The organism is Polycyclovorans algicola TG408 (assembly GCF_000711245.1).
In the GTDB taxonomy this organism is placed as follows: domain Bacteria; phylum Pseudomonadota; class Gammaproteobacteria; order Nevskiales; family Nevskiaceae; genus Polycyclovorans; species Polycyclovorans algicola.
Genome location: NZ_JOMH01000001.1, coordinates 1,880,759 through 1,938,429, shown reverse-complemented (window position 1 = coordinate 1,938,429; position 57,671 = coordinate 1,880,759). Strand labels below are relative to the sequence as shown.

At 63.1% G+C, this 57,671-nt stretch carries 48 protein-coding genes, 2 tRNA genes, 3 rRNA genes and 1 riboswitch (2 of these 54 running past the window's edge); of the genes, 22 read left to right on the top strand and 31 right to left on the bottom strand.

Annotation, left to right across the window (positions count from 1 at the left end; translation table 11 throughout):
• Window positions 1-1,284 carry the 5' portion of a siroheme synthase CysG gene (gene cysG, locus U741_RS0109250; protein WP_029890190.1) on the bottom strand. It extends 102 nt beyond the left edge of the window, so the window shows 1,284 of its 1,386 coding nt (coding positions 1-1,284); it begins with the start codon at window positions 1,282-1,284; its stop codon lies beyond the left edge, outside the window.
• A gap of 57 nt (window positions 1,285-1,341) precedes the next feature.
• On the opposite strand from cysG, the gene cysB reads away from it, so the two are divergent.
• The 6 genes from cysB (at window position 1,342) to U741_RS0109220 (ending at window position 7,273) form a co-directional block, all read left to right on the top strand.
• Entirely contained in the window at window positions 1,342-2,325 is a 984-nt protein-coding gene (gene cysB, locus U741_RS0109245) for an HTH-type transcriptional regulator CysB (RefSeq protein WP_029890189.1), read from the top strand.
• 101 nt (window positions 2,326-2,426) lie between these two features.
• On the top strand, window positions 2,427-4,082 hold the full coding sequence (locus U741_RS0109240) for a nitrite/sulfite reductase (RefSeq protein WP_029890188.1): 1,656 nt from the start codon (window positions 2,427-2,429) through the stop codon (window positions 4,080-4,082).
• On the top strand, window positions 4,079-4,504 hold the full coding sequence (locus U741_RS0109235) for a DUF934 domain-containing protein (protein ID WP_052378664.1): 426 nt from the start codon (window positions 4,079-4,081) through the stop codon (window positions 4,502-4,504). Before U741_RS0109240 ends, U741_RS0109235 begins: the two co-directional genes overlap by 4 nt.
• Before the next feature lie 30 nt (window positions 4,505-4,534).
• Window positions 4,535-5,647 carry an AAA family ATPase gene (locus U741_RS18365; protein ID WP_084154767.1) on the top strand — a complete coding sequence of 371 codons (1,113 nt, stop codon included), beginning with the start codon at window positions 4,535-4,537 and terminating at the stop codon, window positions 5,645-5,647.
• A 33-nt stretch (window positions 5,648-5,680) separates the two neighbouring features.
• Window positions 5,681-6,718: an IS30 family transposase gene (locus U741_RS0109225; protein WP_029889553.1), complete on the top strand. Its 1,038-nt coding sequence runs from the start codon at window positions 5,681-5,683 to the stop codon at window positions 6,716-6,718.
• Window positions 6,719-6,754: 36 nt separating this feature from the next.
• Complete coding sequence (locus U741_RS0109220; RefSeq protein ID WP_029890184.1) at window positions 6,755-7,273, top strand: hypothetical protein; 519 nt, start codon at window positions 6,755-6,757, stop codon at window positions 7,271-7,273.
• A gap of 110 nt (window positions 7,274-7,383) precedes the next feature.
• On the opposite strand, the gene U741_RS0109215 is transcribed toward U741_RS0109220, so the two are convergent.
• Window positions 7,384-8,616: a saccharopine dehydrogenase family protein gene (locus tag U741_RS0109215; protein WP_029890183.1), complete on the bottom strand. Its 1,233-nt coding sequence runs from the start codon at window positions 8,614-8,616 to the stop codon at window positions 7,384-7,386.
• Between the two features lie 124 nt (window positions 8,617-8,740).
• Here U741_RS0109215 and trhA point away from each other — a divergent pair, with 124 nt between their 5' ends.
• The gene (trhA, locus tag U741_RS0109210) at window positions 8,741-9,397 is read left to right on the top strand and encodes a PAQR family membrane homeostasis protein TrhA (protein ID WP_029890182.1); all 657 of its coding nucleotides are present in this window, start codon (window positions 8,741-8,743) and stop codon (window positions 9,395-9,397) included.
• 63 nt (window positions 9,398-9,460) lie between these two features.
• A complete protein-coding gene (locus U741_RS0109205) occupies window positions 9,461-9,901 on the top strand; it encodes a hypothetical protein (RefSeq protein ID WP_029890181.1) in 441 nt (146 codons plus the stop codon).
• A gap of 31 nt (window positions 9,902-9,932) precedes the next feature.
• Here the strand turns inward: U741_RS0109205 and U741_RS0109200 are convergent, their stop codons facing one another.
• Window positions 9,933-10,325 (bottom strand): MAPEG family protein, encoded by a 393-nt coding sequence (locus U741_RS0109200; protein ID WP_052378661.1) that lies wholly within the window; start codon window positions 10,323-10,325, stop codon window positions 9,933-9,935.
• A 79-nt stretch (window positions 10,326-10,404) separates the two neighbouring features.
• On the opposite strand from U741_RS0109200, the gene U741_RS0109195 reads away from it, so the two are divergent.
• From U741_RS0109195 to U741_RS0109170, 6 genes are all read left to right on the top strand, one after another.
• Window positions 10,405-11,187 carry a glutathione S-transferase N-terminal domain-containing protein gene (locus tag U741_RS0109195; RefSeq protein ID WP_029890179.1) on the top strand — a complete coding sequence of 261 codons (783 nt, stop codon included), beginning with the start codon at window positions 10,405-10,407 and terminating at the stop codon, window positions 11,185-11,187.
• Complete coding sequence (locus U741_RS0109190; RefSeq protein WP_029890178.1) at window positions 11,184-11,468, top strand: YcgL domain-containing protein; 285 nt, start codon at window positions 11,184-11,186, stop codon at window positions 11,466-11,468. Before U741_RS0109195 ends, U741_RS0109190 begins: the two co-directional genes overlap by 4 nt.
• Before the next feature lie 74 nt (window positions 11,469-11,542).
• On the top strand, window positions 11,543-12,208 hold the full coding sequence (locus tag U741_RS0109185; RefSeq protein WP_029890177.1) for a glutathione S-transferase family protein: 666 nt from the start codon (window positions 11,543-11,545) through the stop codon (window positions 12,206-12,208).
• Between the two features lie 74 nt (window positions 12,209-12,282).
• On the top strand, window positions 12,283-13,392 hold the full coding sequence (locus U741_RS0109180) for an S-(hydroxymethyl)glutathione dehydrogenase/class III alcohol dehydrogenase (protein ID WP_029890176.1): 1,110 nt from the start codon (window positions 12,283-12,285) through the stop codon (window positions 13,390-13,392).
• Window positions 13,392-14,234, top strand: a complete 843-nt coding sequence (gene fghA, locus U741_RS0109175) for an S-formylglutathione hydrolase (RefSeq protein ID WP_029890175.1) — start codon at window positions 13,392-13,394, stop codon at window positions 14,232-14,234. Before U741_RS0109180 ends, fghA begins: the two co-directional genes overlap by 1 nt.
• Before the next feature lie 14 nt (window positions 14,235-14,248).
• Window positions 14,249-14,698, top strand: coding sequence for a hypothetical protein (locus tag U741_RS0109170; protein ID WP_029890174.1), 450 nt, complete (start codon window positions 14,249-14,251; stop codon window positions 14,696-14,698).
• Between the two features lie 222 nt (window positions 14,699-14,920).
• Here the strand turns inward: U741_RS0109170 and rrf are convergent.
• From rrf to U741_RS0109140, 6 genes are all read right to left on the bottom strand, one after another.
• Window positions 14,921-15,034, bottom strand: a 5S ribosomal RNA gene (gene rrf / locus U741_RS0109165).
• Between the two features lie 206 nt (window positions 15,035-15,240).
• A 23S ribosomal RNA gene (locus tag U741_RS0109160) occupies window positions 15,241-18,106 on the bottom strand.
• Window positions 18,107-18,437: 331 nt separating this feature from the next.
• Window positions 18,438-18,513, bottom strand: a tRNA-Ala gene (locus U741_RS0109155).
• A gap of 42 nt (window positions 18,514-18,555) precedes the next feature.
• A tRNA-Ile gene (locus U741_RS0109150) sits at window positions 18,556-18,632 on the bottom strand.
• Between the two features lie 109 nt (window positions 18,633-18,741).
• Window positions 18,742-20,271: ribosomal RNA gene (locus tag U741_RS0109145) — 16S ribosomal RNA — on the bottom strand.
• The 16S, 23S and 5S rRNA genes sit together here with 2 tRNA genes alongside, the layout of an rRNA operon.
• Before the next feature lie 346 nt (window positions 20,272-20,617).
• Window positions 20,618-21,391 carry an RNA methyltransferase gene (locus U741_RS0109140; protein ID WP_052378660.1) on the bottom strand — a complete coding sequence of 258 codons (774 nt, stop codon included), beginning with the start codon at window positions 21,389-21,391 and terminating at the stop codon, window positions 20,618-20,620.
• Between the two features lie 99 nt (window positions 21,392-21,490).
• Between U741_RS0109140 and U741_RS0109135 the strand changes: the two genes are divergently transcribed.
• Entirely contained in the window at window positions 21,491-22,276 is a 786-nt protein-coding gene (locus tag U741_RS0109135) for an inositol monophosphatase family protein (RefSeq protein ID WP_029890172.1), read from the top strand.
• 9 nt (window positions 22,277-22,285) lie between these two features.
• On the opposite strand, the gene uca (U741_RS0109130) is transcribed toward U741_RS0109135, so the two are convergent.
• The 15 genes from uca (U741_RS0109130) to atzF form a co-directional block, all read right to left on the bottom strand.
• On the bottom strand, window positions 22,286-25,873 hold the full coding sequence (gene uca / locus U741_RS0109130; RefSeq protein ID WP_029890171.1) for an urea carboxylase: 3,588 nt from the start codon (window positions 25,871-25,873) through the stop codon (window positions 22,286-22,288).
• Window positions 25,874-26,055: 182 nt separating this feature from the next.
• On the bottom strand, window positions 26,056-26,691 hold the full coding sequence (locus U741_RS0109125; protein ID WP_052378659.1) for an urea amidolyase associated protein UAAP2: 636 nt from the start codon (window positions 26,689-26,691) through the stop codon (window positions 26,056-26,058).
• Window positions 26,692-26,764: 73 nt separating this feature from the next.
• Window positions 26,765-27,475 (bottom strand): urea amidolyase associated protein UAAP1, encoded by a 711-nt coding sequence (locus U741_RS0109120; protein ID WP_029890169.1) that lies wholly within the window; start codon window positions 27,473-27,475, stop codon window positions 26,765-26,767.
• A complete protein-coding gene (locus U741_RS0109115; protein ID WP_043110247.1) occupies window positions 27,472-28,266 on the bottom strand; it encodes an ABC transporter ATP-binding protein in 795 nt (264 codons plus the stop codon). The genes U741_RS0109120 and U741_RS0109115 overlap by 4 nt, the downstream gene beginning before the upstream one ends.
• Entirely contained in the window at window positions 28,263-29,081 is an 819-nt protein-coding gene (locus U741_RS0109110) for an ABC transporter permease (RefSeq protein WP_029890167.1), read from the bottom strand. The genes U741_RS0109115 and U741_RS0109110 overlap by 4 nt, the downstream gene beginning before the upstream one ends.
• A 13-nt stretch (window positions 29,082-29,094) precedes the next feature.
• Window positions 29,095-30,153: a putative urea ABC transporter substrate-binding protein gene (locus U741_RS0109105; protein ID WP_052379003.1), complete on the bottom strand. Its 1,059-nt coding sequence runs from the start codon at window positions 30,151-30,153 to the stop codon at window positions 29,095-29,097.
• Window positions 30,154-30,275: 122 nt separating this feature from the next.
• A riboswitch (guanidine-I (ykkC/yxkD leader) is annotated at window positions 30,276-30,375 on the bottom strand.
• 75 nt (window positions 30,376-30,450) lie between these two features.
• On the bottom strand, window positions 30,451-31,146 hold the full coding sequence (gene urtE, locus U741_RS0109100; protein ID WP_029890165.1) for an urea ABC transporter ATP-binding subunit UrtE: 696 nt from the start codon (window positions 31,144-31,146) through the stop codon (window positions 30,451-30,453).
• Between the two features lie 4 nt (window positions 31,147-31,150).
• Window positions 31,151-31,987, bottom strand: coding sequence for an urea ABC transporter ATP-binding protein UrtD (gene urtD, locus U741_RS0109095; protein ID WP_029890164.1), 837 nt, complete (start codon window positions 31,985-31,987; stop codon window positions 31,151-31,153).
• Complete coding sequence (urtC, locus tag U741_RS0109090; protein WP_029890163.1) at window positions 31,984-33,075, bottom strand: urea ABC transporter permease subunit UrtC; 1,092 nt, start codon at window positions 33,073-33,075, stop codon at window positions 31,984-31,986. The genes urtD and urtC overlap by 4 nt, the downstream gene beginning before the upstream one ends.
• Window positions 33,075-34,736 (bottom strand): urea ABC transporter permease subunit UrtB, encoded by a 1,662-nt coding sequence (gene urtB, locus U741_RS0109085; RefSeq protein ID WP_052378658.1) that lies wholly within the window; start codon window positions 34,734-34,736, stop codon window positions 33,075-33,077. The genes urtC and urtB overlap by 1 nt, the downstream gene beginning before the upstream one ends.
• A gap of 208 nt (window positions 34,737-34,944) precedes the next feature.
• The gene (urtA, locus tag U741_RS0109080; RefSeq protein ID WP_301331323.1) at window positions 34,945-36,183 is read right to left on the bottom strand and encodes an urea ABC transporter substrate-binding protein; all 1,239 of its coding nucleotides are present in this window, start codon (window positions 36,181-36,183) and stop codon (window positions 34,945-34,947) included.
• 86 nt (window positions 36,184-36,269) lie between these two features.
• Entirely contained in the window at window positions 36,270-37,355 is a 1,086-nt protein-coding gene (locus tag U741_RS0109075; protein ID WP_029890160.1) for a hypothetical protein, read from the bottom strand.
• Window positions 37,356-37,428: 73 nt separating this feature from the next.
• Window positions 37,429-38,139, bottom strand: a complete 711-nt coding sequence (locus tag U741_RS0109070) for a GntR family transcriptional regulator (protein ID WP_029890159.1) — start codon at window positions 38,137-38,139, stop codon at window positions 37,429-37,431.
• A gap of 13 nt (window positions 38,140-38,152) precedes the next feature.
• Window positions 38,153-41,824 (bottom strand): urea carboxylase, encoded by a 3,672-nt coding sequence (gene uca / locus U741_RS0109065; RefSeq protein ID WP_029890158.1) that lies wholly within the window; start codon window positions 41,822-41,824, stop codon window positions 38,153-38,155.
• Window positions 41,817-43,646, bottom strand: coding sequence for an allophanate hydrolase (gene atzF / locus U741_RS0109060; RefSeq protein WP_029890157.1), 1,830 nt, complete (start codon window positions 43,644-43,646; stop codon window positions 41,817-41,819). Before atzF ends, uca (U741_RS0109065) begins: the two co-directional genes overlap by 8 nt.
• Before the next feature lie 494 nt (window positions 43,647-44,140).
• Here atzF and U741_RS0109055 point away from each other — a divergent pair, with 494 nt between their 5' ends.
• Complete coding sequence (locus U741_RS0109055; RefSeq protein ID WP_052378657.1) at window positions 44,141-45,889, top strand: hypothetical protein; 1,749 nt, start codon at window positions 44,141-44,143, stop codon at window positions 45,887-45,889.
• Between the two features lie 18 nt (window positions 45,890-45,907).
• On the opposite strand, the gene U741_RS0109050 is transcribed toward U741_RS0109055, so the two are convergent.
• Window positions 45,908-47,026 carry a CaiB/BaiF CoA transferase family protein gene (locus U741_RS0109050; protein ID WP_043110246.1) on the bottom strand — a complete coding sequence of 373 codons (1,119 nt, stop codon included), beginning with the start codon at window positions 47,024-47,026 and terminating at the stop codon, window positions 45,908-45,910.
• 192 nt (window positions 47,027-47,218) lie between these two features.
• Window positions 47,219-48,358: an acyl-CoA dehydrogenase family protein gene (locus U741_RS0109045; protein WP_029890154.1), complete on the bottom strand. Its 1,140-nt coding sequence runs from the start codon at window positions 48,356-48,358 to the stop codon at window positions 47,219-47,221.
• An 85-nt stretch (window positions 48,359-48,443) separates the two neighbouring features.
• On the opposite strand from U741_RS0109045, the gene U741_RS18360 reads away from it, so the two are divergent.
• Window positions 48,444-49,127: a TetR/AcrR family transcriptional regulator gene (locus tag U741_RS18360; protein ID WP_152551558.1), complete on the top strand. Its 684-nt coding sequence runs from the start codon at window positions 48,444-48,446 to the stop codon at window positions 49,125-49,127.
• A 3-nt stretch (window positions 49,128-49,130) separates the two neighbouring features.
• Here U741_RS18360 and U741_RS0109035 read toward each other — a convergent pair whose 3' ends face one another.
• Both U741_RS0109035 and U741_RS0109030 read right to left on the bottom strand, forming a co-directional pair.
• Window positions 49,131-49,532, bottom strand: coding sequence for a type II toxin-antitoxin system VapC family toxin (locus U741_RS0109035; protein WP_029890152.1), 402 nt, complete (start codon window positions 49,530-49,532; stop codon window positions 49,131-49,133).
• Window positions 49,532-49,798 (bottom strand): AbrB/MazE/SpoVT family DNA-binding domain-containing protein, encoded by a 267-nt coding sequence (locus U741_RS0109030; protein WP_029890151.1) that lies wholly within the window; start codon window positions 49,796-49,798, stop codon window positions 49,532-49,534. The genes U741_RS0109035 and U741_RS0109030 overlap by 1 nt, the downstream gene beginning before the upstream one ends.
• 107 nt (window positions 49,799-49,905) lie before the next feature.
• On the opposite strand from U741_RS0109030, the gene U741_RS0109025 reads away from it, so the two are divergent.
• The 3 genes from U741_RS0109025 (at window position 49,906) to U741_RS0109015 (ending at window position 52,373) form a co-directional block, all read left to right on the top strand.
• On the top strand, window positions 49,906-50,853 hold the full coding sequence (locus U741_RS0109025; RefSeq protein ID WP_029890150.1) for a ketopantoate reductase family protein: 948 nt from the start codon (window positions 49,906-49,908) through the stop codon (window positions 50,851-50,853).
• Complete coding sequence (locus tag U741_RS0109020) at window positions 50,850-51,722, top strand: AEC family transporter (protein ID WP_029890149.1); 873 nt, start codon at window positions 50,850-50,852, stop codon at window positions 51,720-51,722. Before U741_RS0109025 ends, U741_RS0109020 begins: the two co-directional genes overlap by 4 nt.
• Before the next feature lie 99 nt (window positions 51,723-51,821).
• The gene (locus tag U741_RS0109015; protein WP_029890148.1) at window positions 51,822-52,373 is read left to right on the top strand and encodes a BLUF domain-containing protein; all 552 of its coding nucleotides are present in this window, start codon (window positions 51,822-51,824) and stop codon (window positions 52,371-52,373) included.
• A 45-nt stretch (window positions 52,374-52,418) separates the two neighbouring features.
• Here the strand turns inward: U741_RS0109015 and U741_RS0109010 are convergent, their stop codons facing one another.
• The gene (locus U741_RS0109010; RefSeq protein WP_029890147.1) at window positions 52,419-52,793 is read right to left on the bottom strand and encodes a DUF805 domain-containing protein; all 375 of its coding nucleotides are present in this window, start codon (window positions 52,791-52,793) and stop codon (window positions 52,419-52,421) included.
• A gap of 510 nt (window positions 52,794-53,303) precedes the next feature.
• On the opposite strand from U741_RS0109010, the gene U741_RS0109005 reads away from it, so the two are divergent.
• A complete protein-coding gene (locus tag U741_RS0109005; RefSeq protein ID WP_029889557.1) occupies window positions 53,304-54,395 on the top strand; it encodes an IS630 family transposase in 1,092 nt (363 codons plus the stop codon).
• 87 nt (window positions 54,396-54,482) lie between these two features.
• Window positions 54,483-55,574, top strand: coding sequence for an IS630 family transposase (locus U741_RS0109000; protein WP_029889557.1), 1,092 nt, complete (start codon window positions 54,483-54,485; stop codon window positions 55,572-55,574).
• A 45-nt stretch (window positions 55,575-55,619) separates the two neighbouring features.
• On the opposite strand, the gene U741_RS0108995 is transcribed toward U741_RS0109000, so the two are convergent.
• Together U741_RS0108995 and U741_RS0108990 are read right to left on the bottom strand one after the other, a co-directional pair.
• Entirely contained in the window at window positions 55,620-56,939 is a 1,320-nt protein-coding gene (locus U741_RS0108995) for a DUF3999 domain-containing protein (protein WP_029890146.1), read from the bottom strand.
• Window positions 56,936-57,671 carry the 3' end of a DUF2339 domain-containing protein gene (locus U741_RS0108990; RefSeq protein WP_052378654.1) on the bottom strand. The gene runs 2,009 nt beyond the window's last position, so 736 of the gene's 2,745 nt are visible here — the last part of the coding sequence; the start codon falls outside the window, past its right edge; the stop codon is at window positions 56,936-56,938. The genes U741_RS0108995 and U741_RS0108990 overlap by 4 nt, the downstream gene beginning before the upstream one ends.

The window sequence follows — 57,671 nt, the reverse complement described above, 5'->3', positions numbered from 1 at the left end:
GCGCTGCGGCAGGTCGGCCAGCGTGCCGGTGACCACGCGCTGACTGGCAAGCGTGCCGTTCTCGACCATGGCGCAGGGCCAGTCGTCGGGTAGGCCGTGACCGCGAAATGCCGCGCACAGTGTCGCGAGCGTGGCCAAGCCCATGTAGACCACCACCGTCTGGCCGCGCCGAGCCAGCGTGTCCCACGGCAGGCTGAGCTGGCCGTCGGCGCGGGCATGACCGGTGACGAACAGGCAGGTCTGGGCATGATCGCGGTGGGTCAGCGGAATACCGGCGTAGGCCGCGCAACCGCTGGCGGCGGTGATGCCCGGCACCACCTGAAATGGCACGCCGGCACGCGCCAGCGGTTCGATCTCTTCACCGCCACGACCGAAGATGAACGGGTCGCCGCCCTTGAGTCGTAGCACCCGCTGTCCGGCCTGCGCGCGGCGCAGCAGCTCGGCGTTGATTTCTTCTTGCGGCACGGTGTGTTGGTCGCGCTTCTTGCCAACGAAGACCCGTTCCGAGTCGCGGCGCACCAAGTCCATGATGGCGTCGGGGATCAGGCGGTCGAACAGCACCACATCGCAGGACTGCATCAGCCGCAAGGCCTTGAAGGTGAGCAGGTCCGGGTCGCCGGGGCCGGCGCCGACCAGCCAGACCTCGCCGCGACGGCTTGGGTTGCCCGCCAGCCAGTCATCGACAGCGGCCTGGGCGGTTGCTGTATCGCCCTGCAGCGCAGCCTCGGCGCCGGGACCATCGAGAAACGCCTCCCACAACCGCCGCGCATCATCGGGCGTGACCTGCCCTTTGAGCCGCTCACGCACCGCGCCGATGAAGCGCGCCAGCCGCCCATAGCCCTGAGGTATGAGGCCTTCAAGCCGCTCGCGCAGCCGCCGCGCCAGCACCGGCGCCTGTCCGGCAGAGCCGATGGCAATGAGGATGGGACTGCGGTCAATGATCGCCGGCGTGATGATGCGGCTCGCCAGCGGGTCGTCGACAACGTTGACCCAAATGCCGCGCGCTTCGCAGGCGGCGGCCACCGTCCGGTTGAGGGCCGCGTCATCGGTGGCGGCGATGCACAGCCGCACGCCATCGAGCTGTTCAACTTTGAACTGACGACCGATGACCCGCACCGAGTCAATCTCGTCGAAGCCGGGGTGTACCGCTTCGCTGACCACGGCAACGCGGGCACCCGCCTTGTTCAGCAGGCGCGCCTTGCGCAGTGCGACTTCACCGCCGCCGACCAGCAAGACCTCAAGATCGGCAACGCGGACAAAGAAAGGGAAATAAGGCCAGGTCATTTCATTCGGTTCTAACAATGTCTCATAATTGCAACATCAGTTATAAAAGGATCGCGCATGAAGCTTCGCCAACTCCACTATATCCACGAAGTCGCCCGGCGCGGCCTCAACATCACTGCGGCGGCTGAAAGCATGTTCACGTCGCAGCCCGGCATCTCCAAGCAAATCCGCCTGCTCGAGGAAGAACTGGGCGTCGAGATTTTCGTCCGCAACGGCAAGCACCTTGCCGAAATCACCCCGGCCGGACAGCGGATTCTTGAATACAGCACCAAGTTGCTGCAGGAAGCCGACAACATTCTCAACGTCGCCGCCGAGTTCAAGCAGGCCGACCGCGGTGATCTGGCCATCGCCACCACACACACCCAGGCGCGCTACTCGCTGCCACCAGTAATCACCTCGTTCCGCGAACGCTATCCGCGTGTGGCACTGCACCTGCATCAGGGGTCGCCACCGCAGATCGCCAAGATGGCGGCCGAGGGCGAGGCCGACTTCGCCATTGCCACCGAGGCCATCGAGCACTTCGAACAGTTGGTGATGTTGCCCTGCTACCGCTGGAATCGCTGCGTGCTGGTGCGACCCGACCACCGGCTGGCGCGCGAACACCGACTGACGCTGCCGCGGCTGGCCGAGCACCCCATCGTCACCTACACCTTCGGCTTCACCGGTCGCTCGAAACTCGACCAGGCCTTCGCCGCGCACGGTCTGCGCCACGACGTGGTGCTGACCGCGGTCGATGCCGATGTGATCAAGACCTATGTGCGGCTGGGTCTGGGCGTCGGCATCGTCGCTGACATGGCCTACGACCCCAAGGTCGACACCGACCTGGTGCGCCTGCCCGCCGATCACCTGTTCGAGCCCAGCATCACCCACATCGGCTTCCGGCGCGGGCTGTTTCTGCGCGGCTACATGCTCGACTTCATTCACGCTTTTGCCCCGCACCTCAACCGCGAGGCGGTCGAGTCCATTGCCAGCATCAACGACCCCGAGGCCCGCGCAGTGGCGGCCGGCAAACTGCTGCCGGCAGGGCCCGGCACTGGGTAAGGCGCTTTTTATAGCCATTTGATCTGTCGATAGCCCTTCAAGGGAACAGGCCCCACTGTTACCCTTCGCGCCCGCGAATCACCCGAGACACCTGAGACGCCATGTACCGCTACGACGCCTACGACCACGCGCTGGTCCAGCAACGGGTCGACCAGTTCCGCGACCAGACGCAACGCTTTCTGGCCGGCGAACTGCCCGACGAGGAATTTCGTGCCCTGCGGCTGCGCAACGGTCTTTACATTCAGCGCTTTGCGCCGATGCTGCGCGTGTCGGTGCCGTACGGGCTGCTGTCATCGCCGCAACTGCGCACCCTGGGCCACATTGCGCGCCGCTACGACAAGGGCTACGGCCACTTCAGCACGCGCCAGAACATCCAATACAACTGGCCCAAGCTGGAAGAAGTGCCCGACATCCTCGCCGAGCTGGCCAAGGTCGAGATGCACGCCATCCAGACCTCGGGCAACTGCATCCGAAATATCACCACCGACCACTTGGCCGGGGTTGCGGCCGACGAGATCGTTGACTCGCGCCCGTACTGCGAACTGACGCGCCAGTGGGCGACGTTTCACCCCGAGTTCAACTGGCTGCCGCGCAAGTTCAAGATTGCCTTTGCCTCCAGCACCGGCGACCGCGCAGCCACCCTGGTGCACGACATTGGCGCGCACATCGTCCGCAACGAAGCGGGCGAGCTGGGCTACACCATTTATGTCGGCGGCGGCCTGGGGCGTACACCCATCATCGGCCAGAAGCTCTGCGATTTTCTGCCCGAAGTGGACCTGCTGAGCTATTTCGAAGCCATTTTGCGCGTCTACAACCTGTGGGGCCGCCGCGACAACATCTATAAGGCGCGCATTAAGATTCTGGTGAAAGAGCGCGGCGTGGCCGCCTTTCGCGAGGCCGTCGAAGCCGAGTGGAACGCCGGCCTGCGCGGCGGCGACCTGACCCTGACGCGCGACGCCATCGACCGCTTCAAGCGCCATTTCGATGCGCATCCCTATCGCGCTGACGCCGCCAACGACGACAGCTTTACCGCTGCACAGGCGACCGACACGGCCTTCGCCGCCTTTTGCAAACGCAACGTGCACGCACACCGCGCCCCCGGCTACAAGGTGGTGTTCATCTCACTCAAGCCGCAGGGCGTGGCCCCCGGTGACATCAGCGCCGATCAACTCGATGTGGTGGCCGACCTTGCCGAGCGTTACAGCTTTGGCGAGGCGCGTTCCACCCACGACCAGAATCTGGTGTTGGCCGAAGTGGCGCAGGGCGATGTCTACGCCGTCTGGCAAACCTTGAAACAACATGGCCTGGCGACGCCCAACATCGGTTTGCTGACCGACATGATCTGCTGCCCGGGGCTGGACTTCTGCTCGCTGGCCAACGCCAGCTCCATCTCGGTGGCCGACGACATCTATGCCCGCTTCGATGCCCTGGACGACCAGTACGACATTGGCGAACTCAAGCTGAAAATGAGCGGCTGCATGAACGGCTGCGGTCACCACAGCGTCGGCCACATTGGCATTCTCGGCGTCGATAAAAAGGGCGAGGAGTGGTACCAGCTCACCCTCGGCGGCAGCGCCGAAAATGACGCCACGCTGGGCGATCGCACCGGCCCATCCGTAGCCCGCACCGAGGTTGCCGAGGCCGTGGAACGCATCATCCAAACCTATCTCGACCAGCGTGAAGGCGAGGATGAAACCTTCCTCGAATGCTATCGCCGCATCGGCATGAAGCCGTTCAAGCAGCAGATCTACGCATGAGCAACCTGTACCGAATGACCGACGGCGCGTCGGCAGAAGAGCCCGCGCAATGGTTCGACGGCGCCGAGTTGCCCGCCACCCTGCCCGCCCGCAGCGGCGTGCGCTGGCCCAACGACGCCGACGTACAAGCGCTGGTCCCACATCTCGCCCAGATTGACTGCATCGCACTGCAATTTCCGGCTTTTGCCGATGGCCGCGCCTACTCGCAAGCACGGCTGTTGCGGCGACTGGGCTTCACGGGTCGCCTGCGCGCCAGCGGCAAAGCCGTCGTGCTGGACCAGGCCCTGGAGCTACGGGCGGCAGGCTTTGATGAAGCCGAACTGCGTGAAGACCAATCGGCCGACCGCTGGCAGGAATGGCTGACGACTCAGCCGGTGGAGGGTGTGTTCAGCGCCAAGCGTGGTGGCTTTCTGCGCCGCTGACACCGCCCTCGGGCATCTAAATATCTAAAAATGCCATTCTCACTATCGATCCCTAGCAGCAAACCAACGGAGGCTTTAGCGCTGACGGTGAACGTCGGGGAATTGCTTTTCATCCTTGGCGCAAACGGCACCGGAAAATCGAGTCTTATGCAGGCCTTCGCATCGGCTAGCAACGACAAGATCCGACGAATCACGGCTCACCGACAGACTTGGTTTCAATCCGGATCACCCGAGTTCACTGGAAAACAGCGTGCGGCTTATGAGCAGCATGTACTCCATCATGATCGGCAGACGACCTCGCGCTGGATGGATGACTACTCGGGGCAGCGCGCTCAGATGGCGATCTATGACTTAGTTAACTCTGAAAACGTGCGTGCTCGCGAGATAACGCGGGCCGTCGACGCAAAACAGGAAGAAGAAATCAGCAAGCTGTCTGCAAAAGACGGTGCGTTTAAGACCTTGAACCGCTTGCTGCGGCTTGCCAATCTCGACATTGTCGTATCCGTCAAAGAAAACGACGAAATCATGGCAACCCGGAACGGCTCCAAGTCCTACAGCATCGCTAAACTTTCTGACGGAGAGCGCAACGCGATCCTTATTGCCGCCAACGTACTAACCGTGCCGGGCGAAACGCTTCTCCTCATTGATGAGCCTGAGCGGCATCTGCATCGTTCGATCGTGTCGCCGCTTCTGTCGCTTCTGCTCAAGGAAAGGCCCGACTGTGCTTTCATCGTATCCACACATGAACCGTTGCTCCCAGTTGACAATCCCGGTTCGAAAGTCCTCTTAATGCGCGCCTGCGCTTATGACGGAGATCGGGTCACGTCTTATGATTTTGATTATTTGGATAATGTCAACGAGATTGATGACGATCTAAAACGAACCATTCTGGGCGAACGTCGAAAGATCGTGTTTGTCGAGGGCGTTGAGCACAGTCTCGATAAACCGCTATACAGTCTTTTGTTTCCGAATGCGTCGGTAGTAGCCAAGGCCAGTTGCCGTGAGGTTGAGAATGCGGTTTTTGGCATCACAAGCACGGCTGAACTTCACTGGGTAAAGCCGTTCGGATTGGTAGACAACGACTCGTCCGAGCCGGAGCGAATCTCAAAGTTGCAAGCCAAGGGGGGGCGGATTCAAACCTGAAGTGCAACACCTGCTACCGAGTAAGGTTCGCGCATGCAGAGCATTTCACCGAAGCGTTACCAGCAACTCCAGCCTGAAGAGCGCGTGACGCTGGCCAGTTTGGTCCACCAGAAATTCAGTGTGCGTGCGATGTCGCGAGTGTTGTCTCGTTCGCCCAGCACCATCAGCCGGGAGCTGTCTCGCAATCGATCGCCAGCGGGCTATGGCAGTGCCGCAGCGCGAGCTTTTGTCCAGCGGCGGCGCAGGCTGAACCGCCCTCCACACAAGCTGCACTGTGAAGGCCTCCTGTTCGGGATCGTCCGTCATTTTCTGGACCTGCGGTGGTCACCCGAGCAGATTGCCCTGACACTGGCAGCGGTGTACCCCAAAGGCCATGAGCACCGCGTGTCACACGAGACCATTTACAACTGCATCTACGCCCAGCCCGTGGGCGAGCTCAAGCGCGAGCTGATCGCGACCTTGCGACACGCGCACAACAAGCGCGTGCCACGCAGCAAAGGCCAGGACCGGCGCGGACAAATCCCGGACATGCTCAGCATCCATCTGCGCCCACCGGAGATCGAAGACCGGCAGTTTCCCGGTCACTGGGAAGGTGACCTCATCAAAGGTGCGGCCAACGCCAGCGCCGTGGGCACCCTGGTCGAGCGCACCAGCCGTCTGGTGATGCTGGTCAAGTTGCCCGACTTCAAGCCAGCCAGCGCCGCCAACGTGATGCAAGCCTTCACCGACAAGCTGTTGAGCATCGCCGCACCAATGCGCCAGAGCATGACCTATGACCAGGGCCGGGAGATGGCTATGCACAAGGAGTTGAGCAAACGCACAGGCATCGCGGTGTACTTCTGTGACCCGCACAGCCCCTGGCAGCGCGGCTCCAACGAAAACATGAACGGCTTGGTACGGCAGTACCTGCCCAAAGGCACCGACCTCTCGGTCCACAGCCAAGAACAACTCGATGCCATCGCCGATCAGATCAACGGCAGACCCCGAAAGGGCTTGGGCGTACGATCACCGCTCGTGGTCTATCGAGAATTACTCCTGAAATCCACGCAGCACTCATCACTCATCCACTGAAACCAAGGTGTTGCACTTCAGATTTGAATCCGCCGGGTGATTGCGCTGGATGTTTATTCTGTTGAATCGATCTACTACCACCCTACAGTGCAGAAACTGGCAGGGGAGAAACTCGCGGCAGTAGTCGGTGGCGATCTGAAGGAAAAGCTGGACAGGGCGAATGTCGATGCCATCAAGGCAATCCGTGATAACGCTAAACACCTAAGTATGCGAATTGCGGAAAAATCGGCGCGTGCGCAGATTTTTTCGCTTCTCCCGAAGAAAGGCGAGATAGCGGAAGGCGGAACACGTACCGCCAAAATTGACTTTGCGAAGTGCGCCCAAGATGAAATGAATCGGCTCGAGACGCTTGTAAACGCATCCGACTTCGTCGGTATTCTTCAGAGATATCCAATTAGAGAATCCGCGGCGCTCGACGCAATTGCAAAAGCCCTCAATTTCGCGGACCGCAATCAATATGAAGCGGCTGTTCGCAATCTTTTGGTGCAAGATCCAGAGGCGGTAAAGCTTATCCGTACATTGCTCGGGTCTTTCCCGTGCGGCCTGATCGCATAACAGCCACCGAACGACACGTTCCCCCCCGTCCTGTCTCTGCGTAAGCGCCTCGGGCAGGCTCTCTAATAAGTTTTTTGGCTAGCCCACCGCCTCCGACCTGGACCTTGCGCCTACAACACCTCAAACGTCAGCCCGGCATGGGCAACCAGCCGTTCGATGAGCGCATCGCCCATCCCAGTGGCTGGCGTCCAGAAGCCGCCGCCTACTTTGGCTTTGTCGAGGTCTAGCGCCAGACAGACCGCCGCTTCGCCCAGCATCTTGCCGGTGGAGCCATAGCCGGGATCGCGGTCGCCGGTCACTTTGGTGATCAGGGTGTCGCCCGCCGCCGTGCGGCCGTAGAAGCGGAAGTCGAAGAAGCCCTTCTGCTGCGCTTCGGGGCTCGGGCCTTCGCCGGGCTTGGGCACGACGAAGCGTTCCAGCAGCGCGCGACTAGGGCGCAGCGCTGCCAATCCGACAAACGCCCCCAGGCCCAGCGCAATGGCGTTGGCGGTGAACTGCCCTTTGAGGCCAGCGCCCGACATCATCGCCTCGTCGTAGACGAAATTGGCACCGTAGGCAAAGTCGGTCAGCAGGTTGGAGCGGTGGACGATGCGGGTGTTGATGGCGGCCATGACGAACGGCGCCAGCCAGGTTTTGACTTCGGCGTCGAACTCGCCAAGTTGCACGTTGGGTTGCCGCTTGGGCCGGGCCACGTCGGAGGGCGCAATTGCGTACGGGTTGCCCATCAGCTTGCGCAAGGTCGGGTCGGCAGCGACTTCTTTCATGACGTTCATCAGGCTGGCCACCGTGCCGCCGGAGGCCGCGCCGCGCATTGCCTTGATGCGCAGTTTTACCCGCTCGGCCGGCGCGCCGAAGCGCTCGCGGCTGGCGGCCTGCAGAAAATGCACGCCCAGGTCGGATGGAATCGAGTCGAAGCCGCAGCAGTGAACGATGCGTGCCCCCGATTTTTTGGCCACCGCCTCGTGCTCGGCAATCATCCGGTGAATCCACTGCACCTCGCCGGTCAGGTCGCAATAGTCGGTGCCGGTCTGCGCACAGGCGGCGACCAGCGCGTTGCCGTAGAGCGCGTAGGGGCCAACGGTGGACACCACCACGCGGGTTTGCTGACAGAGGTCGGTCATCGCCGCCGCGTCTTGCGCATCGGCGACGATCAGCGGCAGCGATTCGGCGCCGGCACCAAGCGTCGCCCGCACCTGTGCCAGCTTGGCCTCGGAACGCCCGGCCAGCGCCCAGCGCAAGCCTTCATCCGCGCCGTGACGTTCGAACAGGTAGCGGGTCAGGATCTGGCCGACAAAGCTGGTGGCACCAAAAACGATCAGGTCGTAAGACGGGGACGGGGCCATGGGGCGCTCCAGGGAATCAGGTGACGGGCGCCCAGCGTAGCCGCTGCGTGCAGGGCCCGTCAGCAGAAGACGACATGCCAGAATGGTGTCTGCTCCCCCGGCTGCATCCACACTCGGCCCCGACGTGTCATCGACCCCCTCCAGCGATTACAGCCTTGGCGAAGAAATCGCCCACGGCCTGACCCACGGCGTCGGCATCGTGTTGGCGATTGTGGGGCTGTGCGTGCTGGTGACCTTCTCAGCGCTCTACGGCAGCGCCATTCACGTGGTCGCCAGCAGCATCTTCGGCGCCTCAATGATCGTGCTCTACACCGCGTCGACGCTCTATCACAGCCTGCCGATGCCCGAGACCAAACGCATCATGCGGGTGGTCGATCATGCTGCCATCTACCTGTTGATTGCCGGCACTTACACCCCGTTCACCCTGGTCACCCTGCAAGGCGTATGGGGCTGGTCGCTGTTCGGCGTCGTCTGGAGCCTGGCGGTGGTCGGAATCGTCTTCAAACTGTTCTTCACCGGCCGCTTCGACCGGCTCTCGGTCGCGATCTATATCGCCATGGGCTGGTGCGGGGTGGTGGCCATCAAGCCGATGATGGCGGTGATACCGACAACCGGGCTGCTGCTGCTGCTCGCCGGGGGGCTGGCCTACACCGGCGGCGTTGCCTTCTACTTGCTGGAACGGATGCGCTACAACCACGCCGTCTGGCATTTGTTCGTGATGGCGGGCACGGCGCTGCATTACTTCACGATTCTGTTCTTCGTGGTGCCGAGACCAGGTTGAGCAGTCCCGAGTTGGCATTTTTTTTGCATTGCCATTGAGACTGTCAGCCACCGGGCCCGCACCATGAGCAAGCGTCAAGTCATCACCGCAGCCCTGCTGGGCGTGAGCGAAACGGAGCGCAGGCCGCTGGTTTCCGCCCTGACCACGCTGTCGGCGTCACAACTGCTGAGCGTGCAAATCGAATGGGCACCGCCGGCCGAGGCCGACATTCTGATCGTTGACGTTGATCAACCGGATGCGGTTCGACAGGCGGCGGGTCTCGATCACCTGTGGCCGCGCGCGCGCATCCGCTACGGCCAGCGCGGGACGGCGGCCGACATCAGCCGGCCACTGCGCGCACATGCCTTGGCCAACGCCGTCGAGGCTGCGGTGGTCCAGCTCACCGAGCCGGCAAATCATGACTTGGGGTCACCGCTGAACGCCGAGGCGGCGGGGTTCGACACCCCGGCGACGGAAACGGCGCGCGCGGCACCCACACGGGTCTACCGCGGCCAGGCGTACTGAGCGCCTGCGCCGCAGCAGACCCTTTCAAGGGTTACAGCAGCTTGCTGAGCATGATCAACAGCAACACCATCTGCACCACAAATGCCGTGGCACGCACCAAGACCAGCGGGAAGCTCGTGCCCACCAGGTGCGCGGCAATCTGAACCAGGCGCGCGTAGAGCACGTAGACCGCCAGCCCGTCGATCAAGGCCAACTGGTCGGTCACGGCTGCAGCCAGGACCACCACGGCCAGGACCGGCAGGGTTTCCAGCAGGTTGTAATGCGCGTGTTGCAATCGGGTTAACAGGCTCGGCCCAACGGGTGCGTTGCCACGCGTCCAGGCGTCCGCCTTCTGCTGCCCCATCAACACCACCGGCACACGCGGTCCGGCATAGCCCAGCGCCATGACCACGGCCAAGCCTGCAAACAACAGCAAAACGGTCATTGCCGTCATCATCCATCTCCCTTACGCCCGATATTGAGCGGAGGCACACTAGCGCACTTTTGAACTTGATGACGATGACATGAACAGCAATCTCGAAGCCCTGCGGCACCTGGTTGGCAGCACGCTTACAGGCTGGCGCGGCTCGGCCTGTTTCAGGCCTGCCGCGGTGCAGCCGGCACAACTGCTCGAGCTTTACGACATTGAGAGCAGCCCCTATTGCCGAATGGTGCGAGAAACCCTGAGTGAGCTCGACATTGACGTGCTGATCAAGCCTTGCCCGAAGGGCGGAACACGTTTCCGCAAGGAGGCCATCGCGCGGGTGGGCAAGGCGCAGTTTCCATTGCTGGTCGACCCCAACACCGACACGGTGATGCTGGAAAGCGCCGACATCATCGACTACCTGCTGCGCACCTACGGGGGGCGGGAGCAGGTGCCGGCACGCGGTATCGGCCGCACAGCGCGCCTCGCCGGCGGCTACATGGCCACGGTCGTCAATTGGCGTCCGGGCGGGATCGGTGGTCTGACGGCCGAGCCCTCCGAAGCCCCCGCCCAGCCGCTGGAATTGTTCAGCTTTGAGACCAGCCCGTTCTCCAAAGGCGTGCGCATGCGGCTGTGCGAGCTGGAGATTCCCTACCGGCTACGCAACACCGCCAAGGGCGCGTGGTCCGACATGGGGCCAGCGGTATTCCGCGACAAGCTCTTCAAGGGGCCGCGCAACACCACGCGCAACCGCACCTGGCTCAATGAGCACACCGGCGCGGTGCAGGTGCCCTACCTCATCGATCCGAACACCGAGGTGGCGATGTATGAGTCTGCAGACATCGTGGACTACCTCGACAACACCTACGCACTCGACGCGTGAGCGCCGCCCCTGATGCGGTCGAATGCCGCGTCTACCGCGCCAGTCGGCAGGCCGAGCTGTACGTCTACCTGCGCGACGGCGTGCACCCCGCCGATTTGCCGGCCGCGCTGGTGGCGCGCACTGGCGAGCTGGTTGAAGTGATGCCCCTGCGGCTGCACGCAGGGCGTCCCCTGGCCCGCGTCGATGTTCAGGCCGTGATGGCGGCGCTGGCGCAGAACGGCTGGTTCGTGCAGATGCCGCCGGGTGCCATGGTCAACGCACACCTCCATTTCGGCGACTGAGCAACGACGAGTCCGGCCGCAGGCGGAGTGTCGGTTATGCTTTGCAGCCGCCGACCGGCAAAGGGTTTAACCCCATGATCGTGGTTCACCACCTTGAACATTCGCGCTCGCAGCGCATCCTCTGGTTGCTCGAAGAACTGGGGCTGCCCTACGAGATCAAGCACTACGCCCGCGACACGAAAACCAGGCTGGCGCCGCCGGAATTGCGCGCCGTGCACCCCCTGGGCAAATCGCCGGTGATCACCGACGGCACGCGCGTGGTGGCCGAATCCGGCGCCATCATCGAATACTTGATCGACAAGGCCGGTGACGGTCCGTTGATGCCTCCCACCGCCGTCGATGCACGCCAGGATTACCGCTACTGGATGCATTACGCCGAAGGCTCGCTGATGCCGCTGCTGGTGATGAAGTTGCTGTTCGGCGCCGTGCCGGCCAAGGCGCCCTTCCTCGTGCGCCCCATCGCCCGGGCGATCGACAAGCAAGTCAACGCGATGTACATCGGCCCGTCACTGGCGCGTCATGTCGAGGCGCTCGCTGCGGCGCTGGAAGGCAAGACCTGGCTGGTCGACGAGCGCCTGACCGGCGCCGACATCCTCATGAGTTTCCCCATGGAAGCGCTGCGCGCGCGCGGTGGCGCGGCCATTCCCGCCGTGATCAGCGCTTACGTCGAACGATTCCAAAGCCGCGCCGCCTATCGAAAGGCGCTCGAACGGGGCGGCCCGTACACCATCATGCGTTGACGGATGGATCTGCGGCATCGCGTCGCTGAGCCAATTCCGACCTTACTACTGCGTCAATCCCACAAGGAGACCCCATGGACGTCCGTGCTGCCGTGGCTTTTGAAGCCGGCAAACCCCTTTCCATCGAAACCGTGCAACTGGATGGCCCGCGCGAAGGCGAGGTGCTGGTTGAGATCAAGGCCACCGGCCTGTGCCATACCGACAAGTTCACCCTGTCGGGTGAAGACCCTGAAGGTGCGTTTCCCGCCATCCTCGGCCACGAGGGCGCCGGTGTGGTGGTCGACGTGGGTCCCGGCGTGAAGCACCTGAAAAAGGGTGACCACGTGATCCCGCTATACACGCCCGAATGCCGCGAGTGCGACTACTGCACCAGCCAGAAAACCAACCTCTGCCAGGCCATCCGCACCACCCAGGGCAGGGGCGTGATGCCCGATGGCAGTTCGCGCTTCTCGTACCAGGGCAAGCCGGTGCTGCACTACATGGGCTGCTCGACCTTTGCCAATTACACCGTGGTGCCGGAGATTGCGCTGGCCAAGGTGCGTGAAGACGCCCCCTTCGACAAGATCTGCTACATCGGCTGCGGCGTGACCACCGGCATCGGCGCGGTCATCTTCACCGCCAAGGTGGAAGCGGGCGCCAATTGCGTGGTGTTCGGCCTCGGCGGTATCGGGCTCAACGTGCTGCAGGGCCTGCGCATGGTGGGCGCCAACAAGATCATCGGCGTCGACATGAATCCGGAGCGCGAGGCCATCGGCCGAAAATTCGGCATGACCCACTTCGTCAACCCGAAAGATGTGGAAGGTGATTTGGTCGCCCACCTGGTCGAGCTGACCGGCGGCGGTGCTGATTACACCTTCGAGTGCATTGGCAACGTCAAGGTTATGCGCCAGGCGCTGGAGTGCGCCCACAAGGGCTGGGGCGTTTCAACCATCATCGGCGTGGCCCCGGCAGGGGCCGAAATTGCCACACGACCATTCCAACTGGTGACGGGACGGCGCTGGATCGGCACGGCCTTCGGCGGCGCGCGCGGTCGCACCGACGTACCGAAGATCGTCGACTGGTACATGGACGGCAAGATCGACATTGATTCGTTAATCACCCACACCATGCCGCTGGAAAAGATCAACGACGGCTTCGACCTGATGACCCGCGGCGAGTCGATTCGCGGTGTGGTGTTGTTCTGATGAGCGCGCTCAAACAGATCTCTGCCAATCAATGCTGGGGCGGCACGCAGTACACCTACAGCCATGCGTCTGCAGCGACGAACTGCACCATGCGGTTTTCGGTGTTCATTCCGCCGCAGGCCAGCGAAGGCAAAGTGCCGGTGCTGTATTGGCTGTCAGGCCTGACCTGCACGGAAGAAAACTTCACCGTGAAGGCCGGCGCGCAGCGCATGGCGGCGAAGCTGGGCATGGCGGTTGTGGCGCCGGACACCAGTCCACGCGGCCTCAACATCCCGGGTGAAGGTGACAGCTTCGACTTCGGCCTTGGGGCGGGATTCTATGTGGACGCCACCGAAGCGCCGTGGTCCAAGGGCTATCGGATGTACAGCTACGTCAACGACGAACTGCCGACGCTGATCAATTCAGCATTCCCGGTCGACCCGAAGCGGGTTGGCATTTCGGGCCACAGCATGGGCGGCCATGGTGCGCTGGTCTGCGCGCTACGCAACCCGGCGCAGTACCACAGCGTGTCGGCGTTTGCGCCGATTACCTCGCCGACACGGTGCGATTGGGGCCGCAAGGCCTTTACCGGCTACCTTGGAACTGACGAGCGCACTTGGGCGTCCTACGACAGCACGCGGCTACTGGTCAGTCAGGGTTGGAAAGGGCCCAGCATCCTCGTGGATCAGGGCGACAAGGACAACTTCCTGCCCATGCTGCAGCCTCAGTTGCTCGTTGATGCCGCCGCCGAGGCCAATGTGGCGGTCAACCTGCGAATGCAGGGCGGCTACGACCACAGCTACTTTTTCGTACAAAGTTTCATCCCCGATCACCTCCGCTTTCATGCGGCCAACCTGGTTTGAATCGAAGCGCCTGAATGAACGCCACCCTCACCGTCAAAGAGCTACTCAACCTTCGCGAGGGCGTGGTGGGTTTCGCCCTGAGCAACACCCTGACACGGTTGCTGGGCTCGCCCGAGCTTCTGGCCGGACAGCTGGGCGACCGCCCTTTCGTCGAAAAAATACTGCCGCCGCAAAGTGGCGAAACGCGGAACTGGTCAACCCAGCAAATGTTGAAAGATCGCACCATCTTCGTTCTTCATCGCGGAAAATGTCTTGAAGATGATTGGTTCGAGTGCGCAATCGTCTTGGGGGTTGTCGGTCACCTGGTGCTGATTGACCTACACGCCGACGGCAGCGAAGCCGGCGCGGAACAGCGCTATCGCGCCCTACTCAAAACCGCTGAACCACAGGTTGTTGACTATGCGGAACACGTTTTTCACGGGTTGATTGGCCTGGACGGGCTTTTTCAATCTGTTCCAACATGATCTTTGTCGGAAGCGTTGCGACAAACTTGTCCCAATAAAAAACCCCCGATCTATGCAGATCGGGGGTTTAGGGAACCTCTGCAAAACTACTGCGCTCGTCATTTCGCATCCTGGCGGTGCTCGAAATACTCATGTATTTCAATACATTCCGTTCTCTGCACTCCGGCGGAACGCGAACTGAGCTTCGCTCGCTACGTTTTTCAGAGGTTCGTTAGGTATAGAGCCTGGCGGTGTCCTACTCTCACATGATCGAGTCACACTACCATCGGCGCTGAGCTGTTTCACTTCTGTGTTCGGGATGGGAACAGGTGGTTCCAGCTCGCTATGGCCGCCAGGCAAAGCGGTTGACGATCGGCGTGTGTAGATGAGCTGTAAAGCCCTTCCGCACAAATGTGCCGATCATCGAATTGGGTTTGAAGTTCGAACAGCTGTTTGCGATCAATGCCTGTCAGTGCAGACGGCTTAGTGGCGTGTTAAGCCACTGATGTTGCTGCGTTTTATTCTCTTCAGGCTTGCGCCTTTCAAGAATGCTTGAGCGTTATATGATCAAGCCGCACGAGCAATTAGTACTGGTTAGCTCCATGCATTGCTGCACTTCCACACCCAGCCTATCAACCTTGTGGTCTACAAGGGCTCTTCAGGAGTCTCTAGGACTCGCGAGATCTCATCTCGAGGTGGGCTTCCCGCTTAGATGCTTTCAGCGGTTATCCCGTCCATACATAGCTACCCAGCGATGCCACTGGCGTGACAACTGGAACACCAGAGGTATGTTCAACCCGGTCCTCTCGTACTAAGGTCAACTCCTCTCAAATCTCGAACGCCCACGGCAGATAGGGACCGAACTGTCTCACGACGTTCTGAACCCAGCTCGCGTACCTCTTTAACCGGCGAACAGCCGGACCCTTGGGACCTGCTACAGCCCCAGGATGAGATGAGCCGACATCGAGGTGCCAAACACTGCCGTCGATATGGACTCTTGGGCAGTATCAGCCTGTTATCCCCGGAGTACCTTTTATCCGTTGAGCGATGGCCCTTCCATACAGAACCACCGGATCACTTAGACCTACTTTCGTACCTGCTCGACGTGTCTGTCTCGCAGTCAAGCAACCTTATGCCTATGCACTCAAAAGCGCGATTTCCGACCGCGCTGAGGTTACCTTCGCACTCCTCCGTTACTCTTTGGGAGGAGACCGCCCCAGTCAAACTACCCGCCATGCAATGTCCCTGACCCGGATAACGGGCCTAGGTTAGAAATTCAAGTTTATCAGGGTGGTATTTCAAGGTTGCCTCCACTCAAGCTAGCGCCTGGGCTTCAAAGGCTCCCACCTATCCTACACAAACAAACTCAAATTCCAGTGCAAAGTTGTAGTAAAGGTTCACGGGGTCTTTCCGTCTTGCCGCGGGAACACCGCATCGTCACGGCGATTTCAATTTCACTGAGCCTCGGATGGAGACAGTGGAGCGATCATTACACCATTCGTGCAGGTCGGAACTTACCCGACAAGGAATTTCGCTACCTTAGGACCGTTATAGTTACGGCCGCCGTTTACTGGGGCTTCGATCAAGAGCTTCACCTTGCGGTTGACCCCATCAATTAACCTTCCAGCACCGGGCAGGTGTCAGACCCTATACGTCCACTTTCGTGTTTGCAGAGTCCTGTGTTTTTGATAAACAGTTGCCACTCCCTCTTCACTGCGGCCCACTTGCGTGGGCGTGCCTTCTCCCGAAGTTACGGCACCAATTTGCCGAGTTCCTTCATCCGAGTTGTCTCAAACGCCTTAGGATACTCTCCTCGCCCACCTGTGTCGGTTTGGGGTACGGATCACGATTACCTGAAGCTTAGAGGCTTTTCTTGGAAGCTGAGTATCAGGTGCTCCGGCTCAATTGAGCCTCGACGTCACGCCTCAGCATTAACGATCTCCCGGATTTGCCTAAGAGACCTGCCTAAACGCTTGAACTTCCATCCAACAGGAAGCCACCCTAACTTTCTCCGTCACCCCATCGCAGCAATCGTAAGTACGGGAATATTAACCCGTTTTCCATCGACTACGCCTCTCGGCCTCGCCTTAGGATCCGACTCACCCAGCGCCGAATATCGTTGCGCTGGAACCCTTGGGCTTACGGCGGAACGGTTTTTCACCGTTCTTGTCGTTACTCATGTCAGCATTCGCACTTCTGATACCTCCAGCAACCCTTACGAGTCACCTTCACAGGCTTACAGAACGCTCCTCTACCACACACACTTGCGTGTGCATCCGCAGCTTCGGTACTCAGCTTGAGCCCCGTTACATCTTCCGCGCGGGCCGACTCGACCAGTGAGCTATTACGCTTTCTTTAAATGATGGCTGCTTCTAAGCCAACATCCTGGCTGTCTATGACTTCCCACATCGTTTCCCACTTAGCTGAGATTTTGGGACCTTAGCTGGCGGTCAGGGCTGTTTCCCTTTTCACGATGGAATTTAGCTCCCACCGTGTGTCTCCCGTGCTCAATACTTCCGGGTATTCGGAGTTTGCAACAGTTGGGTAGGTACTTGTGCACCCCCCAGACCGTAACAGTGCTCTACCCCCCGGAGTCATACACGAGGCGCTACCTAAATAGCTTTCGAGGAGAACCAGCTATCACCCGCCTTGATTAGCCTTTCACTCCTATCCACAACTCATCTCCGACTTTTTCAACAGGCGTGAGTTCGGGCCTCCATTGTGTGTTACCACAACTTCACCCTGGTCATGGATAGATCGACGGGTTTCGGGTCTACTGCCTGCAACTAAGCGCCCTATTCAGACTCGGTTTCCCTGCGCCTCCCCTATTCGGTTAGGCTTGCTACAGACAAGTAAGTCGCTGACCCATTATACAAAAGGTACGCCATCACGGAACAAGTCCGCTCTGACTGCTTGTACGCATCCGGTTTCAGGTTCTATTTCACTCCCCTAGCCGGGGTTCTTTTCGCCTTTCCCTCACGGTACTGGTTCACTATCGGTCGACAACGAGTATTTAGCCTTGGAGGATGGTCCCCCCATGTTCGGACAAGGTTTCACGTGCCTCGCCTTACTCGATTTCATATGTTTGGCCTTTCGCATACGGGGCTATCACCCACTATGGCCAGCCTTTCCAGACTGTTCTGCTAGGTTTCACATACTTAAGGGCTACTCCGCGTTCGCTCGCCACTACTTGCGGAATCTCGGTTGATTTCTTTTCCTTCGGGTACTTAGATGTTTCAGTTCCCCGAGTTCGCTCCATACACCTATGTATTCAGTGCACAGTACCCAGCAAGCTGGGTGGGTTTCCCCATTCGGAAATTCACGGATCAAAGCTTGTTTGCCAGCTCCCCGTGACTTATCGCAGGCTACTACGTCCTTCATCGCCTGTTGTCGCCAAGGCATCCACCAGATGCGCTTGTTCGCTTGATCATATAACCTCAAACATTCTCGTCAGCCTGGCCTTGTGGGTCAGGTCGAGTCGCGTGCTTGCGATCATTTGAAAAAGATCACACTCAAAACTACAACGACATTTTTCGCCGTCAAGCACCTTTGGCATTGAATCACAGTGTCGGTCATACAGACCTTCTCTGTGTTGTTGCTTACAGTGTTCGACTTCAAACCTTATTGTTAAAGAGCTATAACCCGTTGCAGCCTGGGCTAAGCAAAACGATGTGCAGCAAGGTCTTTGAGACTTTTGCTGGACATGGCGCTTTGCTTAGCCTTGCCACCTGAACTTTTGTCTTGCCGTCTTGCATGCAGCTGGTGGAGCCAGTCGGGATCGAACCGACGACCCCCTGCTTGCAAAGCAGGTGCTCTCCCAGCTGAGCTATGGCCCCAGTTGCTTGAACCAGTGCGCGACGTGACAAAAGGTCTGTAAATGGTGGGTCTGGACGGATTTGAACCATCGACCCCACGCTTATCAAGCGTGTGCTCTAACCAGCTGAGCTACAGACCCAGTTCGGGTTTCATCAGTGCCATCACGGCCGCGAGGGCCTGTGATGCTGATGAAGTACAAGTGATTTGTGTGGGTGCTCTCATGCAGCATGGCTGCAGTGGCATTCTTGAAAGGAGGTGATCCAGCCGCAGGTTCCCCTACGGCTACCTTGTTACGACTTCACCCCAGTCATTAACCACACCGTGGACGGCGACCCCCTTGCGGTTAGTCTACCGGCTTCTGGTGCAGCCAACTCCCATGGTGTGACGGGCGGTGTGTACAAGGCCCGGGAACGTATTCACCGCCGCAAATGCTGATCGGCGATTACTAGCGATTCCGACTTCACGGAGTCGAGTTGCAGACTCCGATCCGGACTACGATGTACTTTCTGGGATTAGCTCCACCTCGCGGCTTGGCGACCCTCTGTATACACCATTGTAGTACGTGTGTAGCCCTGGCCATAAGGGCCATGATGACTTGACGTCATCCCCACCTTCCTCCGGTTTGTCACCGGCGGTCTCCCTAGAGTGCCCAACTGAATGATGGCAACTAAGGACAAGGGTTGCGCTCGTTGCGGGACTTAACCCAACATCTCACGACACGAGCTGACGACAGCCATGCAGCACCTGTGTTCCGATTCCCGAAGGCACTCCCGCATCTCTGCAGGATTCCGGACATGTCAAGGCCAGGTAAGGTTCTTCGCGTTGCATCGAATTAAACCACATACTCCACCGCTTGTGCGGGCCCCCGTCAATTCCTTTGAGTTTCAACCTTGCGGCCGTACTCCCCAGGCGGACAACTTATCGCGTTAGCTACGACACTGATTCGCTAAGCAAACCAACGTCAAGTTGTCATCGTTTACAGCGTGGACTACCAGGGTATCTAATCCTGTTTGATCCCCACGCTTTCGTGTCTCAGTGTCAGTACAGGCCCAGGTGGTTGCCTTCGCCATTGATGTTCCTTCCGATATCTACGCATTTCACCGCTACACCGGAAATTCCACCACCCTCTACCGTACTCTAGTGACGCAGTATCGGAAGCAGTTCCCAGGTTAAGCCCGGGGATTTCACAACCGACTTACACCACCACCTACACACGCTTTACGCCCAGTAAATCCGATTAACGCTTGCACCCTCTGTATTACCGCGGCTGCTGGCACAGAGTTAGCCGGTGCTTATTCTGATGGTACCGTCAAGACTCCAGCTATTAACTGAAGTTTTTTCTTTCCATCCTAAAGTGCTTTACAACCCGAAGGCCTTCTTCACACACGCGGCATTGCTGGATCAGGCTTTCGCCCATTGTCCAATATTCCCCACTGCTGCCTCCCGTAGGAGTCCGGACCGTGTCTCAGTTCCGGTGTGACTGGTCGTCCTCTCAGACCAGTTACTGATCGTCGCCTTGGTGAGCCGTTACCTCACCAACAAGCTAATCAGACATAGGCTCCTCCAAAAGCGCCAGGCCCGAAGGTCCCCAGCTTTGCTCCGTAGAGATCATGCGGTATTAATCCAAGTTTCCCTGGGTTATCCCCCACTCTCGGGCAGATTCCTATGTATTACTCACCCGTCCGCCACTAGCTGTACCGAAGTACAACCCGTTCGACTTGCATGTGTTAGGCATGCCGCCAGCGTTCAATCTGAGCCAGGATCAAACTCTCCAATTAAACCTAACTGGTCGGTAAGCGCCAGAACCTTTCAGCCCCAACACCCACCAGAGTCCTCACCAAAGCTCTTGGCTTTTGTGATACTCACTACGTTCTACATGGCCACTAAACGCAACCACACGAACACAAGAGCACCCACACAAATCACTTGTTCTTGTTCTTAAAGAGCGGCAACTGTAACCCCGAAAACTCCAAGGCCACCGCTGCAAGGGCGCGCATCATACGACAGAACGGGAGGGGGTCAACACCGATTTGACACTTTTTTTACAAGTCGCTGATCTGTCGGTGTTTTTGGATTTATCAGCCATCCGGCATCAAGCCGACCGTCCCTTCGTTGTCCCGGGCATCAGGATGCCTTCGGCGTTCGGATCTTTGGGGTTTCCACCGTGGTCAGGATGCCGCGCAGAATATTCAGCTCGTTTCGGTCCGGCTGGGCGCGGTGATAGAACTGCCGCAGGCGTCGCATCAGCAGCCGCGGATTACGCGGGTCCAGAAAACCGGTCTTGAGCAGCACCCGCTCAAGGTGCTCATAGAAGTGCGCCATCTCGTCAGCCGTCGGCGGCGCGTAGGACGGGTGCTCATGTTTGGCCGACACCTTGGGCACCTCAGCCAGCCCTGCCTTGCGTAACTCCCACGTCATCAGCTGCACCGCCTGCGCGAGGTTGAGCGAGGCATAGGTGGGGTCGGTGGGCACCATGATTACTGCATTGCAGCGCTCAAGATCCTCATTGCTGAGACCGGTACGCTCCGGGCCGAACACCAGCGCCACCTTTGCGCGCTTCGCCCGGGTCTGGGCCGTTTCGGCAAAGTCCCACGGCGTCAGCGGCTCATCGCCGAGGTGTCGGGGCCGCGCCGAGGTCGCCACCACCCAGCCGCAGTCGGCAATTGCCTCCTGCAATGAGCCCACCACGCGGGCGTTCTCCACGACGGGCAGCGCGTTGGAGGCCAGCGCTCGTGCCTGCGGGTGCGGAAAGCGCTCGGGGCTGACCAGCACGAGTTCCTCAAAGCCCATGGTGCGCATGGCACGCGCCGTGGACCCGATGTTGCCCGGGTGTTGGGTCTGTACCAACACGATACGGATGCCCGTGGCGGGCGGTTCAGCGTCTGGAATTGAGGTCATGCGTGATATTCTAGAGGCTCATTGCAAGCGCTCTGCCGCCGCGTCGTTCACGCCGCCAGACGCACTGCCCGCTCTTCTCCATTTACGGAATCCACCCGCATGCATCCGCTGGTCAATATCGCCGTGTCTGCCGCGCGCAGTGCCGGCAACGTCATTCTCAAGCACAGTGAACGTGTTGAGACGCTGCAGGTGGACCGCAAGCAACACAACGACTTCGTGACGCAGGTGGACCGCAGCGCCGAAGCCGAGATCATCCGCACCATCCATAAGGCTTATCCCGATCACGCCATCCTCGGCGAAGAGAGCGGCGCCAGTGGTGACTCAGAAGTCCGCTGGATCATTGACCCGCTGGACGGCACCACCAACTTCCTGCACCGCATCCCGCATTACGCGGTATCGATTGGCATTGAAGTGAAGGGCCGCCTGGAACACGGGGTGATTTACGCCCCCTGCACCAATGACCTGTACACCGCTTCACGCGGGGCCGGCGCCATGCTCAACAGTCGCCGGCTACGTTGCAGCAACACTAAAGATCTGGACGAAGCGCTGATCGGCACCGGCGTACCGTTGCAAGAAGAGTTCATGCCTGATTACCTGAAGATGCTCGGCCATGTGGCGACCAGCACCGCCGGCGTGCGGCGTGCCGGGTCTGCCGCGCTGGACCTGGCGTATGTCGCCGCCGGTCGCCTCGACGGCTTCTTCGAATTCAACCTCAAACCCTGGGACATCGCCGCCGGCATCGTGCTCGTGCAGGAAGCCTCTGGCGTCATCAAGCCGCTGGCGGGCGATGACGACGTGCTTGGCCACGGCCATATTCTCGCCGCCAGCTACAAGCTGATCGACGCACTCGAAGCCCGCCTCAAGCCCCTCAGCGCGGGCGGCTGAGGCGGCGCGTTACTGCGCCACGGTCAGCATCAGTTGTCCGGCCGACAATGAACGCCCCGGCGTGACCAGGCTGCGCCGGATCACCCCATCGACCGGCGCGACCACCTCAAGCTCCATCTTCATCGCTTCCAGCACCGCCAGCAGTTGGCCGGCCGTCACGCGCTCCCCCGGCGCCACCTTGAGTTGCCACAGGTTGCCGGCCACCGGGCTGAAGACGCCGGTCTCGTCGTCTTCCAGCGCTGATTCGGTCGCCACAGGCTGCGCCGCTTCGCTGCCCGCCTCAAAGTGGGCCAGACCGCTGGCCGCCCAATGCGCGCGCTCGTCGTCAAAAGCGGCACGCTGTTGCTGGCGGAAGGCAGCAATGCTGGCCGCGTTGTCGTCCAGAAACCCCTGATAGTCGGCCAGCCGCAAGATCGTGTCTTCAATCGTCAGCGGATAGCGCCCCAGCGGGAAGTCGCGGCGAATCTGCGTCAGCTCGTCGGCGCTGACTTCGAAGAACCGGATCTGGTCAAAAAAGCGCAGCAGGTACGGCTCGCCGCAGAACGCCGGCACCGCCTTGTAGCGGTTCCACATTTGCAGCGTGCGGCCGACAAACTGGTAACCGCCCGGTCCTTCCATGCCATAGACGCAAAGGTAAGCGCCGCCAATGCCCACCGCGTTTTCGGGGGTCCAGGTGCGCGCCGGGTTGTACTTGGTGGTGACCAGGCGATGGCGCGGGTCCAGCGGCGTCGCCACCGGCGCGCCCAGGTACACATCACCCAGCCCCATCACCAGGTAATCCGCGTCAAAGACGATGCGCTTCACCGCGTCGATGGACGCCAGCCCGTTGATGCGGCGAATAAACTCCAGATTGCTCGGGCACCAGGGCGCGTCCTTGCGCACCGTGGTCATGTACTTGTCGATGGCAATACGCGTTGCCGGGTCGTCCCACGACAGCGGCAGATGCACGATGCGTGACGGCAGGCTGAGGTCTTGCGCACCGGCCACGCCCTGCCACTGTGCGCGCACGCAGGCCAACAGGTCGGCCAACGGCTGCTGCTCGGGCTGATAGTGAATTTGCAGGCTGCGAATGCCCGGCGTCAGATCGGTCACGCCGGGCAGATTCAGCGCCCGCAGCGCACGCATCAGCGCATCGGCGCGGAAGCGGGTCGCCAGATCAATCTCGGCCGCGCCGAACTCCAGCAACAGGTTGCAATCGCCCGCAAGACGCGCGACCAGGCGGGTGTCACCGTCACCTTCATCGAGCACCACCGCGCCCTGCGCTGCAACGCGGTGTCGATTGGGCTTCAGCCCGACGTCACTGCCAGAGTTGACCGCCGCCACGCGGGCGGCGCGGTAGTCCACCGCCTCGAAGCGCAGCCGGTCGCCGGCCTTGAGTTGGCCCAACTGCCACAGGTCGGCCTCGATCACCGTGGCCGGGCACACGAAGCCGCCGAGGCTGGGGCCGTCGGGCCCCAGAATCACCGGCATGTCACCGGTGAAATCGACCGCGCCAATGGCGTAGGCATTGTCGTGAATGTTGGACGGGTGCAGCCCCGCCTCGCCGCCGTCGGCGCGGGCCCACTCCGGCTTGGGGCCAATCAGCCGCACTCCGGTGCGCGACGAATTGAAGTGCACCTCCCACTCGGCTGCGAAAAACAGCGCCAGATACGCCTCGCTGAAGTATTCCGGCGCCGCATGCGGGCCGACCATCACCCGCAGCGTGCGGACCGGGGGCAGGTGCAACGGTTCGACCTTGGGGGTATCGGCAACAACCGGAAGATTTGCCGGTCCGCGCAGGTGCAGTACATCCCCGACCCGCAGCGCCCGTCCGGCGTGGCCGCCAAACTGCCCCAGCGTGAACGTGCTGGACGCACCGAGGTAGGCCGGCACCTGCACGCCGCCGCGCACACACAGATAGGCCCGCGCGCCCGGCCCGGAGATGCGGCCGATGGCCAGCGTCGAGCCCGCAGCAATGGCGAGCGCCGCATTCATGGCCACCGACACGCCGTCCACAGTCAGCGGCATCTCTGCGCCGGTGACGGCCACCACGGTCTCGCAGTTGAACCGCAGCGTGGGACCGGCCAGAGTGATTTCCAGCGCCGCCGCACCCTCGTCGTTGCCCAGCAGGCGATTACCTGCGCGCAGCGAGCGCGCGTCCATGGGCCCGGACGGCGGAATGCCCACCGCCCAGTAGCCGAGCCGCCCCGGCCAGTCCTGCACCGTGGTCTGGGTGCCGGGTGCCAACACCTCGACGGTGTGTTGAACGTCGCGCAAGGTCTCCAGACAGCGGGTCCAGGCGCGGCCGTCGACAAACGGGGAGAAGGCCAGAATCTGCCGCAGATACGCCCGGTTGGTTTCGATGCCATACAGCCGCGTTGCCGCCAGCGCCCGATCCAGCGCCTGCACGGCCAGCGCGCGATCGGGTGCCCAGGCGATCAGCTTGGCGATCATGGGGTCGAAGTCGCTGGAGATCTCGCAGCCGGCCTCCACCCAGGTGTCGATGCGCAGACCGGCGCCATCGGCGGGCGGAAATTCAAGCTGCGTCAGCAGGCCGGCGCTGGGCTGAAATCCCTTGCCCGGATCTTCGGCATACAGCCGCGCCTGCACGGCGTGCCCGCGCGGCGCGAGGTCTGCGGCAAGTGCGGTCAGCGGCGGCAGCGTTCCGGCGGCCAGTTCAATCATCCAGCTCACCAGATCAATCCCGTACACCTGCTCGGTGACGCCGTGCTCCACTTGCAGGCGCGTGTTCACTTCGAGGAAATAGAACGCTTCAGCCGCATCGTCGTAGACAAACTCCACGGTGCCGGCCGAGCGGTAATGGACCGACTGCGCCAGGGTCACCGCCGCCGTGTGCAGCGCCTCGCGTACGGCCGCGGGCAGGTTCGGCGCCGGCGCCTCTTCCAGCACCTTCTGGTTGCGCCGCTGCACCGAGCAGTCGCGCTCGCCCAGGGCGATGACCTGGCCCGCGCCATCGCCGAACACCTGCACTTCGACGTGTCGCGCGCGCTCGATGAACTGCTCCAGAAACACACCGCCGTCGCGGAAGTTGTGCTCGCCCATTCGCTTCACCGCCTCGAACTGCGCGGCCAGCCCGTCGGCACTGCGGCACACCCGCATGCCGATACCGCCGCCGCCTGCGGTGCTTTTGAGCATCACCGGATACCCCACCCGCGCCGCCTCGTGCTGTGCCTGTTGCAGGCTGTCGAGCAGACCACTGCCGCGCAGCAGGGGCAGCCCGGCCTGCGCGGCCAAGGCCCGCGCCGTGTGCTTGAGGCCGAACTGGCGCAGTTGCGTCGGTGTCGGGCCCAGAAAGGCGATGCCGGCCGCCTCGCAGGCTTCGGCAAAGTCGGCGTTTTCGGATAAAAAACCATAACCGGGATGAATCGCTTCCGCCCCGCAATCCCGCGCCGCCGCGAGAATCTTTCCGACATCGAGGTAGGTGCTGGCCGCCCCACCCGCGCCGAGACTGATGGCCTGGTCGGCCTGCTCAACGTGCAGGCTGGCGTGATCGGCCTCGCTGAACACCGACACCCCGGTGACGTTCAGCGCCTTGAGCGTGCGCAGAATGCGGCAGGCAATGGCGCAGCGATTGGCGATGAGAACGGTCTTGAACATGACGTCGGGTCCTGATCGGGCCGTCCCGGTTGAGTGACCCGCCACGGTCGTCCGTGGCGGGGGAAAAGCCTTAAACGCAAAGGCGCAAAGACCGCAAAGGAAACGCAAACAAAAGCGCTATCCGGCTTTTCTTCGCGTCCTTTGCGCCTTTGCGTTGAACGCGTTTAGCTCGGTCCGCAGCGCTAACCCCACACCAGCACCTCAATTGGCGTCGGGTTGTAGGCATTGCAGGGGTTGTTGAGCTGCGGGCAGTTCGAGATCAGCACCAGCACGTCCATGTCGGCCCGCAATTCAACGTACTTGCCGGGCGCCGACACGCCGTCGGCGAAACTCAGCCCGCCGTCGGCGGTGACCGGCACGTTCATGAAGAAGTTGATGTTGGCAGTGAGGTCGCGCTTGTCCAGCCGTCCGTCGTGGGCGATGGCGCGCAGAAAGTTGTCGCGACAACTGTGCATGTGGCCCTTGTCCAGCGCGTAACGCACCCGATTGGACTCCTGCGCGCAGGCGCCGCCGAGGGTGTCGTGACGGCCGCAGGTGTCAGCGGTCACGGTCAGCATGGCGCGGCCCAGGGTGGACATGAGCACCGAGCCGGTGGAGAGGTACACCTGCGCCTGCTGCCGCACCGTGCGCTGGGCGTCGTAGCGCTCGCTCGGGTCAGCCAGGTTGTAGAACAGGGTATCGACCGCCTGATTGCCCTCCAGGTCGAGGATGCGGAAGGTCTGCCCGGCGGTCAGCTCACCCATCCACGCTTCGCCTGCCGAGACGATTTCGCGGCGCGCGGCGTCGGCGGGGTTCTGCGGGCTGTGCTGGAACGTCATTGAAATACTCCTCCGCATTGACACCCCTCGCCCGCCTGCGGGCGCGGGAAAGACGCGCGATGCATTGAAATGTTCACAAGTAATAACGCTCCGTCAGCGTGAGGCCGCGACCGTTTTCCGGGCGGGTATCGCGGCATTTCTGCGTGATGGCCGCCGCGTCGGCACCGTCGAACAGGGTCATGTCCACCGGCTTGGGGGCGTAAGTCGTCGCCGGGTCCAGCGGATGCGGGATGCTGGTGAACACCAGCAGCGTGTCCATGGGCGCGTACAGGTCCACCGCGCTGCCGGCTGCGGAATGCCCCGGTACGAAGCTCAGGTGCGCGGCCTCGTCGCTCGCCAGCTTGCTGAAGAAATTGACGTTCATCGCCAGGTCGCGGCGGGTCAGGCCCCACTTGCCCATTTCCACCAGCAGGTTGTCGTGGCCGTTGCGGACAAAGTCGTTGCGCAGGGTCTGGAAGCTACCGCCGCCATGGCGCGCCCGCACCTCGTCGGCGGTGCTCACGCCGCCGATGGGGTCGTGCCAGTCCAGCGTGTCGGCGGCGATGCACAGCAGCACGCGGCCCATGTCGGAATACAGACAATGCCCGGCGGTGAGCCTCGCGGTGTGCTGGCATTTGAGCGAGTCGGGCAGGTTCAGGCGCTCGGTTTTTTCGTTGGCGTTCCACGCCAGCAGCGCGAGGTTGGCGCCGCCTTCGATATCGGTCAGCCGCAGCAGGCGGCCGCGCCTGAGCACCATCGACGCGTGCGCGCCGCCCGGCAGTGTTTCGCGGTAAAGCAGCTTCACGCCGTAACCTCCTGGCTGGATTCGCTGCGGCGAATCACCTGCTCGGGCAGCACGCGCCGCGCGGCCAGCCGATCCGGGTTCAGTGCAATGTCGTAGGTGATGCGCGCGCCGTAGGCCTCGGGGTGCTGCGGGTCGAGGCGCGGCTTGTCGAACACCAGCAGCCGCGTGCCCAGGGTGAAGCCCTCGGCCAGATCGTGGGTGACCATGAACACCGTCAGCCCGGTCTGCTTCCACAGCGCCAGCAGCAATGCGTGCATGTCTTTGCGAATACCGGGGTCGAGCGCGCCGAAAGGTTCGTCCAGCAACAAAATGCGCGGCTTCATGATTAGCGCTTGGGCAATCGCCAGCCGCTGCTGCATGCCGCCCGACAGCGCGCTGGGGTACAGGTCTCGCGCCGGCCCCAGCCCCACCGATTCCAGCAGTGCATCGGCCCGGTCGCGAGCGCTGCGTCGGGCGCCGCCCCAGAGCCGACCGGCGAAGCGCGACGCGGCCAGTTCCAGCCCCAGCAGCACGTTGTTGCGCACCGTCAGATGCGGAAACACCGAGTACTTCTGGAACACCACCCCGCGCGCGGCGTCAGGCTCGGGCGGAAGCGGCTGGCCATCGAGCAGGATGCGCCCCTGGCTGGGTCGTTCCTGCCCCAGCAACAGGCGCAGGAAGGTGGACTTGCCGCAGCCCGAGGCGCCGACCAGCGAGCAGAACGCACCTTCGTCCACGGCCAGCGACAGGTTTTCGAGCACCACGTGATCGCCGTAGCGCTGCCAGACATGATCGAGCGTCAACAGACTCATCGCCGATCCGCCACGACAAACCACGGGAACAGCCGCTGCGAGGCGCGCCGCAGGCCATAGTCCATGAGCCACGCCAGCAGGGTGATCCACGCCACGTAGGGCAGGATCACGTCCATCGCCAGATAGCGGCGCATCAAGAAGATGCGATAGCCCAACCCGTCGGTGGAGGCGATGGCCTCGGCGGCAATCAGGAACAGCCACGCCGACCCCAGCAGCAGTTGCAGCGAGATCAGCAGCCGCGGCAGAAGCTGCGGCAGGATCACCCGCAATATCAGGGTCCAGGTGTTGGCGCCCAGGGTCTGCGCCTTGATCAGCATTTCGGCCGGAATCTGCCGGGCGTGGCCTTCCAGATCGCGGGCGATGCACGGTGCCACGCCAATCACGATCAGCATGACCTTGGACAGCTCCCCCAGCCCAAACACGATGAACAGCAGCGGCAAGATCGCCAGCGGCGGAATCATCGCCAGCAGCCGCAGCAGCGGCGACAGCGGCGCCGAGAACAACGGGATCGCGCCTGCCGCCACGCCCAGCATCAAGCCCACCACCGCGCTGATGCCCAGGCCCAGACCCAGCCGCTTGAGGCTGGCGGCGGTGTCTTTCCACAGCAGCACGTCACCGGAGCGCGGGTCTTCGCTGAAGGCCATGCGCTCCACCGCGCCGACCATCTGGGTCGGGCTGGGCAGCAGCTTGTCGTTGGGGTTGTCGGCCAGGCGCAGGCTGCTGGCCATCAGGTAAACGGCCAGCAGCAATACGAACGGCAACGCGGCCAGCGACAGCCGCGCGCCGTGCGCGGGAATGCGGTTGATCAGGCGCACGATGCCTCCGCGCCTACAACTTGCCTTCGGCCGCCATGGTGGCGAACGCGTCGGTAAAGCGCAGCTTCACGTTGTTGGTATCGCCGGTGGTTTTTCCACCGGGATAGGCAATGCCCACCACATCGGCATCCTTGGCGCCATCACCGAGCAGGCCGTGGGTGAACGAAAACGCCGCCACTTTTTCCATGGTTTCCGGCAACTCCGGGCTGGCGGCAAAGGCCGCCGCGTCGGCTGCTGCGTAGAACATGCGGGTCGCCGCCAACTGCGCCTCGTAACCGGCCAGGTCAGTCCCCGAGGCCTGCGCCATGTGGGTGCGTGCGGCGACGCCGGCGGCATCGTCCGAGGCCATCAGCGCCATGATTTCATACCACGCCCCGGTCAGCGCCTTGCCCAGTTCGGGGTGGGCCGCCAGGGTTTCGGTGTTGACCACCATCAGGTCGATGATCTCGCCGGGAATCTGGCTGGAGTCGAACACCAGGCTGGACGCGGGTGTCGCCTTGATCTCGGCGAGCAGCGGGTTCCAGGTGACCGCGGCCTGCACGTCGTCGGTGGCGAAGGCGGCCACGATGTCGGCATCGGAGGTGTTGACCACCGAAATGTCGCGCTCGCTGAGGCCTGCGCTTTCCAGCCCGCGCGCCAGCAGATAGTGCGAAACCGACAGTTCCACCAGGTTCACCGGCAAGCCCTTGAGGTCGGCCAGCGATTTGTCGGCACCCTTCAGCACGATGCCGTCGTTGCCGTTGGAGAAGTCGCCCACCACCAGCGCGGTGCTGTCAACGCCGCCCGCAGCGGGAATGGTCAGCGCATCCATGTTGGTCATGGTGCAGCCGTCAAACTGCCCGGCGGTGTACTGGTTGATCGACTCGACGTAGTCGTTGATCTGCACCACCTCGATGCCGATGTCGTATTTGTCGGCCCACTTGGCAACGATGCCTTCGGCGGCGCCAAATTCCCACGGCATCCACCCGGCGTAGATCGTCCAGCAAACCTTGAAGCTGGGTATTTCGGCGGCGGCGGCTTCAACCGGCGCCTCGGCCGGTGGTGGCTCGGCCTTCGAGCAGGCGGCAAGCATGGCAGCGCACCACAGCAGTGCGAACGGGGCCAATCGGGGGCGTGATCCAAACATGGCAAGACCTCAGGTTAGGTGACGGTTACCGGGCAGAGCGCGGGAGTACTCACAGCACAAAGCTGTTGATCTCCCGGGCTTTTATCCCGCCGTGTAACCCCCAACCGGAGGTCGCCGACTCTCGGACCAGCATCCGCAACGCGGACCGGAACCCTAGTCGACCATTGTCATGCGTCAGTCATCTCAAGAGCCAGCAGCGATGCAAGCCCCGCATCTCCTGACACGCCAAAAGCGTGCCAATGTTCAAACGCTCAAGTGCTTGCGGACCAGGTCATCCGACAGCCCGGCGATGGGCCCCTGCGCCACCAGCCGACCCTTGTCGAGAATGCGGAAGTCGGTCGCCACGCGGCGCGCGAACGGCAGCTTCTGCTCGACCAGCAGCACGGTCAGCCCGGTCTCGCGATTGAGGCGAATCAACAGGTCGCCGATCTCGGCGACGATGTTGGGCTGGATGCCTTCGCAGGGTTCGTCAAGGATCAGCAACTTGGGGTTGAACACCAGCGCGCGGCCGATGGCCAGTTGCTGCTGCTGGCCGCCCGACAGGTCACCGCCGCGCCGCCGCAGCATTTTCTTGAGCACCGGAAAGGTCTCGTAAATGGGCTCCAGCGCCGCGCGGTCACGGTCGGGGCGCACGTATACGCCCAGCTGCAGATTCTCTTCCACGGTCAGTTGCGGAAAAATCTCGCGCCCTTGCGGCACGTAGCCAATGCCCAGCCCGGCGCGCTGCTCGGCGGCGCGGCGCAGCAGGTCATCACCGGCAAATTCGATACGCCCCTCGCGGATCGGCAACAGCCCCATCACGCACTTCAGCAGGGTGGTCTTGCCCATGCCGTTGCGGCCCATCAGGCAGGTGATGGAGCCTTCGGTCACGTCGAGGTCCACGTCCCAGAGGATGTGGCTGCCGCCGTAAAACTGCTGGACGCCGCGCGTCTGTAGCAAGGGCTTATTCACCGAGGTACACCCGCCGGACTTCGGCATCGTTCTGCACGTCGTCGATAGAACCCTCTGCCAGCACGCGGCCTTCGTGCAGCACCGTGACCTTGCGCGAAATGGAGCGGACGAAGGCCATGTCGTGCTCCACCACCACCACCGAGCGTTGGCCGGCCAGCGAGGTGAGCAGTTCGGCGGTGCGCTCGGTCTCCTGCGGCGTCATGCCCGCCACCGGCTCGTCGACCAGCAGCAACTGCGGCTCCTGCATCAGCAACATGCCGATCTCCAGCCACTGCTTCTGGCCGTGTGACAGGCTGCCCGCGCGCTGCGTGTGCAGGTCCTGCAAACCGATGATCTCCATCACCTCGGCGATGCGGTCGCGCTGGGGGCCGTCGAGACGGGCAAACAACGTGTGCCACACGCCGCGCTGCCCGGCCAGCGACAGCTCAAGGTTCTCGAACACGCTGTGCTCGGCAAACACCGTGGGCTTCTGGAACTTGCGGCCGATGCCGGCCTGGGCGATGTCGGGCTCGTCCATGCGCAGCAGGTTGAAGGTTTGGCCGAACCAGGCCTGGCCGGCATCGGGCCGGGTCTTGCCGGTGATGACATCCATCATCGTCGTCTTGCCGGCGCCGTTGGGGCCGATGATGCAGCGCAGCTCACCGGCGTCGATGTACAGGGTGAGCGCGTCGAGTGCGCGAAAGCCGTCGAAGCTGACGGTGATGTCTTCCAGATACAAAATGGTGGTGTGGCTGATGTCGACGCGGCTGGGCCGCTCGGTGGGTCGGTTCACAAAGTCGAAGACCTTGTCTCGGCGGGTCAGCTCGTGAACGGTTTCACGAAGGCTCATGCCTTGCCCCCTTTGCGGCGCGACAGCAGACCCACCACACCACGCGGCAGGGCCAGGGTCACCGCCACGAACAGGGTGCCCAGGGCGTATAGCCACACTTCCGGAAAGGCGGTGGTGAACCAGGTCTTGGCGTAATTGACGATGCCCGCACCCAGCGCCGCGCCGTAGAGCGTGCCGCGCCCGCCCACCGCCACCCAGACGACGGCTTCGATGGAGTTGATGGGCGAAAACTCACCGGGATTGATGATGCCCACCTGCGGCACGTACAGCGCGCCGGCGACGCCGGCGAGCATGGCCGAAAAGGTGAACAGCGCCAGCTTGTAATACTCGACCCGATAACCGATGAAGCGGGTGCGGCTTTCGGCGTCGCGGATCGCCTCGATGATGCGACCGAAGCGCGAGCTGGTGATAAACAGGCAGGCCAGATACCCCAGCGTCAGCGCCACCACGGTGGCCAGAAACAACCCGACGCGGGTCGATTGCGCTTGCAGGTTGAAGCCCAGAATGTCCTTGAAATCGGTCAGGCCGTTGTTGCCGCCAAAGCCCATCTCGTTGCGGAAAAACGCCAGCATCAAGGCGTAGGTCATGGCCTGGGTGATGATCGACAGGTACACCCCGCCGACCCGCGAGCGGAACGCCAGCCAGCCAAAGGCGAAGGCCAGCACGCCCGGCGCCAGCAGCACCATCAGCATCGCGAACCAGAACTGGTCAAAACCCCACCAGTACCAGGGCAACGATTCCCAGTTGAGAAACACCATGAAGTCGGGCAGCTCGGCGTTGCCGTAGGTGCCGCGCGTGCCGATCTGGCGCATCAGGTACATGCCCATGGCGTAGCCGCCCAGCGCAAAAAACGCCGTGTGACCCAGGCTGAGAATGCCGCAGTAGCCCCAGATCAGGTCGATGGCAATGGCCAGCAGCGCGTAGCTGAGGTACTTGCCGAGCAGGGTCACCCAATAGTCGGGCAGGTGCAGCGGCGAGTCGGGCGAGACGCCGAGATTGAGTAGCGGCACCACCACCGCCAGCAGCGCCATGACCGCCAGGAAAATGGCGCCGCCGCGACCGCCCATCAACAGGGTTCTGGGCGTCATCAGTGGCCCTCCGCCGCGCGGCCTTTTTGCGGGAACAGGCCTTTCGGACGACGCTGGATGAACAGAATCAGCGCCACCAGCACCAGAATTTTCGCCATCACCGCACCGGCGGCGGGCTCCAGCAGCTTGTTGAGCACGCCCAGGGTCAGGCCGCTGATCAGCGTGCCCCACAGATTGCCGACGCCGCCGAACACCACCACCATGAACGAATCGACGATGTAGGCCTGCCCCAGGTTCGGCCCCACGTTGGTGAGCTGCGACAGCGCCACCCCGGCAATGCCGGCGATGCCGGACCCCAGCCCGAACGTCATGGCGTCAACCCGCGCGGTACGCACGCCCATTGCCTTGGCCATGGCGCGGTTCTGTGACACGGCGCGCACCTTCAGGCCCAACGAGGTGCGGTTCATCACCAGCAGCAGAAGCGCGAACACAATCAGCATGAACACCACAATCGCCAGGCGGTTGTAGGTCACCGAAAACAGATCGTTGATCTGCCACAAACCCTGCATCCACTCGGGCGAGGTCACCGAGCGGTTCAGCGGCGAAAAGATGGAGCGCACCACCTGTTGCAGGATCAGCGAAATGCCGAAGGTGGCGAGCAGGGTTTCCAGCGGCCGCCCGTACAAGAAGCGAATCACCCCACGCTCGATGGCCACGCCGACCAGACCTGACACGACAAATGCGGCGGGAATGGCCAGCACCAGCGCCAGGCCGATGTGGTTGGGCAGCAGCAGTTGCATCACGTAGGTGGTGTAGGCGCCGAGCATGATCAGCTCGCCGTGCGCCATGTTGATGACGCCCATCACCCCAAAGCTGATCGCCAGACCAATGGCCGCCAGCACCAGCACCGAGCCCAGTGACAGCCCGAAGAACAGGGTTTCAAGCCCGCCGTAGATTTCGCGCCAGCCATCGATGCTGGTCACCACCTTGGCCGCTGCCGCGCGGACCTCGGCATCGGCTTCGTTGGCCGGGTCAGCCAGGGGTTTGACGCGGTTGTAAACCAGATTGCGGTGCTCGCCATCGAGCACGGTGATGGCCGCCAGACGCATTGCCGCATCGTCGGCGTTCAACTGGTCCACGGCCAGGGCGATGTCAATTTCGCGGCGCACGGCCGCGTCGTCATCGCCGGCCTGCTGGACGATGAGCAGCGCCCGCACGTCGTCATCAAGATCACCGCTAAGCGCGCGCACGGCGGACAGCCGGACGGCGGCGTCAGGGTCAGCAAGGTCAAACTGCGCCAGCGCCGTTTTCAGCGCGGCACGAAGGCTGTTGTTGGTGCGGATGCGGTCGCGAGACGTTAGCGTGGCATCGGCGGTTTGCAGCGTGAGGGCATCGCGCCATTGCGGGTCGGCGTCGTCATCGGCATTGGGCTCGGCGATAAAGACCCCCGCCTCGTTGGCATAGAGCCGGTTGTCGAGCAGCGCTTCGATCAACGGCCGGGCATGCGCATGACCCCGCCGAACCAGTTCGCCGACGATTTCGGCCTTGACCCTGAAGTTTGCCTCGGGCAGCGCTTGCACTGCATCGGCGTAGTCAAAGTCGGCCTCGGCCTCGGCCTCGGCGACAACGTCCGGGGTCACCGCCTGGGCAGCGCCCACCAGCAGCGCCAGTAACAGCGCGGCCAGCCAACGGTGCAGGGGTGGAAACAGGAAACGGGTCATGGTGATCCTGGTTGGGTCAGTCATCAACAAGGCTAGAAAAGCGTTCAACGCAAAGGCGCAAAGAGCAAAACAAAGGACGCAAAGAAATTCGATGTGAAAGAACCGCCATCACCTTCTTTTCTCTGCGTCCTCTGCTTCATCGCCATCCTCTGTGCCTCTGTGTTGAATGCTTTTGATCGCCAAACACAGTCGAAAACGTCGCGTCGGCTCAGAAGTTCTGACCCGAGCATTCCTTGGTCTCGGTGTTGTAGTTGCCGCACTTCAGGTCCACCCAGTCGGCTTCGATCGGCTTGCTGGCCGGCAGAAAGTCGGACCACGCGTCGCCCGGCACGGTGCCGTCGGTTTCCCAGACCACGTCGAACTGGCCGTCGGCGTTGATCTCGCCAATCAGCACCGGCTTGGTGATGTGGTGATTGGGCAGCATCTTGGCCACGCCGCCGGTGAGGTTCGGCGTTTCCAGGCCCGGAAGTGCGGTCAGCACCTTGTCAACATCGGTGGTGCCGGCCTTCTCGACCGCCTGCGCCCAGAGGTTGAAGCCGACGTAATGCGCTTCCATGGGGTCGTTGGTAACGCGCTTTTCGCTCTTGATGAACGCCTGCCATTTCTCGATAAAGGCCGCGTTCTCGGGCGTGTCGACGCTCATGAAGTAGTTCCAGGCAGCCAGGTGGCCGACCAGCGGACCGGTGTCGATGCCGGAAAGCTCTTCCTCACCCACCGAGAAGGCGACCACCGGAATGTCCTCGGCCGAAATCTTCTGGTTGCCCAGCTCCTTGTAGAAGGGCACGTTAGCGTCGCCATTGATGGTCGAGACCACCGCCGTCTTTTTGCCGGTAGAGCCAAAGGCCTTGATCTCGGAGACGATGCCCTGCCAGTCGGAATGTCCGAACGGCGTGTAGTTGACCATGATGTCCTCGGGCTTCACGCCTTTGGCCTGCAGGTAGGCTTCGAGAATCTTGTTGGTGGTGCGCGGGTAGACGTAGTCGGTGCCGGCCAGCACCCAACGCTCCACTTCAAGATCGTTCATCAGGTAATCGACCGCCGGAATTGCCTGCTGGTTGGGCGCGGCGCCGGTGTAGATCACGTTCTTCGAGGACTCTTCGCCCTCGTACTGCACCGGGTAGAACAGCAGGCCGTTCAGCTCTTCGAACACCGGCAGCACGCTCTTGCGTGACACCGAGGTCCAGCAGCCGAACACCACGTCGACCTTGTCCTTGGCCAGCAGCTCGCGGGCACGTTCGGCAAACAGCGGCCAGTTGGAGGCCGGGTCGACGACAACAGCTTCCAGCTGCTTGCCGAGCAGGCCGCCCTTCTTGTTCTGCTCCTCGACCAGCATCAGGACGGTGTCCTTCAGCGTGGTTTCGGAGATGGCCATCGTGCCGGAGAGCGAATGCAGCACGCCGACCTTGATGGTGTCTGCGGCCTGTGCGGCCAAACTGATGCCCAGCATCGCCGGGGCGAGAATTGCGGCGCCAAGGGCGCGATTGAATGTGCGTCGTTTCATGGAAATACTCCTGATCACGGTGTGGTGTCGGCTCAAATCTGCAGTTGCAGACCGAGGCCAATCTGGCTGAAGTCGGCAGCTGCACTGCCATCAAACGAGGTGTCGATGTAAAACAGGCTGATGCGCGCGGCAGCACCCTTGATGACGTAGTTGAGGTTGAACTCGGTCGTGTCACGGTCGATGTCCGGCCCGGCGGTTTCGTAAGTGTTGGCGGCGAACTTGCCGAGCACCTGGAACTTGCCGATACCCACGACTTGCGGAAACAGGTAAGACCCCAGCGCGAAGAAGCCGCTGCTTTCGGTGAACGCATCGGGAATGCCATAGCCGCCCGCCGCGCCTTCGTAACTGGCGTACTCACCTTCCAGGGACACCACGCCGCCACCGGCGAGCTTCTTCTCCATCAGTGCATCAAAGGTCACGGCGGTGTCGCCGCTGACGCTGTGGCCGACCAGACCGAAGGAGAGAATGTCCTTCTCGCCGTAGTACGTGCCGTTCAGGTAGTAGCCGGACTCGATATCCCACAGGCTGATGTGCAGACGCCCGGCAAACATCACGTCACTGGGCTCGGCGCCGCCGGCCTTGGTGGAGGGCACGTCAAACACGCCGGCTGACACCTTGAGGCGGTCAAAGTCACCCCAGTACGCCACACCGTCGTTCCGGCCGGCGGCGACGAAGGGAAAGCCATCCTGAATGCCATCGATGGCGAAGTTCCAGGCATTACCGAAGTAAGCACCGTGCAGGTTGGCGCGGTCACTGGGAGGCAGAAAGCGGCCGGCCCAGATGTTCATCTGCGGTGAAAACTCGAACTGACCAATGGCATCGATGACGGTGGTGTCACCCGAAACCCCGTCGTAGGCCACCGTAAAGTTGAGCTTGATCAACTCGGTTACCGAGGTGCCGATATGCAGCTCGGCGTTACGGAAGTTGAAGTCGTTCACGTCGTCGGCCACGCCGTCAACCTCGGTGCTGGTGAAGTCCGCCCGCGACCACAGGCCCACCGACACCGGCGGCAGCGTAATTTCGGCGGCCTGCGCCAGCGTTGCCAATCCAAACAGCGGCAAGCCCGCTGCCCTCGCCCAGGCTTTCGCTCGGGGTGCCGCGGTGATGTTGTGCTTCATGCGAAATCTCCCAATGTGTGGAACAAACGTCCGGCGGTTGCCGATAACGCCAATCTCCCCTGCGGTAACGCTTTCATTCCGGACCTCTGCGGGCCGTGTGCAGCATGTGAACGGTGATCTTGCGAACCTCCGCCTTGCTTTCGTCGATGTGGGTTTTCAGCAGCAACTGGCTCTGGTCGGCGCGGCGTTGCAGCACGGCGCGAAGAATCTTTCCGTGCTCGGTGTAGGTGGCGTCGATGCGCGGCCCCTTGGTGAAGTCCAGGCGGCGGATGATGCGAATGCGCTCGGTCACTGCGTGGTGCATCTGCGCCATTTCGAGGTTGCCGGTGGCCTCGACCAGCATCTCGTGGAAGCGCTCGTCCAACTGTGAAACGGTGGCGCCATCGCTGAGACGCTCGCCCGCCGACACCAGCCAGATCCGCTTCAGGTCCTCGAGCGTGGCCGGCGGCGCTTCGAGCTCACAGAGGCGCTTCACGGCGGCGGTCTCGATGATGATGCGCACGTCGTAAAGGTCTTCGAACGACTTGAAATCGAACGGCCGAATCTGCCAGCCGCTGCGGTACAGCACGTCGACATAGCCTTCGCGTTGCAGGCGAAACAGCGCCTCGCGCACCGGCGTGCGACTGGCCTGCACCCGCTCGGCAATCTCGTTCTCGCTGAAGCGATCACCCGGCAGCAGGCGGAACTCGAAGATGTCCTGCTTGAGCTGGTTGTAGATGCGGTCGGCCAGATTTTCGCCACGGTCCTTGCCGCGGCGGATGGGGCTGATCTTGTTGGTATCCATGGGCGCGGCCTCCTCAGACCGACTCGACAAACAGCAGGGCGTCGCCGGCATTGACCGGCCGACCGGCCTGGCAGCACAGCGCGGTGACCACGCCGTCAGCGGGTGCCGACACGGTGAATTCCATCTTCATGGCTTCGACGATCAGCAGCGGGTCACCGGCCTTGACGGTTTGCCCCGCCTCCACCAGCAACTTCCAGATGTTGCCGCTGATGTCGGCCAGCACCGGCTCGCCCGCGGCGTCATCGACGGCCAGCACCGGTGGTTCGGGAATCACGTCGGGCGACAGCGAGGCGTCGGCCTGCCAGCGCGCCACTTCCTCGGCGTATGCGACCTGCTGGCGCTGCTTGAACGCGGCGATGCTGGCGGCGTTATCGGCCAGGAAACGCTCGTGCGCGGCGAGGTCGAACACCGTTTCGGTGATATCCGGCAGCAGGCGCCCGTGGCGAAAGTCGTCGCGCATCTGCGTGAGTTTGGCTTCGCTGACTTCGTAGTACTGCACCTGGTCAAAGAACTTCAGCAGCCACGGCTCGCCGTTTTCGAACGCGCGGTTCTTGAGGAAGGTGTTCCAGATCGGCAGCGTGCGGCCAATCAGCTGATAGCCGCCGGGCGAGTCCATGCCGTAAATGCACATGTACACGCCGCCGATGCCCACCGTGCCTTCGGCGGTGTAGGTGCGGGCCGGGTTGTACTTGGAGGTGAGCAGGCGATGCCGCGGGTCCACCGGCACCGCGCAGGGCGCGCCCAGATACACATCGCCCAGACCCAGCACCATGTACGAGGTGTCGAACACGGTCTGACGCACGGTGTCGACCGAGTCCAGACCGTTGATGCGGCGCATGAATTCGACGTTGCTCGGCAGCCAAGGTGCGGTGTCGCGGACGGATTGGCGGTAGCGCGCCACCGCGTCCAAGGTTGCCGAGTCCTGCCAGGCCATGGGCAGGCGGACGATGCGCGACGGCACCTTCAGGTCCGCGGCGTCCGGCAAGCCCTGCTCCAAGGCCAGCAAGGTGTCGACCAGCGTCTGCTGCGCAATCACCCGGCTGTCGTACTGAATCTGCAGCGAGCGCACGCCCGGCGCCAGTTCCAGAATGCCCGGCACCGGATCGGCCTTGAGCACCTGCATCAGCGCGTAGATGCGCAGCCGCAGGCGCAGGTCCAGCACCATCTCGCCGTATTCCAGCAACAGGTACTTGTCACCAGCCTGACGGTAGGACACCTGCGGTCGCGAACCCTCGGCGGGCAGCTCGGCGACGACACAGTCCGACACCGTGGCTTCGACGGAAGGTCGGTCTGTAGGTCGGTCTGTAGGTCGGGCTTCAGCCCGACACCCAAACTCCGATGTCGGGCTGAAGCCCGACCCACAATCGGTCAGCTTTTCAATGGCCCGATCTTGCGCCCGTTCCAGCGCCAGCGCTTCGTCGAAATCCATCCGCTTGAAGCGGATGCGATCACCCGGCTTCACCTGGCCGATCTTCCACAGCTCGGCCTTGGCAATGGTCACCGGGCAGACAAAGCCGCCGAGGCTGGGGCCGTCGCGCGTCAGGATCACCGGCATGTCGCCGGTAAAGTTCACCGAGCCGATGGCGTACTCGGTGTCGTGCACGTTGGACGGGTGCAGCCCGGCTTCACCGCCATCGGTGCGCGCCCACTCGGGCTTGGGGCCCACCAGCCGCACGCCAAGGCGGTTGGAGTTGTAGTGCACCTCAAAGTCGGTGTCGAAAAAGGTCTTGATCGACGCTTCGGTGAAGAAATCCGGCGCACCGTGCGGGCCGTACAGCACGCCCACGGTCCAGTGGTTTTCGTAGTGAGGAATCAGCGCAGTCGGCGCAGCAATCGCCGCCGCCAGGAGAGTGGAAATCGTCGTCGCAGACTGCGCCGACTGGCTGATGGGGAGCAGGTCACCGGCGCGCAGCGGCCGCCCGGCGTGTCCGCCGAAAGCACCCAGCGCAAAGGTGGCCCGCGAACCGAGGTAGACCGGCACGTCAATGCCACCGGCCACTGCAAGATAAGTTCGGCAGCCTTCACTGGCCTTGCCGATTTTCAGCACCTGCCCGGCCGTGACGGCCAGCGGCGCCCAGAAGGTCACCGTCGCGCCGTCCAGCGTCGCGGGTGTCGGCGCGCCGGTCAGGGCAATGACCGCGTCGCTGTGAAAGCGCAGCGTCGGCCCGAGGATGGTGCACTCCAGACCCGCCGCGTCGCTGCCATTGCCGACCAGCCGGTTCGCGAGCCTGAATGCGTAGTCGTCCATCGGCCCGGAAGGCGGCACGCCCACATTCCAGTAGCCGACGCGGCCGGGGTAATCCTGCACGGTGGAGTAGGTGCCGGGTTCGACCACTTCGATCACCGGCGCGGCGAACTGGAAGGTATCGAGCAGCCGGGTGAACACCTCGCCCTTGGCGAAGGCCGGGCTGTCAATGATCTGCCGCAGGTAGCTCAGGTTGGTGGCAATGCCCGACAGCCGCGTTGCCGCCAGCGCGGCTTTCATCTTGGCCAGGGCATCGGCGCGGTCGCGGCCGTGCACGATCAGCTTGGCAATCATCGGGTCGTAATGCGGCGTGACCTCGGTGCCGGCTTCCACCCAGCCGTCGAGCCGCACGTTGTCGGGGAACACCGCTTCGGTGAGCACGCCGGGCGAGGGCTGGAAGTTGCGCACCGGGTCTTCGGCGTAGATCCGCACTTCCATGGCCGCGCCCTTGGGCTGGGCCGTGAAGTTGGCGAGATCAGGCGGCTCGCCAGCGGCGGTGCGGATCATCCAGTCGACGAGGTCCACGCCGGTGCAGGCCTCGGTGATGGGGTGCTCCACCTGCAGACGGGTGTTGACTTCGAGGAAGTAAAAATCGTCGCGCGTGCCGTCGTAGATGAACTCCACGGTGCCGGCGTTGGCATAGCCCACCGACTCGCCCAGGCGCACGGCGGCATCAAGCAAAGCGGTGCGCGTGGCGACCGGCAGATTCGGCGCCGGGGTTTCTTCCACCACCTTCTGGTTGCGACGTTGCAGGGAACAGTCGCGTTCGCCGAGCGCCACCACCCTGCCCTGGCCATCACCAAAAATCTGCACTTCGACGTGGCGCGCGTTCTCGACGTAGCGCTCCAAGAACACGCCGCTGTCACTGAAAAAGTTCTGCCCCTGGCGCTGCACGGTTTCGAAGGCGGCGACCAGTGCAGCCTCGTCGTCGCAACGCGTCAGACCGATGCCGCCGCCGCCTGCCGTGGACTTGAGCATCAGTGGATAGCCGAGCCGCGTGGCCTGCGCCACGGCTTCATCCAGATCGGCGAGCAGGCCGGTGCCGGGCGTCAGCGGCACCCCGGCGGCTTCGGCCAGTGCCCGCGCCTCATGCTTGAGGCCAAAGCGGCGAATCTGGTCGGGCGTGGGGCCGACGAACACCAGACCGGCCTGGGCACAGGCATCGGCAAACGCGGTGTTCTCAGACAGAAATCCGTAACCCGGAATGATGGCCTGTGCGCCGGTCGCCAGCGCCGCAGCAATCACCTTGTCGCCGCGCAGATAGCTCTCGGCGGGTGCCTTGCCGCCCAAGGCCACGGCCTCGTCGGCGGCCGTGACGTGCAGGCTGTTGCGGTCGGCGTCCGAGTACACCGCCACACTGGCCACGCCCATGGTCTTGAGCGTGCGGGCAATGCGCACGGCAATCTCACCGCGGTTGGCAATCAGCACCTTGTCAAACATGCGCGGTCTCCCGGGTTTGGGCCGCAGCACGCTCGGCGGCCATGAAGGCACGCCAGCCGCCAAATTCGGTGATGTCGCGGGCGCCCTCGGTGGCCCAGCTTTCGCAGATGAAACCCTTCACCTCACGGCCGTCGGCGAGGGCCAAGGTACCGATGCCCAGCGGCGCGGGAATCAGCGCCACGAACGAACCGAAGGCTTCGGTCGGCATGTCCCACAGTTCCACTTCAATGGGCGCCCCTTCGGCACCGCGCACCAAACCCGGCTTGGGCGGCACCGTGCCGGGCAGCGCGTAGAAGCGGTAGTTGCTGGCGGTGTGGGTTTTCTCGACCAACACGGCGCTGCGCTCGGTGAGCTGAAAATTGAGCGGCATGCCGCTGAGGTGGGCGCCGACCACGGCCAGGCGCACGGTCGCCGGGCCGGCGGCCATCGGCCACGTGGCGGGCGGTGCCGGCAGGCGCCCGCTGGTGCCCAGGGTCCATGGCATCTGCCGCTGCCAGCGCAGGCCCAGTTCAGCCAGTGCGCGGTCACTCCAGGCGGGACCGATCAAGGTCACGCCGGTGGGCAAGCCGTCATCACGGAAGCCGGCGGGCAGGGCCAGCGCGCAGGCGTCCATGAGGTTCACGAAGTTGGTGTAAGTGCCGAGTCGCGTGTTCAGCCCAACCGGATTGGCCGCGACCGCGTCTTGCGTGTAAATCGTGGGCGTGGTCGGCACCAGCAGCGCATCGACGGACTGCATCAAATGCTGCGCGGCACGGGTGTGCTCGGCGCGCTGGTATTCGGCCTTGAAGGCGTCCACCGCGGTATAGCCTTCGGCGCGCTGGATGATGCTGCGTACCACCGGGTCCATCACGCCCTCACCCGCCTGGATGAAGTCTTCGATGGCGGCGTAGCGCTCGGCTATCCACGGCCCGTCGTAGAGCAAGGCGGCCAGCGCCAGCAGCGGGGCGAAGTCCAGCGGCACCAACTTGGCGCCCAGCGCGCGAAAGCCGTCACAGGCCTTGTCAAAGGCGACCGCCGCTTGCGCATCGCCAAAGAACTCCGGCTTTGCCGGGATACCGAGCGTGGGTATCGCAGCGAAACGCTTTGCCGCAAAGGCGGCCGGCGCCGAGCGGGCATAGGGGTCTTGAGCGTCGTAATGGCCCAGGACCCTGGCGATCAGGTCGGCATCGCTGACGGTCTGGGCGAACACCGACACGCAATCCAGCGACCGGCAGGCAGGCACCACACCGCCGGTGCTGAACCATCCGCGTGTCGGCTTGAGGCCTACGATGTTGTTAAACGCTGCAGGCACCCGGCCTGACCCGGCGGTGTCGGTGCCCAGTGAGAACGCGGCGATGCCACGCGCCACCAGCGACGCCGAGCCGGAGCTGGAGCCGCCACTGATGTAAGTCGGATCAAACGGATTGGGCACCGCCCCGTAAGGCGAACGCACGCCCACCAGGCCGGTCGCAAACTGGTCGAGATTGGCCTTGCCGAGCAGGATGGCGCCAGCATCGATCAGGTGCTGCACAGCCGGTGCGGTGGTTTTGGCGGTAAAGGCGAAGTCCGAGCACGCCGCGGTGGTCGGCAGCCCGGCGATGTCGATGTTGTCCTTGACCACGAACGGCACGCCGAACAGTGGAAAACCGTCGAGATTGCCGCCCGCTTCGGCAAGCCGTTGTTGCAGCGCCCGCGCCTGCGCTGCCCAGGCGTCCGGACCGAGGCGCAGAATCCAGGCACTGTCGTCGGGCTGAACCAGCGCGGCAAGCGATTGCAGCGCCGCTTCCAGCGTCAACCCTTGCTGGTAGGCCTGTTGCCACTCTGGGATCGTCAAATGCGTCACGTTTGGTCTTGAGCACTGTCTTGTGTACAAGAAGGTGCACAGCAAAGCCCGTGCCAACCCGCGTCGTCGCCGGCCGCGCACCACGACGCGCTGATCATCGTCGCAACTTCAATGGGTTAGCACGTCACCCCGGGATCAATGCCGAGCCGTCACCCCGATGCGGAGACGGGGCGCACTGCACTGGGATCGCGCACCATTGGAATGCGCGCTATCTCTTTTGGTGCCGCAGCCGCGATTCAAGCCGCCGGGCCGTGCCGCTTCTGAGCGAGCCACGCCAACGCGCCGAGATCGGTCTGGACCCTCGAATGACCGCGCCCGTGCCGGCAGCGCCAGTGGTGCCAGTCCCTGAAGCGGCGGGGTACGATCAACCCTGCCCCGACGGTATCGGTTTGCGCCGTCATCAATTCGTCATTGGCAGCTCTCACCCTGCAGTCCTGTCACGTGCTGCAGGTGACGACCTCCATTTGAACCGCGCGTCGCCAGACGCTTGACCCATGCGCCCTCGACTCACTCCTTTACTTGCTTGCGGTGTTGCCCTGCCCGCCGCACTGCTGGCCGGTGCCTGCGCCAGCCCGATCCCGCACCGCGCGTCCACCGAAGCCCCAGTCACTGACCGACAGCGCGAATTTCGTGTTCGTGAAGACGTCAGCGCGCCGCTCAACGCTGACACGGGTTGGGCCGGAACGACTGGCGAGAACGCGGCCGTCACCGCCGACCGCCCGTTTCGCCTGCGCATCGCCGCGCATGCTGGACGCGATCCGGGCGAGCGCCGCTATACCTTGTTGGTGCGACGCGCGGGGGACAGCGATTGGGCGGCGGTTGAGGCTGATGACTTCCCGGTGCCGGCAGAAGACTCGCCCACCGTGGCCATCATGGGCAGCGCGGTCTTTGCGCACGACCAGCCCACTGAACGGCTGATCGGCGCGGCCGACGCGCCTTACCGGCCCGGCGCCAGCGTGGTCCTTGAGGACCTCACCCCGGCGTGGTCCGGCAACGGCACGCGCGGCGAGTGGGAATGGCCGCTGGTGATTCGTCAGTTCGCCGACGACGTGGTGCAGGTCAGCGATGGCACGGTGTTCGAGTTCCGCTTGGGCGATGCAGAGGCGCATCCGCTGCCGGCTGACACCTGGCCGCGGTTGCGGGTCGAAGTGCCGCCCGGCCATCTGGGCGGCACCTTCGTTGAAACCCCGGTGCGCATCGGTCCATGGGAGGCGGCCAATGGCGACCTTTATTTCATCATGGAGCCCAGCGAGACCGACAACCGCTACCTGATGATGAAATCCAGCGACGGCGGCGTCCGTTGGGCCGAGGTTGATGCCCGCCATCGCCCGCCGGTAAACGATCTGGAAGGCGTGGCGTCGGTGCAGGCAGGCGCGCTCATCCACCAACTGCACCAGACCTCGGAAGCCGTCTGGTACTACCGCTTTGCCACCTCGGATCACCCAGAGACGCCGGACCGCTGGCTCATCCAGGCCGAGCTGGTCGCCACCCCGCAAGAGCCGCCCACCCAATACGTCGACGTGGCGGTGCGCAGCGACGGCAGTCTTGTCGCCCTGTATGGCGGGCCGGACCGCGTGCATCTGAAAACCCGCACCTCGGGCGGTCAGTGGGGTGAGGAGACCGTGCTCGACGCAGAGGTCGGCCCAGCGCTCTCAGGCCCCAAGCTCGTGCGGGGTGCCAAAGATCAGGTCCACCTTGCCTACACCGGCAGTGATGGCAGCGCGTGGCTGCGCCGCCTGTCGCCCGACGGGAACCTGACCCCGCGCGTCCAGGTTGCCGAGGGTCTGGGCACCACGGAAAACGACGTGGGCTCCGTCTTGCCGCTGGTGTATCTGCCGGAGGCACGCGCCGTCGCGCTGGTCTATCGCCGCGCCAACGGTGAACTGTGGTCGCGCCTTGCACACGACGACGGCCGGCTGGACGCACCGCTGCGGGTGTCGGAACGCAGAGCGGCGCAGAACACCGTGGATTCGGACCAGACTGCCGCAGACCTCATCGCGCACGATGGACGCTTGCACCTGCTGTTCGTCGACGCTGACAGCGGACTGCTTTATCACGCCCACGGCAACGGCCATGCGCCGTGGACACCCGCCGTGGCGGTACCCGGCAACTTGCTGGCGCAGTGGGTGCGCGGCAATGCACTCACCCGGCAGGGCACGTCGCCGGTCTATGGCTTTGTTTACGACGCCGGGTCGGACGGCGGCGGCGGCTTCAACCGCTTCGCCACCCTTCCGCTGGAATGAAGCGGACCCGGTCGCCGCTCAGCGCGGCGGCCGGCCCAAAACCGCGTCGGTGTGTTCACCTAGCCTCGGGCTGTCGCCGCCGGTGGGCGCGGCGTGGCTGAAGCGGATGGGCAGGCCGAAGGCGGGCTTGCCGCCCACGTCTTCGACAAAACCGCGCGCCGTCACCTGTTCGTTGAGCAGGGCTTCGTCCAGCGTGTAAATGCCGCTGACACAGGTGTCTTCGTGGGCCAGCAGCGCTTCCCACTCGTCGCGGGTGCGGGTCTTGATCAATGCCTTGAGCGCGTCACGCAGCGGCTCGCCTTTGGGGCCGGGCACCATCGGCAATTTCAGCAGGTCTTGCGCGCCGGCCAATTCCAGCGTGCGCTTGAAGAACTTCGGCTCCAGCGCGCCCATGGCCAAATGCTTGCCGTCGCAGGTTTCGTAGATGAAGTAGTTGGGCAGTCCACCGCCGAGAAAATCATGGCCGCGCGGCGGGGTGGCGCCCATGGCGCGGCGCGTGCCCAGCGCTGCCATCTGCAGCGCCATGGTGCCGTCCATCATGCCGACGTCAACCATCGTGCCCTGCCCTGATGCCTGTGCGCCGATGACGGCGCCGAGGATGCCCACCGCGCAGGTCAGTGCCCCACCGGCAAGGTCGGCGAACTGCACATTGCCCTGCACCGGCGCACCGCCCGCCACCGCGTTCTGGTCCAGCTCGCCGGCGTAGGCGCGGTAATTCATGTCGTGCCCCGGGCGGTTGGCGTAGGGCCCGGTCTGGCCATAGCCGGTGAGCGCCGCGTAGACCAGCTTCGGGTTGCGGGCACGCAGGGTGTCGTAGTCGCAGCCCAGCTTTTTCATCACGCCCGGACGAAAGGATTCGAGCACCACGTCAGCGGTATCGGCCAGCTTCCGGAAGGCTTCAGCGTCTTCCGGTTTGCGTAGATCGAGCACCACCGACTGCTTGCCGCGATTCACCAGGGTGAACAGCTCGGCCGACATGTCGCGCGCATAGTCGCCAACCCCCGGCTCTTCAATCTTGATCACCTCGGCGCCCATCTGCGCCAGATAGAACGAGCAGAACGGGCCGGGTAGCAGACGGGAGACATCGAGAATACGGATGCCCTTGAGCAAGGGATTGAGCGGAGGGTTCTGGGACACGGGCTGGATCTCTCTCGGTGATGAGTGTGGCAACAGCAAAGTCAACCGCTTTTAACGCAAAGGCGCAAAGGGAAAAGAGAGGACGCGGAGAAAGAAGATTTAAGAGATGTGGCTTGACCTTATTTCTTTGCTTTTCTTCGCGTCCTTGCTTGGCTGTTCTTTGCGCCTTTGCGTTGAACGCTTTTCTTGCCTCTAAAGCGTACGGGCGATGAGCTCCTTCATGATCTCATTGGTGCCGCCATAGATGCGCTGCGCGCGGGCATCGATCCAGGCGCGGGCCACCGGGTATTCCAGCATGTAGCCGTAGCCGCCGTGCAGTTGCACGCAGTCGTCGATGACCTTGTTCATCAGATCAGACGTCCAGTACTTGGCAATCGCCGCGTCTTCAACACCGAGCTTGCCGGCCAGGGTCATCTCAAGGCAGCGGTCCACATAGACTCGGGCGATGGCCAGTTCAGACTTCATCTCGGCCAGCTTGAAGCGGGTGTTCTGGAAGCTGGCGACCGGCTTGCCGAACACCTTGCGACTGCGGGTGTACTCCAAGGTGTGTTTCATGGCGGCCTCGGCACCGGCGACCGAGGTGATGGCGATGATCAGGCGCTCCCAGGCCAGTTCCTTCATCAACATGATGAAGCCCATGCCCTGCTGGCCCAGCAGATTGGCCTTGGGCACGCGCACGTCGTTGAAGAACAGCTCGCAGGTGTCCTGCGCCTTCATGCCGACTTTCTTCAGCGGCTTGCCCTTGGTGAAGCCGGGGCTGCTGGCTTCGACCAGCAACAGCGAGATGTCTTTGGCGCCTTCACCGCTGTTGCCGGTTTTGGCCACCACAACGACAAGATCGGACAGATAACCATTGGTGATGAAAATCTTCGAGCCGTTGAGCACGTAGTCATCGCCATCAAGCACGGCCGTGGTCTTGACGCCCTGCAGGTCAGAGCCCGTGCCGGGCTCGGTCATCGCAATGGCACCCACCATTTCGCCGGAGGCCAGCTTCGGCAGGTACTTCAATTTCTGCTCGTGATTGCCGAAGTTGTTGATGTACGGCGCCACGATGTCGGAGTGGAGCGCAAAACCAACGCCCGAATCCCCGGCGTAGGACTGCTCTTCCATCAGGATGGTGCTGTAGGTGCGGTCCACGCCCAGGCCGCCGTATTCCTCGGGCATGGTCACGCACAACAGGCCCAGCTCGCCGGCCTTGTTCCACAAAACGCGGTCAACGTGTTGCTGCTCGTCCCAGGCGTCGCGGTTGGGCACCACTTCGGTTTCGAAGAAGCGGCGGACGGTCTTGCGAAAATCTTCGTGCTCAGCGGTGAACAGGGTGCGGGGAATCATGGGCGACCTCGGATCTAAGAAAGGAGAAATGAACGATTGGAATGCGCGTATATTTACATACCGTCCGGATCGTATGTTGAAAATCATGACAAGCCCCCCCGCACCGCGCATCGCCGAACGCCCCGCGCCCCGACGCCGCCAGGCCGACCGCAGCGCCGACACCCGGCGGCGCCTGCTGGATGCCACCGTGACCTGCCTGGCCCGGCACGGCTACCAGGGCGCAACCCTGGCGATGATCGTCGCCGAGGCCGGTGTCTCGCGCGGCGCGCAGGTGCATCACTTCGGCTCGCGTCAGCAGTTGATGCTGGAAGCCGCCGAGGACCTGTTTCGCCAGGTGTACCGTGACCTCGGCAACGTGCTGCTGGCCCTGCCCGACCCCGGCGGTCGCCTCAAGCAAACCGTGACCGGCGCCTGGGACCAGCTGTTCAGCGGCGAGCGTTTTCTCGCCTACCAGGCGCTGCTCACCGCCAGCCACCAGGACACCGAACTGGCCGCCGCGCTCGCCACCTTGCTGGTACGTGTGCGCATGCAGTACGAGCCCGCCGTCGATCACTACTTTGCCGCCGCGCCAGGCGCCGTGGTGAAGCCGCGCACGGTGTTCGTGCAACTCGCCTGCTTTCTGCACGGGCTTGCGGCGCAGTCGCACCTGGCGCCCGACCCGGCGCTGCTGCGCTATCAACTGGAGGCCTACGCGCAACTCATGGGCAGCCAGCTCAGGGTACGAAAGAATGTCTCGACGCGGCCGCCCAGGGCCGGTCCACTCGCCTGAATCTCAGCCGGGCAGCGCGACGACCGGCTTCAGTCCAAGCTTCTTGGCTTTGCGCGCAAAGCCGCGATCGTCAAAGGTGACCACGCCTTCGCAGCCGTGGCTCAACGCCCAATGCAGCGCATCAGCAAAGTCCAGACCGCGCGTCGCTGCCTGTAACGCCCGATGGACCTCAGCAGACGACTCCACGGCAAATGCCGGGCTGCCGTTCAGATGCGCGATCACCTTCAGCACCTTGGCCTGCGGCATGTCGTAGGCGCTTGCCAGCACCCAATACAACTCCTGCACCACGGTCACGGGCACGAAGCAGGGCGCCTGCGCTTGCAGCCAGGCCAGCGCGCGACGGCTCTGCTTTTCGTCGTCCCGGGTGTAGTAGCGCACCAGCAGATTGGTATCGACGGCCCACATCAGCGGCGCCTGGCGCCGAATGTCGCGCGTACGGCATCACGCATCTCGGCAGGCGTGCGTGCAGGTCCATTGTGCGCGGCCAGACCCAGCCCGCCTTCCAGCGACAGCGCGATGTCGTCACCGCTCGGCGCCCTTTGCACCCGCATGTGCAGGCCCTGCGCATCTTCGGCAAACGAAACGAGCGTGCCTTCGCTGATTCCCAGACGATCGCGCAGCGGCTTGGGAATCACCACTTGTCCCTTGCTCGAGACCAAGACGTTGAACATGACGTATTCCTCTCGGTAAGACGTTCGGTAAGACTATCACCCAGGCCTATCCGAACCAAGCCTCGCTGCGCTCAGAGTATCGATGGGCAGATATTTACAATGCGCAGATGAACATTCTCATCCTCGGCGCCGGCGGCATCGGCGCCTACTTCGGCAGCCGGCTCATCCCTGCGGGGCACGCGGTGTCGTTCGTCGTACAGGGCGAGCACGGTGCGGCCTTGACGGCGACGGGCCTGCGTCTTGAACACCCCCATCACCACTACCACGGCCAGGTCACCACGCTGTCAATGTCCGACCTGACCGCCGCGCGGCTTGACGACTTCGACGTGGCGCTGATCTGCGTCAAGGCCACGGCCACCCGCGACGTGGCCGCAGCGCTGGCACCTGCCCTCGCCGCCTTGCCGCCTGACGAGGGGCCCCTGCTGGTGTCGCTGCAGAACGGCGTCGACAACGAGGCCCAACTGGTCGAAGTGCTCGGCGCGTCCCGGGTCGCTGCGGGGCTGACGCGGCGCATCGGCGCCCACATTGTCGAGCCCGGCCTGGTACGCGCCACCGGGCCCTGCGAAACCATCATCGGCGCATGGCCGAACGCGCGTGAGGGCCTGGCCGACCGCGCCCGCATGGATCAACTGGCCAGGGTGTTCACCGCTGCCGGCATTCCCACCGAGATCAGCGATGAGATGCACACCGAGCTGTGGCGCAAGCTGATCATCAACAATGGCGTGAACCCGCTGGCCGCGCTGCTGCAAGTCGAAACCGGTGTGCTGACCGGCGATGCCGAGATGACGAAGATGGTCCATCACCTGATGGCCGAAGCGGGCGTGGCGGCGCGCGCCGACGGCGTGCACCTGGACGCCGCTGCGGTCGACGCGATGCATGAGCTGATCTCGACTTTCGACTCCATCAAGCCATCAATGCTCATCGACCGCGAGCGCGGCCGCTTGCCGGAACTCGACGCCATCTGCGGGCCGGTCATCCGCCGCTGTGAACAGCAGGGGCTGGACGCGCCCTACACCCGCAGCATCGCCACGCTGCTCGGCTGGGCACTGCGATGATCGAGGCCGTGCTGGGCGTGACGGTGCCGATCTTCCTGATCGTCGCGGTCGGCTACGTGTACGGCCGCTTTCACGCCGACGGTATCGACTTCGTCAACCGCATCAACCTGACGCTGTTCATTCCGCCGCTGCTGTTTTTCGTGCTCAGCGAAAAAATTCCGGCTGACCTGGCGTGGGGCGGCATCGTCATCGGCGCCGCCATCGTGGTGATCGGCTCGGGCCTGCTGGCGTGGCCGGTGGCGCGGCTGCTGAGCATGCCGGTGAAGGCGCTGGTGCCGACGGCGATGATGAACAACTGCGGCAATCTCGGCCTGCCACTGACCCTGCTGGCCTTCGGCGAAGCAGCGTTGCCGCTGGCCGTCGTGACCTTCGTCGTCTACGTGGCGCTGCACTTCACGGTGGGCATCTGGCTGGTCAGCGGCCGGCTCGACCTCAAGCTGAGGGTGCGCAACCCCATCGTCATCGCCACCGCATTGGGCTTTGGCTTTTACCTCACCGGACTGCACGCCCCGGCGATGATTCTGCCGGGCATCGAAATGCTCTCGCAGGTGGCGATTCCGCTGATGCTCGTGGCTTTGGGCGTCCGCCTCACCGAGGTCGACCTTGAGCATTGGCGCATCGGCCTGATCGGCGCCGCGCTGGCGCCTGCCACCGGCATCGTCTGCGCGCTTGCCGCGATCTGGCTGCTGGATCTGGACACCGTCACCGCCGGCGTCCTGCTGCTGTTCGGCGCCCTGCCCCCGGCGGTGATGAACTACCTGATCGCCGAACGCTACGACGCCAGCCCCGCTGAAGTGGCCACCATCGTCAGCTTCGGCAATATCGCGGCGCTGGCGGTGATTCCCGCCGTATTGTTCTTTATCCTCTGAGCGGCACACCCCGGTGGACACTAGGATGCGCACCCGTCAGGTCATGCTGATCTCAGCCGCGACCGAAGCAATAACGGCACTGCACTGCCAAGGAACGTCATGAGTCTGGAACGGTTGGTTTATGCGAGTCGCGCCACCTTCGCCCTTTCGAGAAGCGGGATCGAACCTGAGGTGGGGCGCATCCTGATGCAGTCACGGCGGCACAATCCGCGCCGCGGCCTCGTTGGCGGCCTCTATTTTGGCGACGGCCATTTCTTCCAGTGCCTCGAAGGTGAAGCGGCTGCCATCGACAAGCTGATGGCACTGCTGGCCACCGACCCGCGCCACACCGAAATCACCGTGTTGCGGCGCGATCCGATTACCGAAAGCACCTTCGCAGGCTGGGGCATGAAGTATGTGCCCAACGCCACCGAGGTGAAGCGACTGCTGGCACAGCATGGCCAGAACCGATTTGATCCCGCCACCTTCCCGGAGGCCATGACCACCGCCATGGTTGAACTGATGCGGCGCGGCCCGGACGGCACACCGCCCGGTGCCATCGACCCCGCAGCGCAGCCCCACGCCAGGGGCCAAGATCGGGTGGCACGCGGACTTGGCGCGGTCGCCCTGCTGATCTCACTGCTGGCGCTGGCGATCTCGCTCGTCGGGTAAAGAGCACCTGGATTGCGGCGTCTGTCAACTGTCGGCGTCGCGGCGTCAGGCGGCCAGATCCGGCGACACCGCCCCGAGCGGGTCCTCGCCAAACCGGTTGGGCCCGGACGTGCCCTTGATGAAGCCGTTGAACACCAGCGCGATGATGCCGCCGACCAGGGGGATCAGTCCGATCAAGGCCCACCAGCCACTCTTGTCGACATCGTGCCAGCGCTTGATGGCCACGCAGATCGATGAAAACAGCGTCGCCAGAATAAACAGCGTGCTCAGGATGCCGCTCAGACCGATCACCGACTCAACCAGCGACACGACGATGTACGCCGCGAGATAGACCAGAAAATAGGCCCAGAACCGCTGGCGGTTGATGCGGCCTTCCCAGGTCAGCAGAAAGTCCTTGGTCAACACTTCGGCAAAGTTCATGTTCGACTCCTCGTTGAAGATGCGCCGCAAAATCCGTTGCCGCCAGCAACGCCCCGATTGCGACATGGCCCGAGTGTCGCGCGATTTGGCGCCGCCAGGGAAGCGCTGATCAAGTCTCACGTCTGCGCCGGAGGTCATTTTGAAGCAGGGCGAGGCGCGAGGGGTGCGGCGTACAGGTGTACGCAAACCCCGAGCAACGACGACCCTGCTTCAAAATGGCCCCGGCCCTTCGGGTTGCGGCCCAAATCGCGCCATGCGGCGTCAATCGGCGTTTATTTGGAATGATCACAAAACCGCAGGGAGCGGTTTTGCGCGACAGCCCCGAAGGGGGGAAGCACAGGGATGTGCTGACCAAACTTCACGCCTCTTTACCTTGCCTGGCGCGATTTGGGACTCGCAACGCAGGCGCGCGACTTGATCAGCGCTTCCCTAGTGTCATTTAACAAAAGTTCATAGAACGATTATGAGTGACCGTTGTCCATCTTCCCTGACTTGAGGGAGGATGCGGAGATGACGGGACGCAAACCCATTGGGCTGGAGCTGACACCCACCGAGCAATCGGAGTTGGAGCAGTGGGCTCGTCGTCGCAAGACGCCGTCGGCGGACAAGCAGCGTGCGCAGATCATTCTGGGGTGCAGCCTTGGATTGTCGGGCCGCGAAGTGGGACAGCGCTGCGGGGTGACGACGCAAACCGTGTCGAAGTGGCGGCGGCGTTTTGAGCAGTACCGGATCGCGGGATTGAGCGATGCGCCGCGCACGGGTCGACCGCGCACGATTAACGACGACAAAGTGTCGGAAGTCATTGAGAAGACTTTGCATAGCCGTCCAGCCAAGGCGACGCACTGGTCGACGACTTTGATGGCCGAAGAGACTGCCCTCAATGCCATGGCAGTCAGCCGCATCTGGCGCGCCTTTGGGCTCAAGCCGCACCGGCTGGAAACCTTCAAGTTGTCGACCGATCCGCACTTTGTTGACAAAGTGCACGACATCGTCGGTCTGTATCTGAATCCGCCAGATCGTGCCTTGGTGTTGTGCGTTGATGAAAAAAGCCAGATTCAAGCCCTGAACCGTACCCAACCTGGCTTGCCGTTGCGTTTCGGGTCTGCCGAAACCACGACCCACGACTATGTGCGACACGGCACGACGACCTTGTTCGCAGCGCTGGATATCGCCACCGGCGAAGTCATTGGTCGCTTGCACCGGCGGCATCGCAGTGCGGAGTTCCTGGCGTTCCTGCGCGCACTGGATCGTGAGGTGCCCAAGCACCTCGATATTCATCTCATTCTCGACAATTACGGCACGCACAAAACCGAAGCGGTCCGCGCTTGGTTTGCCGCCAGACCGCGCTATCACCTGCACTTCACCCCGACCTCAGCTTCCTGGCTCAATCTGGTAGAACGCTTTTTCTCGCTGTTGTCACAGCGGTGGATCAAACGTAACGCCCACACCAGTACCAACGACCTTGAGCGATCCATCCGCCACTACCTCAAAACCTACAACCAGGACCCCAAACCCTTCGTATGGCGCAAATCCGCCGATGAAATCATCTCGGCTATCGCCCGCCTCTCTGATCGAATCAATAATAAAGTGAACTTTTGTTAAAGGACACTAGTGTCATTTAACAAAAGTTCATAGAACGATTATGAGTGACCGTTGTCCATCTTCCCTGACTTGAGGGAGGATGCGGAGATGACGGGACGCAAACCCATTGGGCTGGAGCTGACACCCACCGAGCAATCGGAGTTGGAGCAGTGGGCTCGTCGTCGCAAGACGCCGTCGGCGGACAAGCAGCGTGCGCAGATCATTCTGGGGTGCAGCCTTGGATTGTCGGGCCGCGAAGTGGGACAGCGCTGCGGGGTGACGACGCAAACCGTGTCGAAGTGGCGGCGGCGTTTTGAGCAGTACCGGATCGCGGGATTGAGCGATGCGCCGCGCACGGGTCGACCGCGCACGATTAACGACGACAAAGTGTCGGAAGTCATTGAGAAGACTTTGCATAGCCGTCCAGCCAAGGCGACGCACTGGTCGACGACTTTGATGGCCGAAGAGACTGCCCTCAATGCCATGGCAGTCAGCCGCATCTGGCGCGCCTTTGGGCTCAAGCCGCACCGGCTGGAAACCTTCAAGTTGTCGACCGATCCGCACTTTGTTGACAAAGTGCACGACATCGTCGGTCTGTATCTGAATCCGCCAGATCGTGCCTTGGTGTTGTGCGTTGATGAAAAAAGCCAGATTCAAGCCCTGAACCGTACCCAACCTGGCTTGCCGTTGCGTTTCGGGTCTGCCGAAACCACGACCCACGACTATGTGCGACACGGCACGACGACCTTGTTCGCAGCGCTGGATATCGCCACCGGCGAAGTCATTGGTCGCTTGCACCGGCGGCATCGCAGTGCGGAGTTCCTGGCGTTCCTGCGCGCACTGGATCGTGAGGTGCCCAAGCACCTCGATATTCATCTCATTCTCGACAATTACGGCACGCACAAAACCGAAGCGGTCCGCGCTTGGTTTGCCGCCAGACCGCGCTATCACCTGCACTTCACCCCGACCTCAGCTTCCTGGCTCAATCTGGTAGAACGCTTTTTCTCGCTGTTGTCACAGCGGTGGATCAAACGTAACGCCCACACCAGTACCAACGACCTTGAGCGATCCATCCGCCACTACCTCAAAACCTACAACCAGGACCCCAAACCCTTCGTATGGCGCAAATCCGCCGATGAAATCATCTCGGCTATCGCCCGCCTCTCTGATCGAATCAATAATAAAGTGAACTTTTGTTAAAGGACACTAGTCTGCCCGTCGTCGGCCTGTGCCGGTCGGGCGCCCCTACTGGGTCCGCCGTAGCAGGCTGAGCGCCATCGCCACGATTAACAACGATCCGGCTCCCAGCACCGCCCACAGCACGATCAGCCGCCACGGCAGCGGGTCTCGCGGGGGTAACAGGCGCACGTCGCCGCCCAGTGTGCGTCGCTCGCCGGCGACGACGTTCTCCGACACCCTTTCGAAGGCGGTGCACGGCAACGATGCCGTCGCAGGCGCCTGTGCGCTGCCGTAGGCCAGCAGCCAGGGGCCCTCGCCCTGGGCCAGAAAGTGCAACCGCGCGGGTGTGTAGCCCAGCTGTAGCTGCAGGGGGGCATCGCCCAGCACCTCGGCGCCCTGGGTGATCTCGATACGCCACTGCCGGTCCTGCACGCCGGGCACGGCCAGTCCCGCGTCATCGTTGCCGGCCGTGGCGGCCGCGCCGGCCACGCGCTGGCGCCAATCGTCCCCGTCAGCCTCGCGTGAAGCGGCGCGCATCTGCAGCAGCAGGTTGGGCGCGGGCAGCTCGAAGCGCAGTCGCTGCACCGGCGCCAGCCGGTCGCTGCGGAAGCTGCGAATGTGGGGTTCGCCAAAGGGCAGCGCCTCGGCGGTGAACCAGGTCACCGGCGCCGACGCGGGCTTGTCCTCGACAGCCAGCAGTTGGGCGCCTTGCAGCCAGTCGCGCGCGCGTTCGTCCAGCGGCACCAGCCGCAGGAAGGCGTAGCGCGCCTTCGGCAACGCCAGCCGCGAACGCTCCAGCCGACCGGCGTCACCCTCGGCGCGCAGCAGCGTGGTGTGTGGCACGACGCTGCGCCAGCGGTCGAGGTCGTCGCTGGCCTCGACGCGCAGCGCCAGTTGTTGGCGGCCCTCGGGGCTTTGCCACTGCCAGTCGAGTTGCAGTTCCGACAGCGGCTCGTCGATGGCGCGCGCGTCCAGGACGTACTCGAAAGCGCCGCCCGGCGCGTCAGCGGCGGCACCTTCCTGCACTTGCAGGCGCGTGCCGTCTGCGGTGTGCACGTCCAGCCGTGTGCCTTGCGCAGCGGCGGGTGCACTGCCGGCAGGCAGGCCCCAAATGCCGGCATCCCAGGCGGTGGCATGACGCTCCAGCGGCGTCTCTGGCGCGCACAGCGCGTGCTGGACCACCGCGCCACGGGCGTCGAACACCCGCAGGTCGCGCAAGTCGCGACGGGTGACGGTGCGGTAGACCGCTTCCGGCAGCGGCAGGGCGTAGGCCTCGGCGGCCTCGGACGGCGCCAGCGTGACGCCGTAAGCGAAGTCATCCGGTTTCGGCGCTGCCTGCGCCACGCTCGGCAACAGCAGCAGTAGCAGCAGAACCAGCGCCATCATGTGCCGTCCTCCGTTGTTTCGGTGCGTCGTTTTGGCGGCAGCGGCGAGAAGTAGCCGGTGACCAGCAGCAGCGCGCCCACGCCGAGAAACGAAACAATGCGCGCCAGCGTGCCGGTGGCAGACAGGTCCACCACAAACAATTTGACGACCACCACCGCCATCAACCCGGCGCCGCACAGCCACACCGGCCGCAGACTGCGCCGCGTCGCAGTGATCATCGCGGCGAAGCCCAGCAGGCTCCAGAACAGGGACAGCGCCGCCTGCACCGGCGTCGAGTGCAGGATGCCGTCGAACAGCAATGGCGTGCCGACGGTGTAGTGCATGGCGCGAATCAACGCCGAGTTCAGCCACAGAAACACGACGGTGGCGGCCAGCGCCGGCAACCGTGCCGGGTGTCCGCCGCGCAGCCGTGTCCGCTCAACGGCCGGCAGCGCCTGCCACCACGCCGCCAGCGCCAACAGCACCAGCATCACGGCGATGTCGAGCGGGTTGAGCAGCGGCAGGTAGATGAGCAGCACCGGGTCGCCAGTGCTGTTCAGGCTGGTGACGAGCACCCACAGCACCGCCACCGCCGCCAACGGCAGCGCCGCCACGAAGCGATAAACCACGCGGTGCCGCGCCAGCGGCCAACCGGAGGCGTAGGCGCCCAGCCACAGCAGCAGCGCCGGCACCAGACCCCACGCCAGCGCGGGCCACACCCCGCCGATCTGCTGCGCCACCTGCCAGGTCAGC

What these genes read in the sequence shown, in the direction of transcription:
- urtD (WP_029890164.1), bottom strand. Translation starts at nt 31,987, where the DNA reads ATGAGCCTTCGTGAAACCGTTCACGAGCTGACCCGCCGAGACAAGGTC.
- cysB (WP_029890189.1), top strand. Translation starts at nt 1,342, where the DNA reads ATGAAGCTTCGCCAACTCCACTATATCCACGAAGTCGCCCGGCGCGGC.
- fghA (WP_029890175.1), top strand. Translation starts at nt 13,392, where the DNA reads ATGAGCGCGCTCAAACAGATCTCTGCCAATCAATGCTGGGGCGGCACG.
- U741_RS0108995 (WP_029890146.1), bottom strand. Translation starts at nt 56,939, where the DNA reads ATGATGGCGCTGGTTCTGCTGCTACTGCTGCTGTTGCCGAGCGTGGCG.
- U741_RS0109055 (WP_052378657.1), top strand. Translation starts at nt 44,141, where the DNA reads ATGCGCCCTCGACTCACTCCTTTACTTGCTTGCGGTGTTGCCCTGCCC.
- U741_RS0109035 (WP_029890152.1), bottom strand. Translation starts at nt 49,532, where the DNA reads ATGTGGGCCGTCGATACCAATCTGCTGGTGCGCTACTACACCCGGGAC.
- U741_RS0109235 (WP_052378664.1), top strand. Translation starts at nt 4,079, where the DNA reads ATGAGCAACCTGTACCGAATGACCGACGGCGCGTCGGCAGAAGAGCCC.
- U741_RS0109185 (WP_029890177.1), top strand. Translation starts at nt 11,543, where the DNA reads ATGATCGTGGTTCACCACCTTGAACATTCGCGCTCGCAGCGCATCCTC.
- U741_RS0109075 (WP_029890160.1), bottom strand. Translation starts at nt 37,355, where the DNA reads ATGAAGCACAACATCACCGCGGCACCCCGAGCGAAAGCCTGGGCGAGG.
- uca (WP_029890158.1), bottom strand. Translation starts at nt 41,824, where the DNA reads ATGTTTGACAAGGTGCTGATTGCCAACCGCGGTGAGATTGCCGTGCGC.
- U741_RS0109010 (WP_029890147.1), bottom strand. Translation starts at nt 52,793, where the DNA reads ATGAACTTTGCCGAAGTGTTGACCAAGGACTTTCTGCTGACCTGGGAA.
- U741_RS0109030 (WP_029890151.1), bottom strand. Translation starts at nt 49,798, where the DNA reads ATGTTCAACGTCTTGGTCTCGAGCAAGGGACAAGTGGTGATTCCCAAG.
- urtC (WP_029890163.1), bottom strand. Translation starts at nt 33,075, where the DNA reads ATGACGCCCAGAACCCTGTTGATGGGCGGTCGCGGCGGCGCCATTTTC.
- U741_RS18365 (WP_084154767.1), top strand. Translation starts at nt 4,535, where the DNA reads ATGCCATTCTCACTATCGATCCCTAGCAGCAAACCAACGGAGGCTTTA.
- U741_RS0109140 (WP_052378660.1), bottom strand. Translation starts at nt 21,391, where the DNA reads ATGACCTCAATTCCAGACGCTGAACCGCCCGCCACGGGCATCCGTATC.
- U741_RS0109125 (WP_052378659.1), bottom strand. Translation starts at nt 26,691, where the DNA reads ATGACGTTCCAGCACAGCCCGCAGAACCCCGCCGACGCCGCGCGCCGC.
- U741_RS0109180 (WP_029890176.1), top strand. Translation starts at nt 12,283, where the DNA reads ATGGACGTCCGTGCTGCCGTGGCTTTTGAAGCCGGCAAACCCCTTTCC.
- uca (WP_029890171.1), bottom strand. Translation starts at nt 25,873, where the DNA reads ATGTTCAAGACCGTTCTCATCGCCAATCGCTGCGCCATTGCCTGCCGC.
- U741_RS0109200 (WP_052378661.1), bottom strand. Translation starts at nt 10,325, where the DNA reads ATGACCGTTTTGCTGTTGTTTGCAGGCTTGGCCGTGGTCATGGCGCTG.
- U741_RS0109195 (WP_029890179.1), top strand. Translation starts at nt 10,405, where the DNA reads ATGAACAGCAATCTCGAAGCCCTGCGGCACCTGGTTGGCAGCACGCTT.
- U741_RS0109170 (WP_029890174.1), top strand. Translation starts at nt 14,249, where the DNA reads ATGAACGCCACCCTCACCGTCAAAGAGCTACTCAACCTTCGCGAGGGC.
- U741_RS0109205 (WP_029890181.1), top strand. Translation starts at nt 9,461, where the DNA reads ATGAGCAAGCGTCAAGTCATCACCGCAGCCCTGCTGGGCGTGAGCGAA.
- U741_RS18360 (WP_152551558.1), top strand. Translation starts at nt 48,444, where the DNA reads ATGACAAGCCCCCCCGCACCGCGCATCGCCGAACGCCCCGCGCCCCGA.
- U741_RS0109240 (WP_029890188.1), top strand. Translation starts at nt 2,427, where the DNA reads ATGTACCGCTACGACGCCTACGACCACGCGCTGGTCCAGCAACGGGTC.
- urtB (WP_052378658.1), bottom strand. Translation starts at nt 34,736, where the DNA reads ATGACCCGTTTCCTGTTTCCACCCCTGCACCGTTGGCTGGCCGCGCTG.
- U741_RS0109225 (WP_029889553.1), top strand. Translation starts at nt 5,681, where the DNA reads ATGCAGAGCATTTCACCGAAGCGTTACCAGCAACTCCAGCCTGAAGAG.
- U741_RS0109045 (WP_029890154.1), bottom strand. Translation starts at nt 48,358, where the DNA reads ATGATTCCCCGCACCCTGTTCACCGCTGAGCACGAAGATTTTCGCAAG.
- U741_RS0109015 (WP_029890148.1), top strand. Translation starts at nt 51,822, where the DNA reads ATGAGTCTGGAACGGTTGGTTTATGCGAGTCGCGCCACCTTCGCCCTT.
- U741_RS0109135 (WP_029890172.1), top strand. Translation starts at nt 21,491, where the DNA reads ATGCATCCGCTGGTCAATATCGCCGTGTCTGCCGCGCGCAGTGCCGGC.
- U741_RS0109215 (WP_029890183.1), bottom strand. Translation starts at nt 8,616, where the DNA reads ATGGCCCCGTCCCCGTCTTACGACCTGATCGTTTTTGGTGCCACCAGC.
- U741_RS0109105 (WP_052379003.1), bottom strand. Translation starts at nt 30,153, where the DNA reads ATGCTTGCCGCCTGCTCGAAGGCCGAGCCACCACCGGCCGAGGCGCCG.
- U741_RS0109025 (WP_029890150.1), top strand. Translation starts at nt 49,906, where the DNA reads ATGAACATTCTCATCCTCGGCGCCGGCGGCATCGGCGCCTACTTCGGC.
- U741_RS0109000 (WP_029889557.1), top strand. Translation starts at nt 54,483, where the DNA reads ATGACGGGACGCAAACCCATTGGGCTGGAGCTGACACCCACCGAGCAA.
- U741_RS0109115 (WP_043110247.1), bottom strand. Translation starts at nt 28,266, where the DNA reads ATGAGTCTGTTGACGCTCGATCATGTCTGGCAGCGCTACGGCGATCAC.
- U741_RS0109020 (WP_029890149.1), top strand. Translation starts at nt 50,850, where the DNA reads ATGATCGAGGCCGTGCTGGGCGTGACGGTGCCGATCTTCCTGATCGTC.
- U741_RS0109005 (WP_029889557.1), top strand. Translation starts at nt 53,304, where the DNA reads ATGACGGGACGCAAACCCATTGGGCTGGAGCTGACACCCACCGAGCAA.
- urtA (WP_301331323.1), bottom strand. Translation starts at nt 36,183, where the DNA reads ATGCTGGGCATCAGTTTGGCCGCACAGGCCGCAGACACCATCAAGGTC.
- U741_RS0109070 (WP_029890159.1), bottom strand. Translation starts at nt 38,139, where the DNA reads ATGGATACCAACAAGATCAGCCCCATCCGCCGCGGCAAGGACCGTGGC.